Source organism: Nocardioides sp., from assembly GCF_025965415.1.
Lineage (GTDB): Bacteria > Actinomycetota > Actinomycetes > Propionibacteriales > Nocardioidaceae > Nocardioides.
Genome location: NZ_JAOPWY010000168.1, coordinates 1 through 54,902, shown reverse-complemented (window position 1 = coordinate 54,902; position 54,902 = coordinate 1). Strand labels below are relative to the sequence as shown.

Below are 54,902 nucleotides of genomic sequence, written 5' to 3'. Positions count from 1 at the left end.
TGGCCAACCCGGCCTGGGTGGACGACGAGAACTTCGACCTCGGTTACCACGTGCGCCGCTCCGCGCTGCCGCGTCCCGGGACGATGGAGCAGCTCCGCGAGCTCGTCGCCCGCATCGCGTCTCGGCCGCTCGACCGCAGCCGCCCCCTGTGGGAGGTCTACTTCGTCGAGGGGCTCGCCGACGGCAGGATCGCGCTGCTCACCAAGAGCCACCAGATCCTCGTCGACGGCCGCGAGACCGTCGACATCGGCCAGGTGCTGCTCGACACCTCGCCGGACCGCTCGACCCTCGGTCACGACGACGACTGGCGCCCCCGGCGTACGGCAGGTCCGGTGGCGGCCGCGCTCAACGCGGTGACCGACACCCTGGAGAGCCCGCGCACGCTCTGGTCGACCACGCGGGCCAACGCCGAGCTGCTGGGCCGACAGGCCTCCGCGAGCGGCGCCCGGGTCGCCGAGGTCGCCAACGCCCTCGCCGGCCGGGGACCGGTCCACTCCACCCCGGTGCACCGCCGCCTGTCGCAGCAGCGCCGCTTCGTCGCCGTCCGCACCGAGCTCGCCGACTACCGCCAGATCCGCCAGGCGCACGGCGGCACCGTCAACGACGTCATCCTCGCCACGATCGCGGGTGGCCTGCGCGGCTGGCTGATGACGCGGGCGGAGTCGATGGGCGGGCTCAAGACGATCAAGGCGATCGTGCCGATGTCGGTCATCGACGACGAGCTCGAGGCCACCTCGCTGGGCAGCCAGATCACCGGCCACCTGGTCAACCTGCCGATCGTCGAGCCCAGCCCCGTCGTGCGGCTCCACCAGGTGAGCTACGACCTCAAGGCGCACCGCGACAACGGCCGCAACGTCTCGGCCCGGCGCCTGTCCGGCATCGCCGGCTTCGCGCCGACCACGTTCCACGCGCTCGGCTCCCGGCTCGCCGCGGCTGAGATGCGGCGCGGCTTCCACGTCTCGATCACCAACGTCCCGGGGCCGCAGTTCCCGCTGTACGCCGACGGCGCCCGGATGCTCGAGTCCTACCCCGTCCACCCGCTGCTGCCCGACCACCCGCTGGCCATCGGCGTCACGTCCTACGACGGCGGCGTCTTCTACGGCATCACCACCGACCGCGACGCCGTGCCCGACGCCGACATCCTGGGCCAGTGCGTCCTGGAGTCGCTGGAGGAGCTCAAGGACTCGGCCTCGGCCTCGCGGCCCCGGGCGCCGCGCGGGCGCAAGAAGTGATGCGTCGCTACGTCCCCACCACCCTGCCCGGCCTCGCGGAGCAGTGGGCGGGAGAGGGTCCGGAGGTCATCGACGCCGTGGTCGCGGAGGACGACGGCGAGGAGGCCGAGTACGCCGCGCTGATGACGGCTGCCGACGCCTCGGCCGAGCTGCTGTCCGGCCTCCCCGACGGCCGGCGGCGCCGGGTCGTGGTGGTCGTGGAGACCGCCGACGACCGCACCCCCGTGGCCTGGCGCCACGTCGTCGCGGTGCACGTCGACAGCCACGACGACGCGGACCCCGACGACGACCTGGCCTGGTGGGCGTCGCAGGAGGTCGGCGACCTGCTCGCCTCCCTTTGAGCCCCGCGTGAGTCTCTGACACGATCAGCCGCATGGACGCGATCACCTTCCCGCCGGCCCCCACCAACGAGCCGAACCTGACGTACGCCCCCGGGAGCCCGGAGCGCGAGCAGCTCGTCACCGAGCTGGCCCGGATGGAGAAGAAGCAGCACACCTTCCGGGCGGTCATCGGCGGCAGGCGGCGCAACGGCGGTGGTGCGGAGATCAAGGTCGTCCAGCCGCACGACCACGCCCACGTGCTCGGCACGCTCAAGAACTCCACGACCAAGGACGCCGAGGCGGCGGTCAAGGCCGCGACCGACGCCGCGCCGGCGTGGCGCGCGATGCCGTTCGACGAGAAGTGCGCGATCCTGCTCAAGGCCGCCGACCTGCTCGCCGGCCCGTGGCGCCAGCGCCTCAACGCCGCGACCATGCTCGGCCAGTCCAAGACGGCCTACCAGGCCGAGATCGACGCCGCCTGCGAGCTCATCGACTTCTGGCGCTTCAACGTCCACTACGCCAAGCAGATCCTCGCCGACCAGCCGATCGCCAACAGCCCCGGCATCTGGAACCGGACGGACCACCGCCCGCTCGAGGGCTTCGTCTACGCGATCACGCCCTTCAACTTCACGGCGATCGCCGGCAACCTGCCCACCGCGCCGGCGCTGATGGGCAACACCGTCGTGTGGAAGCCGTCGCCGACCCAGCAGCTGGCCGCGTCGCTGACCATGGAGCTGCTCGAGGAGGCCGGCATGCCGCCCGGCGTCATCAACATGCTGCCCGGCGACGGCCTCGACGTCTCCAAGGTCGCGCTGACCCACCGCGACCTCGCCGGCATCCACTTCACCGGCTCCACGCCGACCTTCCAGCACCTGTGGCGCACGATCGGCGAGAACATCCAGGGCTACCGCACCTATCCGCGCATCGTCGGCGAGACCGGCGGCAAGGACTTCATCGTCGCCCACCCCAGCGCCGACCCCGACGTGCTGCGTGTCGCGATGATCCGCGGCGCCTTCGAGTTCCAGGGCCAGAAGTGCTCGGCGGCCTCGCGGGCCTACGTCCCGAGGTCGGTCTGGGCGAAGATCAAGGACCAGCTCATCGCCGACACCGAGGCGCTGTCGATGGGCGACGTGACGGACCTGTCGAACTTCATGGGCGCCGTCATCGACGACCGCGCGTTCGCCAAGCACAAGGCCGCGATCGCCCGCGCGCGGCGCAACAAGCACCTCACCGTCCTCGCCGGCGGCCAGGTCGACGACTCGGTCGGCTACTTCGTCCGGCCCACGATCATCGAGTCGACCGACCCGGCCGACCAGATGTTCTCCGAGGAGTACTTCGGACCGATCCTGGCCGTCCACGTCTACGACGACGCCCGCTTCGAGCAGGTCGTGGAGCAGATGGAGTCGTTCGCCCCCTACGCCCTGACCGGCGCGATCATCTCCCAGGACCGGGCGGCGATCGCGTGGGCGCGCAAGACGCTGCGCTTCGCGGCCGGCAACTTCTACATCAACGACAAGCCGACCGGCGCCGTCGTGGGCCAGCAGCCCTTCGGTGGCGGCCGGGCCTCGGGCACCAACGACAAGGCCGGTGCTGCGGTCAACCTGCTGCGCTGGACCTCCCCGCGCTCGATCAAGGAGACGTTCGTGCCGCCGAAGGACCACCTCTACCCGCACATGGGCTGAGGGTCCCGATGACCCTCTGGCACCTGGGTTCGCTGCACCCCTACGAGCAGCTCCTGGTGCTGGTGCTCGCCTTCGGGCCGTTCGTGGTGCTCGGGATCGTGGTGTGGCTCAGGATGCGCTCCGAGCGCTGACGCGTCGTCGGTCAGCTGAAGACGGGAAGCCGCACGCCCGACAGGTCGTGGCTCTCGTGCTCGGTCGGCGTGGCCCGGCCGGTGCCGACCAGGGCCACCCGCTCGTCCGTCCACCAGGGGAGCTCCACCCCCAGGAGCCGTTCGACCACGCGCCGTACCTCAGCCGTCCCACGTGCGGTGGGCCCGGCCGCGCGGTCGCCGAGGTGGGCGACCAGGTCGACGTGGTGCAGCGTGGCCTCCACCGCCAGCGTGCTGGCGAGGTCGGCGGCGCGGATGGCGTGACCCTGGGTGGCCAGGACCTCCTCGTCCGGGAGGGCGCCCACGGCCTGCACCACCGCGGCCGCGGCCTCGAGGTGGCGCTCGCGCAGCGAGGAGAACTCGTGGAGCCCCGCCTCGACCCGCGTGAGGCGGCGGTGCGCTCGTCCGCGGCCGCGTCGCTGCCCCAGGACCGCCAGTAGGCGACTGCGTCGCAGTCGGGCGGCCGACGCGCGGGGGTGTGGGCCGCGACCAGTCCGCGGACCGCGTCGGCGTGCAGGTGCCACACGAGGTCACGCACCGTCCACCCCGTGCAGCCGGTGGGCGTCCACGCATCCTCGTCACCGAGCCCGGCCACGACCTCGGCCAGCGCCATGCAGCACTCGTCCAGCAACGTCATCCGCGCGCGAGCCACTCCACGCCGACCTCGTGCTCCTTGTCGAGCGCGTGCTCGACCATGTCGGCGATCATGGCCTCGATCTTGCCGCCGACGAGCGGGATCCGGACGCTGACGGCGAGGTCGACCGTCTCGGTCGTCGTGCCGCCGGCCTCGGTGAGCTGCAGCGTTCCGACCGCCTCGCCGGGCTTGCCCGGGATGGCCAGCTCGATCTTCGCCGAGGTCGGGGAGGTCCAGGTCTCCGTCTGCACGATGACGATCTCGTCGCCCACGAACTTGCGCGCGGCCGACGGGATGTCGGCGCCCGAGCGGACCTGCTCGATCGTCGCGACGTCGCCGTCGATGTCGACCGTGCCCCGCAGGACCTTCTGGCGCGCGAGCACCGCCTCGCGGAACGCGGGGTCGTCGAGCATCGCGGTCACGGCCTCGGCCGGGGCGTCGTACGTCAGCTGCTTGGAGAGCTTGGTGCTCATCGGGGACTCCCGCATTCTGTGTGGTCGGAGGCGCTGCGTGTGGTGCCGATCTGCTCGCCCATCATGGCCCAGCGCCCGTCGTGACTAGCGGGTAGGGGCCTGTGTTGTGAGGGTCACACGACGGGTTCTATGGTCGGAGCGTGGCGACGCCTGAGGAGACCAAGGACCATCAGCTCGACGCGGCGACCCAAGCGCACCCGGAGTGGGGGGACCTGCTCCACGCCTACTACCGCCACGTCGCTCCGGAGGAGGTCGCCGAGCGCTCCCCGGAGGATCTGTTCGGGGCGCTGGCCTCGCACCGCGAGCTCGCCGCGTCGCGTCCGCAGGGCACGGCGGCGGTCCGGGTCGTGACGCCCACCAGCGCCGAGTCCGGCTGGTCGGCCGCGGGCCGCTCGGTGGTCGAGGTCGTCACCGACGACATGCCGTTCCTCGTCGACTCGGTGACCATGGAGCTCAACCGCCTCGGTCACAACGTGCACCCCGTCGTCCACCCGCAGTTCTCCGTCGAGCGCGACATCACCGGCGCGCTCCAGAAGGTGTCCTCGCGCGTCGAGGAGCCCCAGTCCCGCACCTCCGAGACCGGCGACGAGTCGTGGATGCACGTCGAGATCGACCGCACCGACGACGCGGAGGCCGCCGACATCACCGAGGGTGTGCAGCGGGTCCTGCGTGACGTCCGGGAGTCGGTCGAGGACTGGGCCAAGATGCACGCCCAGGTGCTCTCGGTGGTCGGCGAGCTCACCGACGACCCGCCGCCGCTGCCGCCCGACGAGGTGGCCCAGGGGCGCGACTTCCTCACGTGGCTGGCCGACGACCACTTCACCTTCCTCGGCTACCGCGAGTACCAGCTCGAGGCGGAGGAGGGCGCGCCCGACGAGTGCGGGCTGCGTGCCGTCCCGGGCTCCGGTCTCGGCATCCTGCGTCACGACCAGGACCTGTCGAGCGCCTTCGCCAAGCTGCCGCCGCTGGTGAAGGCCAAGGCGCGGGAGAAGACGCTGCTCGTGCTGGCCAAGGCCAACTCGCGCGCCACCGTGCACCGTCCGGCGTACCTCGACTACGTCGGCGTGAAGACGTTCGGCGCCGACGGTGAGGTCGTCGGCGAGCGCCGCTTCCTCGGCCTCTTCTCCAGTGCCGCCTACACCGAGTCCGTCACCCGGATCCCGGTGCTGCGCGAGAAGGTCACCGAGGTGATGCGCCGGACCGGGTTCGACCCGCACAGCCACGCCGGCAAGGCGCTGATGGACACCCTCGAGAACTACCCGCGCGACGAGCTCTTCCACACCTCGCCAGCCGAGCTGGCCCCCGTGGCCCAGGACGTCATGTTCGCCCGCGAGCGCCGCCAGCTGCGCGCCTTCGTGCGTCGCGACACCTACGGCCGCTACGTCTCGGTGCTGGTCTACCTGCCGCGCGACCGCTACAGCACCGCCGTGCGCGAGCGGTTCTCCGACATCCTGCGCGACTACCTCGGCGGCGAGCACGTCGAGTTCACCGCCCGCGTCAACGAGTCGACGACCGCGCGCGTGCACTTCGTCGTCCACCCGCCCAAGGGCGGCCACATCCCCGACGTCGACGTCCCCGAGCTCGAGCGCCGCCTCACCGAGGCGTCCCGCTCCTGGCGCGACGACTTCATGGCCGCGGTCGTCAGCGAGTACGGCGAGGAGCGCGGCTCCCAGCTCGCGAGGGCCTGGGCGAACGCCTTCCCCGAGGCCTACAAGGAGGACTACAGCCCCCAGCGCGCGGCGCTGGACCTCGGCCGGATCGAGGACATCCAGGGCGACGAGGGCATCGACCTGGCCCTCTTCGACCAGGACGGGCGGGGCGGCACCTACCGCCGCGGCGAGTCGCGGCTCAAGGTGTTCCGCGTCGGTGAGCCCCTGTCGCTGAGCACGATGCTCCCGATGCTCACCTCGATGGGCGTCGAGGTCGTCGACGAGCGCCCCTACGAGCTCGAGGGCCTGTCGCGACCGTCGTACATCTACGAGTTCGGCCTGCGCCACGGCCGCGTCCTCCCGCCCCACGAGCGGACCCTGTTCGCCGAGGCGCTGCGCGCCGTGTGGGACGGCTACAACGAGATCGACGGCTTCAACCAGCTCGTCCTCGCTGCCGGGCTGACCTGGCGCCAGGCCACCGTGCTGCGCGCCTACGCGAAGTACCTCAAGCAGGGCAACTCGCCCTTCGCGCTCGACTACATCGAGGAGGCGCTGCGGAGCAACGTCGACATCACCCGCCTGCTCGTAGAGCTCTTCGAGAGCCGCTTCGACCCGGGCCGCGGCGACCGCGTGCTGGCCGCCGACGCCGAGGCGCGGGTCTCCAAGGTGGAGGCGATCGAGGATCGGCTCGCCAAGGCGCTCGACGACGTGGTCAGCCTCGACCACGACCGCATCCTGCGCTCCTACCGCACGCTCGTGCGCGCCACCTTGCGCACCAACTTCTTCCAGCGCACGGCCGACGGCCAGGCCCGCCCCTACATGAGCTTCAAGCTCGAGCCGTCGGCGATCCCCGACCTGCCCGAGCCGCGGCCCCGCTACGAGATCTTCATCTACAGCCCGCGCGTCGAGGGCTCGCACCTGCGCTTCGGCGCGGTCGCGCGCGGCGGCCTGCGCTGGTCCGACCGGCGCGACGACTTCCGCACCGAGGTCCTCGGGCTGGTCAAGGCGCAGATGGTCAAGAACACCGTCATCGTCCCGGTGGGGGCGAAGGGTGCGTTCTTCTGCAAGCAGCTGCCCGACCCGGCCGACCGCGACGCGTGGCTGGCCGAGGGCGTCGCCTGCTACAAGACCTTCATCTCGGGCCTGCTCGACATCACCGACAACCTCGTCGACGGCGAGACGGAGCCGCCGCCCGAGGTCGTACGCCACGACGGCGACGACACCTACCTCGTCGTGGCCGCCGACAAGGGCACCGCGACCTTCTCCGACATCGCCAACGGTGTCGCGAAGGACTACGGCTTCTGGCTCGGTGACGCGTTCGCGTCCGGCGGCTCGGTGGGCTACGACCACAAGGCGATGGGCATCACCGCCAAGGGCGCCTGGGTCTCCGTGCAGCGGCACTTCCGCGAGATGGGTGTCGACTGCCAGGCCGAGGACTTCACCGCGGTCGGCATCGGCGACATGTCCGGCGACGTCTTCGGCAACGGGATGCTCTGCTCCGAGCACACCCGGCTCGTGGCGGCCTTCGACCACCGCGACATCTTCATCGACCCCGATCCCGACGCCGCGTCGTCGTACGCCGAGCGCAAGCGCCTCTTCGAGCTGCCGCGCTCGAGCTGGAAGGACTACGACAGCTCGCTGATCTCCGAGGGTGGCGGCGTGTGGCCACGCTCGGCCAAGTCGATCCCGGTCTCCGCCCAGGTCCGCACCGCGCTGGGCCTCGGCGCCGACGTGACCGCGCTGACCCCTGCCGAGCTGATGAGGGCGATCCTGCTCGCGCCGGTCGACCTGCTCTGGAACGGTGGCATCGGCACCTACGTCAAGTCGTCGCAGGAGACCAACGCCGACGCCGGCGACAAGGCCAACGACGCGATCCGCGTCAACGGCGAGGACCTCCGCGCCACGTGCATCGGCGAGGGCGGCAACCTCGGGTTCACCCAGCTCGGCCGGGTGGAGTACGCCCGCCACGGCGCCGGTGGCGGAGGCGGTCGGATGAACACCGACTTCATCGACAACTCCGCCGGGGTGGACACCTCCGACCACGAGGTCAACATCAAGATCCTGCTCGACAAGGTCGTCCGCTCGGGCGCGATGGACGAGCCCGCCCGCAACCACCTGCTCGCCGAGATGACCGACGAGGTCGGCCGCCTGGTGCTGCGCGACAACTACGAGCAGAACCTCGCGCTGGCCAACGCCGAGGCGCACGCGCCCTCCCTGCTCCACGTGCACGAGGACTGGATGCGCGCCCTGGAGAAGCGCGGCGTGCTCAACCGCGAGCTCGAAGGGCTGCCGAGCACGCGCCAGGTGCGTCGTCGCCTCGACCGCAAGCAGGCGCTGTCCGGGCCGGAGCTCTCGGTGCTGCTGGCGTGGACCAAGATCGTGCTCGCCGACGAGCTGATCGGCTCCGACCTGCCCGACGACCCCTACCTGCGCGAGGACCTGCTGGCCTACTTCCCGAGCCGGATGAAGCCGGACCTCGAGGCGGCCATGGAGGACCACCCGCTGCGTCGCGAGATCATCGTGACCCAGGTGGTCAACGACCTGGTCAACGGCGCCGGCATGACGTTCTGGCCGCGCCTCGCGGGGGAGACGGGCGCGAGCCCGGCCGACCTGACGCGCGCCAACTTCGTGGCGCGGGAGATCTTCGGCTCGTTGCCGCTGCGCGAGGCGATCGCCGCCCTGGACAACAAGGTGCCCGCCGAGCGCCAGACCCGGATGCGGATCGAGATGCGCACGCTCGTGGAGCGCGCGTCGCGCTGGCTGGTGAGCAACCGCCGCCCGCCGCTCGACTCCCGGGCGACCGTCGCGTTCTTCCGCGAGCGGGTGCAGGCCGTCATGGCCGAGCTGCCGAGCATCATGAGCGGTCGTGAGCTCGACGACTACACCGCCCGTGAGAAGCGGCTGAGCGCCCAGGGTGTGCCCGACGACCTCGCCTCGCACGTCGCCGTGCTCGCGCCGGCGTACGCCCTCCTCGGCATCGTCGAGACCGCCGATCGCCTCGACCTCGACCCGGTCGAGGTGGCGCGCGTGCACTTCGCGCTCGGCGAGCGGCTCGGCCTGCCGGCCCTGGTCGAGCGGATCTTCGCGTTGCCGCGCGACGATCGCTGGCAGACCATGGCCAGGGCCGCGCTGCGCGACGACCTCTACGGCGTCCACCAGCAGCTCACCGCCCGGGTGCTCGAGACCACCAGTCCCGCCGACAGCGCGCCGGCGCGGGTGGCGGAGTGGGAGAACGCCGACGAGGAGCTCGTCGGCCGCTCGGCCGCGACGCTGGAGGAGATCTGCCGCGAGGAGACCGCCGAGCTGGCCCGTCTCTCCGTGGGCCTGCGGGTGGTGCGCGGCCTGCTGTCCTCACCCGCGACCGGGATCAGAGCATCAGCACCGCGGCGGTGATGCCGGCCGCGACGACGGCCCAGCGGAAGACGGCGTCGGGCAGCTTGCGGCCGATGCGCGCGCCGACGTAGCCGCCGACGAGCGACCCCGCGGCGAGCAGCACGACGACGTCCCAGCGCGGGTGGGCCACGAAAACGAAGACCAGGCCGGCGACGATGTTGCCGACCATCAGCGACAGGGTCTTCAGGCCGTTGATGATGCGCAGCTCGAGGTCGGTGCCGAGCCCGAGGACGGCGACCATCATCACCCCCGCACCGGCGCCGAAGTAGCCGCCGTACACCCCGGTGAGCGTCGCGAACCCGGCGGTGACCGGTGACATGTGCCGCCGCTCCACGTGGCGCTCGCCGTGGCGCGCGCGCAGCCAGCCGGCGATCCGCGGCTGGGCGCCGACGAGCAGGCAGGTGAAGAGGATGAGCCACGGCACGACGGCCTCGAACACGCCGGGCGGCAGGCCCAGAAGGAGCGCCGCTCCGGCCACGGCCCCGAGGGCGCAGACGAGGACGATCACCCGCGCGATCGGCCCGGCCTCGCGCACCTCGGCGCGGTAGCCGACGACCCCGCCGAGCCCGCCGGGGATCAGGCCGAGGGTGTTGGAGACGTTGGCGACCACGGGCGGCAGGCCGAGGGCGACGAGCACCGGGAAGCTCAGCAGGGACGCGACGCCGACGGTGGAGGAGAGCACGCCGGCGCCCAGCCCGGTCGCGACGACCAGGAGCGCCTCGGTCAGGGTCACTGCGCCTCGCGCAGCAGGGCGACGTCGCTGACCATCTCGACGTGGGCGTGCATGGCGGCGGCCGCGGCGTCGGGGTCGCCGGCGCGGATCGCGTCGGCGATGGCGCGGTGGCCGGCGAGGGAGTCCTGCGGTCGGCCGGGCTGGCCGAGCGACTCGAGCCGCGTCTCCTTGACCAGGTCGCCGATCTCGTCCATCAGCCGGGCCAGCAGCAGCGAGTGGGAGGCCGCGGTGACGGCGCCGTGGAACCGCTCGTCACCCTCCACGCCGCGACCGCCGGCCTCGATGTCGGCCTCCATGAACGCCAGGGCGTCGTCGATCCGGGCGAGGTCGTCGTCGGTGCGTCGGGCCGCGGCCAGGGCGGCGATCTTGGTCTCCAGGGCGTCGCGGGTCTCGATGATCTCGGGGAGCCGGTCGGCGTGGCTGCGGATCGCCTCGACGATGCGGGTCGACTGTTGGTGGCGCGCGGTGACCACGGTCCCGTCGCCGTGCCGTACGTCGACGACGCCCACGACCTCGAGGGCCACGAGCGCCTGGCTGAGGGTCGCCCGGCTCACTCCGAGGCGCTGCGCGAGCTCGCGCTCGGGGGGCAGCCGGTCGCCGGCGACGAGGCCGTTCTCACCGATCCACGAGGAGATCTGGGCGGCCACCTGCTCGTAGAGCCGGGTGCGGAGCAGCCGGGGAGGAAACGACTCGGACATGGGGACAGACTATTGACTCGCGGCTCATTGTCCTATTGGCTAGGCCACTGAGCCAAGCGCGTGATGAGGGTCACCACCGGTCCCCGCCGTGCGGCATCGAAGTCGGAGGTTCTCGCATGGGTCCGGAATGGGTGGCGATCCTCGCCCTGGTCGCGTTGTTCGTGATCGGCACGCTGTTGCCGATCAACATGGGAGCGCTGGCCTACGTCGCCGCGTGGTTCGTCGGGATGTACGCCCTCGACCTCGACGAGAAGGAGATCCTCGCCGGTGTCAGCGGCGACCTGATCCTCACCCTCATCGGTGTCACCTACCTCTTCGCCATCGCGCGCAACAACGGGACGGTCGACCTCATCGTCCGCACCGCCGTGCGCGGCGTCGGCGGGCGCGTGGCGCTGATCCCCTGGGTGATGTTCGGCGTGACCGCCGTCCTCACCGGCATCGGCGCGGTGAGCCCCGCGGCCTGCGCCATCATCGGCCCGATCGCGCTCGGCTTCGCCGGCCGCTACGGCATCAGCCCGCTGATGATGGGCATGTTCGTCGTCCACGGCGCGCAGGCCGGCGGGTTCTCGCCGATCAGCATCTACGGCGTCATCACCAACTCGGTGATGGAGGACGCGGGCCTGCCCTCGAGCGAGATCACCGTCTTCCTGGCCAGCCTGGTCGTCAACACCGTGATGGCCGCGATCCTCTTCGTGGTGCTGGGCGGGCGCAAGCTGATGGCGATGCGGATCGACCCCGACGACCCCGACACGCTGGACGACGACCTGCACCGTGGCGGCGCCACCGTTCCCGCCCGCGGCTACGGCACGTCGGCCCCCACCGGCACCCAGGCCCAGGGCGTACGCCGTGACCAGGTCCTGACGCTCGTCGCCTTCGTCGGCGTGGCGCTGGTCGCGCTGGTCTTCGACAAGAACATCGGCTTCGTCGCGATCACCGCCGCCGTCATCCTGGCGATGCTCGCGCCCAACGAGCACAAGGACGCGGTCAAGCAGATCGCCTGGCCGACCGTGCTGCTGGTCGCCGGTGTGAGCACCTACGCCACCATCCTCACGACTGCCGGCTCCCCGGAGTTCGTCGGCAACTGGGCCGCCGGCCTCGGTGCGGCCGCCATCGGCGCACTGATCCTCTGCTACGTCGGCGGTGTCGTCTCGGCCTTCGCCTCCTCCACCGCGCTGCTCCCGGTGATCATCCCGATCGGCGTGCCGCTGATCGCGGACGGCGGCATCAACGCCGCCCTCTTCGTGGCCGCGCTCGCGGTGTCGTCGACGATCGTCGACGTGAGCCCGTTCAGCACCAACGGCGCGCTCATGCTGGCCAACAGGCCCGACTCCATCAGCGAGCCGGTCTACTACAAGCAGATCCTGGGCTACGGCGTCATCGTCACCCTGGTCGGACCCCTCCTCGTCTGGGCCGCGCTGGTCCTCCCGGGCTGGTGACCGACATGACCGGACCGCTCGCAGACCTGCTGGTCGTCGACCTCACGCGCGCCCTCGCGGGACCGCACGCCACCCAGATGCTGGGCGACCTCGGTGCCCGCGTGATCAAGGTGGAGTCGCCCGGCAGCGGCGACGACACCCGCGGGTGGGGGCCGCCGTTCGTCGGCGAGCCCGACGCCCGCCAGTCGACGTACTTCCTGTGCACCAACCGCAACAAGGAGTCCATCGCGCTCGACCTCAAGGACCCGGCCGACAAGGACGTCCTGCTCGGCCTGATCGATCGCGCCGACGTGCTGGTGGAGAACTTCCGCACCGGCGTGCTGGAGCGGCTCGGCCTCGGGATCGAGGAGCTGATGCGCCGCAACCCGCGCCTCGTCGTCCTCTCGATCACCGGCTTCGGCCACGACGGACCCGAGGGCGGTCGTGCCGGCTACGACCAGATCGCCCAGGGCGAGGCCGGCCTGATGTCGCTGACCGGCTCGGGGCCCGACGACCCGCAGCGCGTCGGCGTACCGATCGCGGACCTGCTCTCCGGGATGTACGGCGCCTACGGCGTGCTCGCCGCGCTCCACGAGCGGCACGCCACGGGCAAGGGCACCGTCGTGCGCACGTCGCTGCTCGCGTCCGTGGTCGGGGTGCACGCCTTCCAGGGCACCCGCTGGACGGTCGCCGGGGAGGTCGGCCGCGCCCAGGGCAACCACCACCCCTCCATCGCGCCCTACGGCCTCTTCCACTGCCGCGACGGAGCGGTGCAGATCGCGCTCGGCAGTGAGGGCCTCTGGAAACGCTTCTGCGAGGGCTTCGGCCTCGACCCCGACGCCGAGGGGCTCGCCACCAACCAGGAGCGGGTCGCCCAGCGCGAGCGCGTCATCGAGGTCGTCGAGGAGGCCTTCGCCGACTGGGACGCCGAGCCGCTGCTGGCCCGCCTCGCCGAGGTCGGCGTGCCGGCCGGCAAGGTGCGCACGCTCGACGAGGTCTACGAGTGGGACCAGGTCGCCAGCCAGGGCCTGCTGGTGGACGTCGAGCACGCCACCCTCGGCCACCTGACCCTGCCCGGCCCGCCGCTGCGGTTCTTCGACGCCGAGGGGGCCGAGGTCACCCGGCGCGACCACGCGGCCCCACCGCTGCTCGACCAGCACGCCGACGAGATCCGGGCCTGGGTCGGGGGAGGCGGAGCGTGAGCACACCCCGCGGCGTTCTCCTCCTCCGCTGCGCTCCCCCGAACCACGCCGCGGGGACCCCGTGACCCGACGCTGGAGCGCGCCCGAGCTGCTCGACCTGGTGCTCGACGAGGGCACCTTCACCTCCTGGGACGCACCGATCGACCTCTCCGGCGTGGACGAGTCCTACCGCGCCGTGCTCGAGGCGGCGGCCGCCAGGGCGGGCACCGACGAGTCGGTGCTCACCGGACGCGGCGAGGTCCGCGGCCGGCCGGTGGCCGTGGTGGTCAACGAGTTCGGCTTCCTCGCGGGCTCCATCGGCCGGGCCGCGGCCGACCGGATCATCGCCGCCGTCCGGAGGGCCACCGCCGAGGGCCTGCCGCTGCTGGCCAGCACCGCGTCGGGCGGCACCCGGATGCAGGAAGGCACGCCGGCCTTCGTGCGGATGGCCGAGATCTCCCGCGCGCTGATGGACCACCGTGCCGCCGGACTGCCCTACCTCGTCCACCTGCGGCACCCCACCACGGGTGGCGTCTACGCCTCGTGGGGGTCGCTCGGCCACGTCACGGTTGCGGAGCCCGGCGCGCTGGTGGGCTTCCTCGGCCCCAAGGTCTACGAGGCCCTCAACGGACGGCCGTTCCGTCCCGGCGTGCAGGTGGCCGAGAACCTCGCCGCCGTCGGGGTCATCGACGGCGTCGTCGCGGTCGAGGACCTGCCGGCGATGGTCGACCTCGCCCTCGCCGTGCTGGTCGACGCCCCCGGCCCGGGCCGGTTGCCGGCACGCGCACGACGACCACTGGCCGGGGTCAGCGCCTGGGACAGCATCGAGCGCACCCGTCGTACGGACCGGATCGGGCTGCGCGACCTGCTCGCCCACGGCGCCTCGGGCACCGTCCGGCTGAGGGGCACCGACGAGGGCGAGCGTGACTCGACGGTGATGGTCGCGCTGACCCGCCTCGACGACCAGCCGTGCGTCGTCGTCGGCCAGGACCGGGCGCGGCAGGCGCCGGGCCACGCGATGGGGCCCGGTGCCCTGCGCGAGGCCCGCCGCGGCATGCGCCTCGCCGAGGAGCTCGACCTGCCGCTGGTGACCGTCATCGACACCCCGGGTGCCGAGCTGTCGCCGGACGCCGAGGAGCGCGCCATCGCCGGAGAGATCGCCCGCTGCATCGCGACCCTGACGACGATGACGGTGCCGACCGTCTCGGTGATCCTCGGCCAGGGATGCGGGGGAGGGGCGCTCGCCTTCCTCCCCGCGCGCACCGTGGTCGCCACCGAGCACGCCTGGCTCTCGCCGCTCCCGCCCGAGGGCGCGAGCGTCATCGTGCACGGCGACGTCGACCACGCGCCCGAGATGGCCGAGCGGCAGCGGGTGCGGGCCACCGACCTGCTGGCCGACGGCATCGTCCACCACGTGGTGCCGGAGATCGACGGCGAGCCCGCCAGCGACCTCGCCGTCGCCGTCGCGGCCGAGGTGTCCGCGCTGCTGCGTGAGCAGGTGGGTGGCGCGCTGAAGGTCGGCGCATGAGCGTGCGAGGATCGACCGTGGCCGTCCCCGATGCGCTGGCCCTCGCCCTGGCCGACGGCCGCTCGCTGGAGCACCGGACCGGGGGCGACCCCGACGGCTTCCCGTTCGTCTACCACTCCGGCACCCCGAGCGCCGCGATCGTCGACCCGCTCGTCTGGGACGCCGCGTAACGCGCCGGCCTCCGGCTGGTGACGTACTCCCGTCCCGGCTACGGGGCCTCGACGCCGCGCCCCGTCCCGGACGGCTGGCCGGTGCCGAACCGTCGGGTCAGCCGCGGCCCCCGGCGAGCGGTGGTCCAGCCACATTTCGTACGCCGAAAAGGTGGCTGTGCCACCGCTGACCGTCGCGTCCCGCCGCAGCCCCCGGCGAGCGGTGGTCCAGCCACATCTCGTACGCCGAGAACGTGGATCCGCCGCCGCTCGAGCGGCCCAGCTCGAGCGGCCGGCCCCTAACTGGCCTTCTTGGCCTGCTTCTTCGCAGCCGTCTTCTTGGCGGTGGTCTTCTTCGCAGCGGCCTTCTTGGCCGGCGCCTTCTTCGCGGCGGTCTTCTTGGCGGGCGCCTTCTTCGCGGCCGAGGACTTCGTCGCCGGCTTCTCGTCGGCGTCCTCGGTCTCCTCGCCGCGGGCCGTCTTCGCGGCGGCCACCGACTTCTGCAGGGCCGCGAGCAGGTCGACGACCTCGCCGGAGGTCTTGGTGGAGGTCTCGGTGCGCTTGATCTCGCCGCCCTCGATCTTCGACTTCACGAGCGCCTCGACGGCACCGGCGTAGTCGTCCTCGAACTCGCTCGCGTCGAAGTCGCCGGCCAGCGTCTCGACGAGCATGTGGGCCATCTTGACCTCGGCGGGCTTGACGTCGCCGGGCTCCACGGAGAAGTCAGGGGTGCGGATCTCGTCGGGCCACATCATCGTCTGCAGCACGATCACGTCGTCCTTGACCCGCAGCACGGCGATGCTGGTGCGCTGGCGCAGCGCGACGGTGACGACCGCCATCCGGTCGGCGTCCAGCAGCGCTTGGCGGAGCAGGGCGTAGGGCTTGGCGCCGGCGCCCTCGGGCTCGAGGTAGTAGGACTTCTCGAAGAGCAGCGGGTCGATCTGCTCGCGCGGGACGAACTTCTCGACCGCGATCTCGCGCGACGACGTCGCCGGCAGCTCGGCCATGTCGTCGTCGGTGAGGATGACCATCTCGCCGTCCTCGGTCTCATAGCCCTTGGCGATGTCGGCGTAGGCCACCTCCTCGCCGTCGAGGGAGCAGACGCGCTGGTACTTGATCCGGCCGCCGTCCTTCGCGTGCACCTGGCGGAAGGACACGTCGTGGCTCTCGGTGGCGGCGTACAGCTTGACCGGGACGCTGACCAGGCCGAAGGAGACGGCACCCTTCCAGATCGCTCGCATGGGGTAAGCATGTCCCATGCGTCCCATGCTCGCCACCAAGACCGACCGTGTGCCGACGGGCGCGCAGTGGCTGCACGAGGTCAAGTGGGACGGCGTGCGCGTCCTCGTCGACGTCCGCGACGCGGTGGTGCGGATGACCAGCCGCAACGACAACAACGTCACGGCCGCGTGGCCCGACCTCAGCGATCCGCCGCTCGGCGACCGCGACCTGCTGGTCGACGGCGAGGTGATCGCCCTCAACGAGCGCGGCGTCCCCGACTTCCGGGTGCTGCAGCACCGCATGCACCTGCGCAACGCCCAGGAGGTGGCGCGGTTGGTGAAGAGCGTTCCTGCCACCTTGATGGTCTTCGACCTCCTCCGCCTCGACGGCGAGGACCTCGCCGATCGGCCGCTGGAGGAGCGGCGGGCGCTGCTCGAGGAGCTGCCGCTCGGCGACTCGACGTGGCAGGTCCCGGCGGCGTACGACGACGGCGACATGCTGTTCGACGCCACCCTGCAGCAGGGGCTGGAGGGTGTCGTGAGCAAGCGCCGGACCTCTCGCTACCGCTTCGACCAGCGCAGCGACGACTGGCGCAAGCTCGCCCACCGGCACCGCGGTTCCTTCGTCGTCGGCGGCTGGCGCCCCCAGGTCGGTACGACGAACCGGCTGGCCGCGCTGCTGGTCGGCGAGCAGACCGCCGACGGCCTGCGCTACCGCGGGCGGGTCGGCAGCGGCATCGCCGGGGCGACCAGCACCCGCTTGGCGGCGCTGCTCGCGCCGCTGGCGAGCGACGCGTCCCCGTTCGTCGACGAGGTCCCGCGGGTGGACGCGGAGGGCACCTTCTGGGTGGAGCCGCGGGTGGTGGTCGACGTCAAAACAAACGGCGTCGGCTACGAGCGGCTGCGCCAGCCGTCGTTCCAGGGCGTGCGCGACGACGTGTCCCCGGAGGACCTGTGAAGGGGCTGGTCGCCGGCGCGGTGCTCGTGGCCGGTCTGCTCGCGCCGCTCCCGACGGCGGCTACCTCGCCGGCGCCCGCAGCGGCGGAGGTCGTCCGCCTCGGCGGCGTACGCGTCGAGCTCCGCGCCGGCACCACGCAGGTCGTCACCGTCAGCCACACCCGCGGCGTCCGGGCGCGCGTCTCGCTGTGGCGGCTGACCGGCGAGGGCTGGCGCAGGCAGCTGACGACCACCGACGGCCGCACCGGCTACGGCGGGCTGGTGGCGGGGGAGCGTCGCGTGCAGGGGACGGGCACGACCCCGCTGGGGACCTACGGCCTCCCGTCGACCTTCGGCACCCACGGGGCGGACCCGAGCGCGGCGCTGCCCCACCACCGGATCCGCCGCGGCGACCACTGGGTGCAGGACAACGCCTCGCGCTTCTACAACCGGCTGCGCAACCAGCGCCAGGGCGGCTTCCGGTGGTGGCTGCCGTCGTCGGACCCCAACTCCTCCGAGCGGCTGACCGACTACGCCCACCAGTACGAGTGGTCGATCGTCACCGACTTCAACGTCGAGCAGGTCCGCCACCGCGGCTCCGGCATCTTCCTGCACGTCAACGGGCGCGGGGCGACGGCCGGGTGCGTCAGCGCTCCGCGCAGGTTCGTCCGGTCGCTCGTCCGGATCCTGGACCCTGCGCGCGTGCCGGTGATCGGGATCGGCCGATGACCCCGACCAACGAGATCCAGGTCGACGTGGAGGGGCGCACCCTCTCGATCAGCAACCTGGACAAGGTGCTCTACCCGCGCACGGGCACGACCAAGGGCGAGGTGCTCAACTACTACGCCCAGGTGTCGCCGGTGCTGCTGCCGCACCTGAAGGACCGGGCCGTCACCCGGATCCGGTGGCCGCACGGGGTGGAGGGGTCGAGCTTCTTCGAGAAGAACGCACCGCCCGGCACGCCTTCGTGGGTGCGGACGGTCGAGGTGCCGACCACGGGCTCGCGCACCGGCAAGGGCGACTCGATCCTGCGCTTCCCGATCTGCGACGACCTCGCGACCCTCACGTGGCTGGCCAACCTCGCTGCCCTCGAGTTGCACGTGCACCAGTGGACGGTCGACCCGGACGGCACGCCGCGCCACCCCGACCGCCTCGTGATCGACCTCGACCCGGGCGACCCGGCCGGCCTCCACGAGTGCGCGCAGGTGGCCCTGATGGTGCGCGACGCGCTCGCCGAGCGCGACCTGGGCTGTACGCCGGTCACGAGCGGCAGCAAGGGGCTCCACCTCTACGCCCCCCTGCCCGGCGAGCTCGACAGCGACGGCACGACCGCACTGGCCAAGGAGGTCGCCGAGACGCTGCAGCAGGAGCACCCGGACCTGGTGACGGCCACGATGACGAAGGCCAAGCGGCCGGGGAAGGTGTTCCTCGACTGGTCGCAGAACTCGGGCTCCAAGACCACGATCTCCCCCTACTCGCTGCGCGGCCGGGAGCGTCCGACCGCCGCCACCCCGCTCACCTGGGACGAGGTCGAGGCCGGCGCCGAGGACGAGCTGGCACTCGAGCAGCTCACCCTCGACCAGGTCCTCGAACGGGTCGCGGAGCTCGGCGACGTCTTCGACGCGTGACCCGGAATCTTTTACCTTGTGTCACCACCATGAGGGTCGGGTGTGGATCTGCGGACCGGATGCTTGGTGACATGTCCCGCATCATGCTGATCCCGGTCGCAGTCCTCCTGGCTTCCGGAGCCGTCGTGCTCGGGCCCGGCGAGCAGGCTCCCGCGGTCCCGGCCCAGACGGTCGTCACGCAGACCGCTGACATGGGCAATCACGTCACCAACCGCTGACCCTCCCTCTATGCTCCTTCGCATGGTGCATGACGTGTTGGTGGTCGAGGACGAGGAAGACATCGCCGTCCCCCTGATGCGCACCCTGGAGCGAGAGGGTTACGAGGTCACTCGCGTCTCGGGTGGCGCAGAGGCGGTGTCGTTCGTCATCGAGCAGGCGCCGGCCGTCGTCATCCTCGATCTCGGCCTCCCCGACATGGACGGGATCGACGTCTGTCGCCAGATGCGGGCCGGTGGATACCTCGGCGGGATCATCATGGTGACCGCCCGGGCCGGCGAGCTCGACCGCGTGGTCGGCCTCGACGTCGGCGCCGACGACTACCTCGCCAAGCCCTTCGGTCTCGCCGAGCTCCTCGCGCGGGTGCGCGCCCTGCTGCGTCGCAGCACGCAGGTCGTCCAGGAGGGCACCACCGTCACCACCGCCTCGGGGCTCAAGATCGACGCGGCCTCGCGCCGCGTGCACCTCGGCGAGCGCGAGATCGCGCTGACCGCCAAGGAGTTCGACGTCCTCGCGGTGCTCGCGTCCCACCACGACAAGGTCGTGCCGCGCGAGACCCTGATGAACCAGGTCTGGGACCAGAACTGGTATGGCTCGACCAAGACCCTCGACGTCACCATCGGCCGCCTGCGCAGCAAGCTCGAGGCCGCCGACGCCGGCGAGAAGGTCGTCGCGATCCGCGGCGTCGGCTTCCGGCTCGAGACCGGCGCCTAGGCCGCTCGCGCCACTGGGTCGCGGCTAGACCAGGGCGGCCGTTCCTTTACCCACGCCCGCGCGAGGGCCAGCATGCCCCTATGGGCATCCTGGCCCGGTGGCGCTGGTGTCGGGACCTCGGGACTGCCGTACGCGTCGACCCGGGGCCGGAGCCGCGCGCCGCGCTGGAGCTGCGCGTCCACGGCGTGCACGGCACGTCGCCCTCGTCGATGCTCGGGGCCAAGGACCCGCGCCAGGTCGCGGGTGACGGCATCACCGGGGTGTTCCGCGCCGACGGGGCGCTGCCGCGTCGCGAGCTGCGACCCGGACATGCGGTCGAGGCCTACAGCTGGGGGGCCCTCACCTCCGCGGTCCGCGGCGCGCTGGGCTGGGTGCAGCGGGTGCTGTGGCTGGGGCTGCTGCCCTTCGCCCTGATCAACCTGGCCTACTGGGCGCGCCTCCACGTCGGGCTCCACGACCGGCGCGGCGTCTGGGGTGCCGTGGTGGTGCGCTGGGCGGCGCTCCTGCTGACGATGCTGATCGTGCTGACGGCCTGCTTCGTCTCCCTCGACCTGGTGGCGTGGCAGTGCTACCGCGGCGGGACGAAGAGCTGCGACGTGCTGCCGGGCCTGCTGGACTTCATGATGTTCCTGGCCCCGAGCCAGCGGCTGGCGGTGGCGGCGGTCGTGCCGCTGGCCGGCATCGGCGTGATGTGGTTCCTCTCGCGCCAGTCGCTCGCGCGCTACGAGTCGTGCCTCGACAGCGACGGCACGGGCGGCGGTGAGCACCTGCTGCAGGACACGCGGTTCTGGTCGTCCACCCGCCGCACGCTCCGGCTCCAGCGGATCCACCTCTCCGCCGGCATCGCCACCGTGATGGCGTACGTCGGGGTGCAGGTCGACCGCCTCGCGGACCGCCCCAGCGCCTGGACGCTCGCGGCGATCGCGGTCCTGGTCGTCGCGTTCGGGGCGGCGGCGCGGCTGCACCCGCAGGACCTGGAGCACCGGGCGCCCGAGGTGGACGGCTCAGGCCCTGCCGACCGCTGGGCGCGACGGCTGCTGCGGCTCACCGTGCTGCTGGTCGTCACCCGGCTCCTCTGGTTGTACGTCGCGTCGGCGGAGGGCTCCCGCGAGTGGGACTCCGGCGCCGGCTGGTTCGGCCACAACCTGTGGTTCATCGGGGTCTTCGTCGCCCTGTCGGCGGTCAACATCGCCGTCTTCGTCGCCGGGCGCCTGACGGCCCTGCCCGCGACGCTGACGATCGTCCTCTTCATCGCCGGCGTCGCGATCGCGGCCGGGCTGAGCCTCGGCACCGACCGGACCACCGAGCAGGTGCAGCGGGTGCTGGCCGCGTCGGGCGCCTTCGCCATGGCCTTCTTCGTCGCCATGCTGGTCTGGCAGCTGCGACAGGGGCGCCCGGAGAAGAAGCGGCGCGCGCAGGCCTGGAACGGCGGCGGGGCGGCCGTGCTGATCGGGGCCGCCGGCTGGATCGGGCTGCTCTTCACCACCGCGGCCGTGACCGCAGCCTCGGACTACCTCAACGGCCCCGACCAGTCGGTCTCGGACCTGACGTCGGACCAGAAGGCGGTCGAGGACTCGACGCCGCCGCAGGAGGTGACCGGTGCCGAGGCCGACCTGGTTGTCGCGCTCGCGAAGGGCGCGGTGCTGCGCGACGGCATCGTGGTGATGGGGGAGACCCCGCAGCTGCTGCGCGGCTCGGTGGTGGTGGACACCGCCGAGGTCACCGAGGGCCTGCTGCGCCGCACGCTGCCCGACACCGTCGTGCTGGACGGCACGCTGCAGATGGAGGACGAGACGCTGCTGCTCGCGGACACCTGCTGGGTCGACGAGGGCGACGCCGTCCCCGCGTCGTGCCACCCCGAGACGCCGGGCTTCGTCTCCGGGGCGGAGGTGACGGTGAGCGGCAAGATCCTCTCCCTCGCCGCGGACGGGCGGGTCCGGCTCGAGGTCGCCGAGCCCCCGACGACCCCGCTGGTGCTGCCGCAGGTGCTGGTCTGGGCGCCGATCGTGCAGGTCCTGTGGGCCGTCCTGTCGGGCCTCATCGCGACGGCCTGCTGGGTCCGCCTGCACCGGCGGCTCAAGGCCCCCATCAAGAGGCTGGTGGAGAAGGAGGACGTGCCGACGGAGTCACGGGTCGACGTCCGCCACAAGCGGCTGCGGGCGGCGTACGCCCACCGCGCGGAGCGGATGATCGAGCTGCTGGGCGGCGTGACGGTGGTGTCGGTCCTGCTGCTGCTGTGCCTGTCGGCGACGGGCCTGCCGCCCAACACCCTCGTCAGCACGCTCTTCCCGCAGTGGCGCAGCGACCTGCCGCACCTGGTCGCGAGCCTGTCGCTCTACGTCGTGCTCGGCCTCAGCGCCGGCCTGGTCCTGCTGAGCAGCTATGTCCGCCGGTCGGAGGCGACCCGCAAGGCGGTCGGCATCCTGTGGGACCTGACGACCTTCTGGCCGCGCGCGGCCCACCCGCTGAGCCCGCCCTGCTACGCCGAGCGCGTGGTGCCGGAGATGACCACGCGGATCCGGTGGGGGCTCGAGCGACGCGGCCTGGTCGTGGTCTCCGGGCACAGCCAGGGCTCGCTGATCGCGGCGGCGACGCTGATCCGCCTGGACCCCGACGAGCTGCGGCACGTCAGGTTCGTGACGTACGGCAGCCAGCTGCGGGCGCTCTACGGCAGGATCTTCCCGCGGGTGCTGGGGCCCGGCGTGCTGGGCTACGCAGCCACCGACGGCACTCCGACCTTCACCGACGTGCAGCCCGACGTGCCGAGTGACGGCGCGGTCGTCGAACACGTGTCGCCGCCGGGTGCGACGACGCCGACCCTGTGGGACCTGCTCGGGCACGACGGCTGGGTCAACCTGTTCCGGCGCGCCGATCCGCTGGGCTGGCGGGTCTTCTCCGACGCAGACTCCGACCACGACGTGTGCACCCCCGAGGTGCCGCCGCGTGCTGCCGGCGATCCCGGTCCGACGGTCTTCACGCACAGCGGCTACCAGCACACCCTCGACTACCGCCGCGTCGTCACCGGGTGGCTGGCGGAGCCGCTGGTGGACGAGAGCGCGTGGACCATCGGCGAGGTGCGGCCGCTCCCGGAGCCGTGAGGCGAGGTTGTCCACAACCTTTACCTGACCCCTGTTTCCCGTGCTCAGGGCTGGGTAGCGTCCACGGTGCACCTTCTCGGGGAAGCAGGAACCACCATGTCCGTGGACCGTCTGGCGGCCGATCGTGCCTCGGCCGCGCACGACGAGCTCGTCGAGCGGCTCGACGCCGACGTCCGCGAGCGGGTGCGCCGCGAGGGCGTCGACCCGCAGCGCGAGGCTCCCGTCGTACGCCGCATCGCCGAGGACGTCGTCCGCGACCACGACGAGCTCAGCCTGACCGGCGCCGTCGCACCGATCGCCGACGACGGGGTGATGGTCGGGGAGCTGGTGGCCCGGGTGTCGGGCTTCGGGCCGCTGCAGCAGTTCCTCGACGACCCCGAGGTCGAGGAGGTGTGGATCAACGACCCCTCGTAGGTTGACAAGGAGTAGCGTACTGGCCGACTCCTGAGGACGCTAGGCCTCGTCCGAAACGACCTTGTCTTGCTGAACTGTCGGTGGCTGGTGACATACCTTGTAGTCATGGCAGACGGCAGCGGAATCGAGTGGACCGAAGCCACGTGGAACCCCACCACTGGCTGCGACCGCATCAGCCTGGGATGCGACAACTGCTACGCCTTGGCCCTGGCCAAACGCCTAAAAGCGATGGGCAACCCGAAGTATCAAGAGGACGGCGACCCGCGCACGAGCGGCCCAGGCTTTGCGATCACCGAGCACCCGTCGGCCTTGGACATCCCGCGACGGTGGGCCTCGCCGCGCGTCATCTTCGTCAATAGCATGTCCGATCTGTTCCACGCTCGGGTGTCGTCGGCGTTCATCCGCGACGTCTTCCAGGTGATGGAGGAGACGCCCCGGCACACCTACCAGTTGCTCACGAAGCGGCCTCGGCGTGCGGCCCGGATGGCCGATGAACTTCCTTGGCCGAGCAACGTGTGGCTCGGCGTGAGCGTCGAGACGTCCGAGCAATTGTGGCGGTTGGACGAGCTGCGCCGCGTGCCTGCTGCAACTCGGTTCGTCTCGGCTGAGCCGTTGCTGGGATCACTCACCGGACTCAACCTCACCGGCATGCACTGGCTGATCGCGGGCGGTGAGAGTGGCCCGAACCATCGTCCGCTAGACCCCGAGTGGGTCCGCGAACTTCGGGACGAGTGTAGGGACCAGAAGGTCTCGTTCTTTTTCAAGCAGTGGGGTGGACGAACGCCCAAGAGCAACGGCAGAGAACTCGACGGTCGACTTTGGGACGAGATGCCCGTCGCTACACAGGCTTGAGCGTCAACTGAAGCAGTTCCTTCACGCCCACGGGGCTCGTGGTTGTGAGGCCCGCAGCAAGTACCTTCTTCATCGCGGCGCGCAGGTGAAGGCCCCGGGCTACTCCGGCGAGGTCCCCGAAGACCTCGTCGTACCGATCGAGGACGCGGAACGGCTCGCCCTTGGCCAACTCGGATTCAAGGTTGTTGGCGAGGGTGTCGATCCACTCCTCCTTCAACCTGGCCTCCTCCGCCTTGAAGTTTTCGACCCAGGAATCGTCGTCACCGAAGAGGGTGCCGACAGCTGCTTGCTGTGCTGAGACCCGGCGCCACTTCTCGAGACCGAGCGAGGACGCCTCGCCGAAGTACTCCAACCCGGCGAGGTGGCGCGACGCGAACACCAGGTAGTAGAGGGGCTTCAGCCCGGCACGCTGCCGGACGTCAATGACCCAGTGGCCAGCGTGACCTGCCTCTTTCGACAGCCTCTCGGCGTACCCGTTGACGACGGCCTGCTCGGCGGCGTCCTTGTCGGGCAGTTCGACTAGCCAGGACTGGCGCCACCAGTCGCCACCGCAGACCTCGTCCATGCGGGCGAGGGTCCCCTCGGTCGGCGTCTTGCTCGTCAGGTGGCCCGCGATCCGCCGGAGGGCTCCAGCAGAGAAGTTGATCAACACCTCGGTGGCCGGTTGTCCACGGCCCGCTGGACGGTCGAAGATCTGGACGACCTCCGCAAAGGGGATCACCAGCCCGCACGGGTCCAGGTAGACGAAGAGCGGGATGCCGTCGCACTGCTGCAGCAGGTCGGGGAGGTGAGTCGAGATGTCTCCATCGTTGACCGTGACGGTTACGCCGTCACCCTCATCTTCAACCACCGTTCGCAACGCGGCGATGGTGTCGGCGTCCTCCTCCACAAAGTGGCACTCGACGGTACGCGGCATACCTGCGTGGGCTTTGGCGTGCCGGAGCAGCATCGCCCCCGAGCCCTCCTCTTCACTCGAGTATCGGCCCGGGCCGGCATATCCGTCGATGAACGCCACCCGGTTGCCTTTCGACCTGCTACCCGTCTTGCCGATGAAGGGAGGGGCGTAGGAGTCGATGATGCCGTGCTTCAACACGGCAGCAGACTTCTTGGTCTTGTGGAACTCGAGCACGAGACGCCCCCCGGGCGATCGGTGACAGAGTTCACAGGCTATGTGAGCGCGGCCCCGGACGTTGGCAGATCGCCGGTGCCACGCGCATGCGTCGTGACGCCCTCCTACCGCGCCGAGGTTCGCCATACGAGGCCTGGCTAACGGCGGTGCCGGGTCTGCTGTCGCACGACGACATGCTCGGGCAGCAGGCTCGGCTGCCGCTCCCACGCCTCGTCGGCGGCGTGCATCGGGCATGCGTCCGGGTTCGGTCCGCGCCACGCGCAGCCCTTGACGGCGCAGGCCCGGCCGTTCACGGCACTTCCGTCCATCCGGTATGTCCGCTGGCTTTCTGGTGGAGTCCCATCCCGCCGCATCCAAGTACTCGCTGGCAGTCGTTGCAGCGTCTACGGATCGCTGCGACGGTGCGCCCGACATGGCGCATCCTGGCCAGCGCAGCCTCGCTCATGCGGTAGCCCCTCTCGGGCGCGCTCGGCACCGGCGTGGGCGTCGGTGAGGGCGCGGCATTGCGAGGCCGTCCAGCGGGCTCCTCGGCCTTCCTCGGGGGGTGCAGGTGCCCGGTGAACCGGTAGTGCTGTCCGAGCCGCGTGTGCTCGTCCAAACCCACCTGCGTGAAGAACATGTCACCGCACGTTGGACAGGTCTTGGTGGGAATCTGCATGCTGCCAAAGGCCGGTCCCCTCACAGCAGGCCCAGCCGTTCCAGATCGCGGCGGATATGGGGTGGCGGCGTCGTCTTCATCGTCTCGTCTGAGGGGGCGGTGGGAGCGCTGTCCTCGACTACTTCGGCCTCGACGATGTCATCGGGCTCGTCCTCGTCTAGTGCCTCGAGGTTCCACGCGAGAACTTCGGGGGATGGCTGGTGGGCGATCGGCTGGGCCGGAGCCAGACCGTTCGGGTCGTTGAGGATGTTCCGGAACAGCGCCTCAACCGGGTCTACGGCCCCTATGCCGACCAGCAGCTTCCCGGTTGCGTTGAGTCCGGCCCGGTCGAGCATGTCCTGCGCGATCTTGACCTTGTCTCGCGCGTCCACGCCGGGGTCATCCAGCCAAGCGAGGAGTCGCTGCACCATGTCGTCGGCAGCGTTGCCCATCCTGGCGGCGGCGCGGTCTCGGACTACAGGGATGAGGCCCCCGTGCTGGCCGCAGACATTTGCTCCGGGGACGGCTTCGCGGCGGCACTGCTTGCCGTCCTGCTTGTAGTGGCCCTCGCACCGAAGGACAGTGGGCGGGGCCAACATGTCCCACCAGTCCTCGGAGTGGGTGACCTTGTTCCGGTGGCCCACGTCAGCTCAACTCCAGACGAGCGAGGACCGCTTGCCGGGCCGCTCGAAGACGCAGGCCTTGCAGGACCAGCACAGCGCGACGACAACCACCGATGCGCCTGCCGGAATCCAGAGCCGGTCGTTGATCGAGCGCTTGTCGTTGCCGCAGCGGTCGCAGGACTGCGAGTCGTGCCGGGGGAGCGGGTCCTCCAGCATCGCGTCCAGCAGCGGCATAGCCGGGACGCCCTCCGTGGCGAACCGGAGCAGTGGAACGCCCACCGCGCAGTCCTCGGGGACCGGCCCGCCAAGAGCGTGTAGCACGACCATCGACGTCTTCTCGTCCAGCATCGCGACTTGGTTCGCCTCGGCCCACGGGACCAGAGCAGCGGCATCTTCTATGGCGGACATGAACATGGTTCCTCCTGAGTTGCGACCTCTAGTGACCTTGGTGACCGGCCCAGCGGGGGAGGAGGTCACTGAACCCCCGCCGGGCCGGTGGCTCAGGTGGTGTAGAGCGTCGGAGCGGTGTACGACCCGGAGGCACTGATCTGCATGACCATGCCGGCCAGACGGTGACGGACGCCGGTGCCGAAGCCCCGCACCCAGTACGAGTCCTGGAGCGGGTAGTCGTCCTTGTTGCCTCCGACGATCCGGAGTCCCCGCAGGGTGGGGCTGCGGTGCTGGCGGAACATGATCGGGTTGGACGAAGCGAGCGAGCCGCCGGACGCCAACGCGGTGACGTACCCGGCAGGGATGCGCGTCGACTCGATCACGATCGCCTCGTCATATGAGCCCTTGACCGGGAACCCGGCGAACGTGGCCGATGCCTGCTGGCCGATGAGGTCACCGTCCGTGGCGAAGAACGACTGGCCCTGGCTCGGGATGAAGTCAGCCTTAGCCCCGGTCGCGACCCGGAAGCCGTTGATGACGTCGCCTTCCACCGCGTTCACGAAGATGACGATCTGGGAGCCGTTCTCCTTCGCGTAGCCGTGCGACTTGAAGTCGGTGACGATCTCGTCCAGGTCAGCCGAGTTGACCGTCGCTGCGCCGCTCGTCCGGTAGTGGGTGTGCGTCCCGGGGAAGGTATTGCCTTCGTAGGCCGGAGGCACCCAGCCGTCTCCATTGGCGAAGGCGAGGACGTCGAACACCTGACCCGACTTCTTGTCAGTCACGCTCCGGTTGGTGTTGCGGAAGACCGTACCCATGACCTTGCCGAAGACGTTGTCGCGGTCAGCGGCGACGATCGCGGCCGCGTTGGCGGCGATCTCGGACTCGGTGGCGTCGGCGAGGTACTGCCACGTCGAGCGCCAGGCCACGTCGAACCACTTGAACGGCACGCCCATGTTGAGCGTCGAGTGCTGGGCGCGGTTGGACGTCGGCACGCCGTACTCGGATGCGTCCTCGAACGTCGGACCAGCCCCGAGGGTCTGGAGGACGGAGGTGACCGCGGACGTCACCGGGAAGGTGAACAGGTCCACGAAGCGCTGCTGGCTCTCGTTAGAGATCGAGGCGACCTGCTCCAGTTCCGCGAACAATTCGCGGAGGTCGCGCCCGTCCGCGGTTCGCAGGACGTCGGCGCGACCGCTGTAGCCACGGGCCATCATCTGCATGTCGCCGTAGATGCCGTGGTTGAGGCCGATGAGGCCGGAGATGTCGCCGGCCGCCAGTAGCGATCGCTTCTGGGTCGTGTGATTCATGGGGTGCTCCCGTGCGTGGTCGGATGGATTGCCGCCCGACTGGGCTGCCGCTCACGCGACCTGCACTTGGCCACTGGCCCCGGTGCACGGGTTCTCGTTGAATCTTGAACCAACGATACCTCGTCAACAGGGGAAGGGGCTACAAGCCGCGCCGTCCACGGGCATGCTGGTTCCCGTGGAATCACTTAACGGGGAGACCAAGGCAGCAGAGCGCCTGAAACGAGCGGCGCTTAGGGACTTCGGCGTTGTCGCTGCGGAGGATCGTGACGACCCGCGTTGGGATGACTTTCCGTCCTACCGGATCACCATAAATCCAAACGATGCTCCGGTTCCCGACCTCTACAAGTACGCGCTGAAACTCATCGGCTGTGCGGCGCATGGACCGGGCGAGAAGGTCGCTTGGTGGGTGAACTTCACCTACCGCGGAGAGCGCTGCTCGCTTGCCATGCAGAAGTTCGGCCTGCGCCTCTATCTCCGCACCGAGCGCCCTGAGAACGAGGCGTTGACGACTCAGAAGCAGATTGCGAAACAGCTTCGGTCATCCATGCGCACGGTCGAGAAACTCATCGTTGACGCTGCCCCGGATCTGCTCGGCAAGGGGAACGCCACCGTACGGAACCAACACACCTCGCTTCGCCGGGCATACGAATACTTCCGGGAGCGTGCGGAGCAGCCCAGCCACATCGAGGATGAGAACGAGTCGGGCGAGCATCCGGGAGGCGTCACGTGGAGGACATTCAAGAGCGGGAAGGTTCGCATGCAGCTGAACTCCTTTCACGACATGATCGCCGCAATTTCAGCGTATGTGAGTCTGCTGGAGCATGACCTGGTGCTGGCACTTGCGTTCTCGGACTTCGATCCCAGCAAGGAGGACCTGACCGAGATCATCGGTTCGCGCTGGGGGGAAAAGTGGGGTCGCATCCTGGGCAAGGAGGACGAGGCAGGCCGGTACTGGCAGCGTCTCTTCGACGTCGTAGAGCGCTGGAGGAACCCTTACTCGCACGGCGGATTCGAGAAAGGCCACGGGGCGACCATCTTCCTGCACACGCCCGGCGTCAACGCCGCCGTGCCGATCGGTCTGACGCGCGTGCGCGAGAGCCCACTGTTCTCGTTCATGCCGGCTGGAGAGTCGGACATAGCTGAAGTCTTTGGCTTGTTCGATGAAATCGACGAATACATAAAGAGGGAGATACCCGAGGCCGTCGAGTGGATCGACTCTGGTCTTCATGTTCGGTACGACGAGGACTTTCGCGTGGAACTTGCAGAGGCGCGCCGGACTGGACGGTTCGAGCACATGGTGGAGGCACACGGGTACGCCTACGACAACTTCGTCAATATGGACTTCTAGACCCAGGGGCTGTCGGTGCCTTTTGACAGACTGCGGACATGGCCACAGGAATCGCTCTCGTCGCTCTGGTGCTCAGCGTTGTGTCGCTCGGGTGGCAGGCTTGGACGTGGAAGAACAGCGGCCCGGTAGTTGAGGTGAACGTGACCAACGCGATCACGGACGCGGAGACGGGTGAAGCGGAGCACTATGTCGGCGTGGAGGCCGTGAACACGGGCCGCGCGCCCACCACGGTCACCAGCTGGGGTTTCGAATTGCCGGGCGGTGGGAGTGTGTACTCCACCGTCGCGCTTCGAATCTCGGAGTCCCTGCCGTGCCGGTTGGAATCCCACAGCAAGGCGACCTTCTACCTCGTGGCCGACGAACTGCGGCGTGTCCACCACGAACAGGGGATCGAGTTGCGGATATGCGTCCTTGGGTCGAATTGGGAACGGGCAAGCGCGTGCGGTGCAAGAAGACCGTGCCGCTAGCCGACTAACGCCGCATTCCGACGCACCTGCTCGCGCCGAACGGCCGCGACGATGTGAGAGTGGTGCCACGACTTCGACCGCGCCGTGGGGCGACGGACTCCCTCGTCCTCAAGCAGCCGCGCGATCGCCGATGCCGACAGCCCCGTGCGATTGAGGTCGTAGATGCGCTCCTCGACGTCGGTGGGAATGGCGGAGGGGCGGCCCATGTGCTTGCCGGTCGTTGCTCGAATCGTCGCCATGCCCTCGCGAGTGCGGCTTGCGATGATGCGCCGCTCCCACTGCGCCACTGCGGCCCGGATATCCGCCACGAGTCGCCCGCTGTCGGTGCTGGTGTCGACGCCAAGATCCAGACAGACGACCGACCACGACTGTCGCTCCGCCCGGTCCAGGACGTCGGCGAAGTCGCGGGTGCTGCGAGCCAGCCGATCGAGTGCGGCAACGGCCACGGCGTCTGCCCTGCCCCGGTCGCAGTCGTCCATCGCCTGGGCTAGCACCGGGCGACCGTCGAGGCTCTTGGCACTCGCAGCGTCCTCCTCGCGGATCGTCAGGTCCCAGCCGAAGATCTCGGCGGCGTCACGCAAGCGGCGGGCCTGGGTCTCGGGGGACATGGCCTGTTTGTCGGTCGAGCGACGGACATATCCCAGCACTCGCAGCGGCTCGGTGGTCATCGGCTTCTCCTAGGGCGTCGCGGGTATGGGTCCCCTTGCCCGCGAAACGTACCTCGAACACTTGTTCGAACCTAGCCCAAGCCGGTCACTCTCTTTTCGACGATCCGGAGTGCTCGGATGCTCATGCGTATGAGACTCCTGGCCGACACAGCACGGGCCGATCCACCCACCTCCCCGGCCTTCTCCGGGCCTCGTAGCGCCCGGCCTCACCGTCACCGCGTCGACCCGATACGTGCCCTCGAGCCGAGCCATTCTGTTGCTCTCCTCCCGAGCCAGGTGCTACCCGACCACCACCATTACGGTCCCCCCTTCTTGAGAGGGGGGACCGCGTAATGGGTGGGGCGCGTAATGGCCGTAATGGGTGGCGTAATGGCCCCTGATCAGCGGCGATGCGTTCCGCCGTAATGGTGCGTACTGGTGGCGTACTGGCTACCCGACACAAGTACGCCCGTAATGGGTCAGATCGGGTGCTCGTTCTCCGAATCCACGTCGATCGGAGCGAAGACGTCTCCCGGGCCATCGAGAGATAGCAGCCGCGCCGCGTACCTGGCCGGAGTGCTAGTCGTCTTGTCTCCCGGGACGATGCACTCGGCGCGTTCCAACTGCACGTAGGAGTCCAACTTCCGACGCGCCTTCGCGATCGCGTTGCGGCCTTCTCGGGTGCTCGGGTCGGCGGGGCCCAGCCACTTACCGCAAAAGTCCCGCACCGTGATGCCGGCATCGCCAGCCTTCCGGATGAACTCGTACGGGTCGGTGCCGTCGTAGATCGCAGACGTCCCGGCCTGCTGGTCGTGTTCGATTGTCAGCGGACCAACCGGCTCTGCGGGCTGCTTGAGATGCCGCCACTCGACCACCGGATCGCCAGCCTCCCCGATCAGGATGACAACCGAGCCCGCGCCAGCCGTGAGCCAGGCCGAGCCGTACACGTCCTCCAACTTCGTCGGCTTAGTCGCCTTCCCCGTGCTGGACCCTCCCTGCTTCTTCATGTGGTGAAGTTCAAAGACCTCCACCCCGTGGGCAAGGCAGAGTTGACGAGCGCGGTTGTAGCCTGCGCCCACCTCGTCGTTGGAGAGGCCGATCGCGGCGTCCTTCAGGCTGTCCACCACGACGGTGTCAGCCCCGGCGTCACGAGCCATCTGGAGCATCAGATCCGGGTGCGCGGCGAAGTCCTGAACCGGAGGCCCCGGCCATACCGTGAGCCCATCGTCGAGCACGTCCCTCGGTACGTCTCGCAGCTGCCGAGCCAGCGCGCGGGCAATCTGCTTAGGTCGGTCCATCGCCAGGTACAGAACGCCGCTCTCAGTCTTCGCGACTTCCATGCTGAGGACCTCGCCACCGATCAACCGCGCACGGACGACCTGCCCGGCGAGAGTGGTCTTGCCGACGCCCGGCCCGCCGACCAGCATCACCGCTTCGCCGGAGGCCCACACGACCTGACCCCCGGTGCCCCAGAGGCACGGCAGTTCAGACGGCAGGTCGTGGATGAACGATCCGCCGTCAACCATGCGGACTTCGGAGTCGGCCGAGGCGCCGCGCAACTCCTGCTCGAACTGCTGCTTGGCCTCGTGACGGACCCGCAGATAGCGGACCTCGCGCCGGACCTCGTCCACGGTCTCGATCTCGCGGACGACAGCCCGCTTGAACAGGTCGGCCGCGAGCGGCGGAGGACTGGCTACGAAGCGAGCGACGTCGTTGATCGTCCACCGCTCCGAGCCTTCGATCGGCTCGTCGCCAGTGCGTTCGCTGAGCGCCTCTTCCGACTTGCGCCAGCTGGCATCCCCAGCTTTCGCGCGAGCGACCCGTGCCTCCACGGAGTGGTCGGGCTCTCCGGCGCGGCCGATCAGATCCTCGCTATCAGCGCTGCTCATGATCGCGCTCCTCGTTCTCGTCGCTAGCAGCCGGGGGATGCGCGTCGGCGTACTTGTCGAGGTGGGGACGGCGGCGCTCGGCCTGCTTGGAGCGCTTGCGCTCGAATCCGTGGATGTTCTGGCGCTTGCCACTCATCCCTGACCACCCGACCGCAGCAGATGCGCGACCTGCTCCTTGGTGTCCTCGGAGAGCGGAGGGAACGTGGCGACCGCTTCGGTCACAGCAGCGTCGAGGGTCGTGGCGGTCACTTCTGCCGCCCACCGTTCGCGATCAGCCCAGTCAGGTACTCGACCTGCGCCGGGTGGAGCGGGACGGGGTAGGCGTCGAACGCATCGCGGATCGCCTTATCGATGCGGGCGGTCACCATCTTGCGGCGAGCGGCCTGCTCGACCTGCGGCTCCGGGGGAGTGGAGCCCCGGTAGAGAGCGGCGTACTGGTTGCGAGCGGTGATGGGGTCGACCGGCTCAAACGTGGAATCGGACATCGGAGATGCCTTCGTGCGTGTGGCCCTCTCGACCCCTTCCGGGGGTCAAAGCCGTCCCTCCGATGTGAACGGCGCACCCTCCGACGATCCGGCTCTAGCGGACGTCGGGCCTCACGGACTCCGGGCGACCGTCTCTCAGATCACTCACCGGGTTGCAGCCGCTTCGACTCTGGCCTAACTGCGCCCGATCCTAGCCCTGATGTGGAGGGTGGTCGGCGCAGCTAGCGATCTCTCTAGTGAAGAGGAATGAAAGCGGATTTCGCGCAGAGGCTTCAAAGCCGTCCCAGCTTGTGCAATCCTTAAGGAGATCGACCACGATCATCGACGCCACCCTGACCGGAACGAAAGGACCAACTCGGCATTGGTACTCCGCAATCTGCGGGGTAGTGCACCCAGAAACTGGGAGCACACCGAGTTGCAACCCCAACCGGGAGGTAGGCATGACGGCACTCGCCGCGATTGTGAGCGTGGTGGCGGCGCTTGCTGCTGTGCTCCGCGCACGCTACAAGTTCCAGTTCGCGATGGAGGCGTTGCGTGACGTGCCGCCTGCCAGGCGGGCCGAGGTCGTCATCGCCGTAGGTGAGGCTTGGCGGGGATGGAACTCCGTTGGAGTGCCGATCCAGCGGTCTCGTCCGGAGTCGGAGGTTGGGGCAGCCGAGCCGCCGCGTGCGATTCATTCGGCCTCGTGACGGATGAGGCTGAGCGCTTCTCGGAGCGCCGAGCAGCCCGTGACCCTATGCGTCGGGTCACGGGGTGTGGATCGGGCTGGAGATCGGCTCCTCGCGTGCCTCGCACCTACTCAGGCGTGATGGTGACTGAGGCGGGGTCGTAGCCGCGCCCGTTCCCCGGGCCGACGCGGTGAATCGTGATGCGCATCCCGAGAAGCCGGATGATCCGCTTCTTCGTCTCAACGTCAGCTGACTCCCACGCCTTCGCGACGTCCGGACCGGTGAACTCGTCCAGCGACTCGTCCGCGGGCTGTGCGCCCCGGAGGCGGTCCTTCTCGGCTTCCAACTGCGGCTTCGCCTGAGCGGTGATGCGTGACACCATCTCGTCGGTCCACTCGCCCGAGACGAACCGGTCGGCCGCGATCTTCATCTTGGCCTCCAACTCCGCGATGCGGGTCCTGGCGGCGTCGGCTGCGATCGGGTCGCCTCCGAGCAACCTCACCCCGTCCCGCTCCAGCAGAGCGACGACGACGCGGGACACATGGTCGTCCACGTCAGTCATGCGCCGCTGAACCTTCATGCATCCGGCGTGCGGGCACTTGTACGAGTGCGGGTAGATGCGGGTCTTGCCGGACTTGAGCTCGTAGGTGTACTCGGCGGTGCCGACGATGTGCCCGCCGCACTCCCCGCAGTACGCGACAGACGTCAGAAGGTACTTAGGAGCGGTGCCTCGGTTGTTGGATCGTCGTGCCGGGTCGGTCAGCAGAGCGACGACCCGGTCGTGAGTCTCCCGGTCGATGATCGGCTCCCACTGGCCGGGATACAACTGCGGCTTGCCCTTCGGCTTCCCGTCCTTCCCGAGCGGCTGGTGCTTCCGCATTCCCCAGTTTCGATCACGGAGAAGCACACGCCGGAGCACCTGCGTGGCCCACGTCTTGCCGGTGCTTGTCGGGATGCCGCGAGCGTTCAGATCGAGAGTGATCTTCCAGATGCCCTCGCCGGCAAGGACGCGCTGCACGCACTCCCGAAGAACAGCAGCCTCAGCCTCGTTGACCGTGAGGCGCTGATCGGCTCCTCGGCCCTCGATGTTCCAGCCGAACGGGCGCGGACCGTTGTGGCGACCGGACTCCGCGAGTTCCTTCTGCTTCCGTCGCGCACGCTCGGCGGTCCGCTCGGCCTCGGCGGTGTCTACATTGCCGGTGAGCCGGGTGGTCATGCGCCCGTCGGCGGTGGATAGGTCGGGCCGTCCCGACGCCACCGTGACCAGCTGCGTGCCGAAGTCCTCGTGGAGTTCGATGAAGTCCTCGATCTCCCGCGGACGCCGGGTGAGCCGGGACGTCGAGTAGGCAAGCACGACGTCGAACCGGCGAGCCTCCGCATCCATCAGCATGCGGAGGTAGTCGGGACGCGGCTTCCGACTGGACGGCGCGGCACTGATGTCGTTGTCGGAGTACGTCTCCACGACCGTGAGTCCCTCGGCACGGGCGAGCGCCCGACAGTCCTTCTCCTGTCGGGCGACGCCGAGTTCGCGACCTTCCGCGTCGTTGGAGATCCGGGTGTAGATCGCTGCGCGGGTGGGCTTGGGCATCAGCCCTCCGTCCGGGCCGCAGCCGCGCCAGCCTTCAGCGCCTCGTGACGCAGTGCCTTGTCCATGTCCTTCGCGAACGTGATGGCCGGGGTCTTCTTCGAACCGGTCAGCCGCTGCGCAGCGACTCCGAGGTAGCCCGCCAGGAACGACCGGTTCTGGTTGTACTTCTCCATGTCAGACGCGTCCTTCCGGTCGAGCGTCTTCTGCCACGACTTCGTCGCGGCGAGTGCAGCGGCCTCCACGGCGATCAACAGATCCAGGAACTCCGTTGCGAGCGGACCGGCGATATCCGTCTGCCTCAGCATCGTAGAGACGTTGACCGTCCGGACCTCGACACCGGAGTATCCGGCGGCGATGGCCTCGGCAGCCGGGGCAAGCACGGTGTTGTAGTTCCCGCGCCACTCCTTGGTTGCGAGCGCTACGAACTCGGGCTGCTCGGCGGGGTCGGCGGTGAACTCAGCGGCTGCAGCGTGGTCGGCCTCACGGGTGGCGGTCTCGGCCTGCTCACCTATGACTGTGGCGGTGCCGCAGGCCGGGCAGTAGTCGGCGTCGTAGGCCGGGTGCTCTACGCACCGCTCCGGCTGCTGGGGAAGCAGCGCCTCGAGGTCTGCGATGGTCATCCGGCGAAGCGTCGGCCCGGTGAGCGTGATGCCAGAGGCGATGATGGTGGCGATCAAGTCGGTCTTCTTGCTCATATTGGATTCCTCGGTTTCGTGGAGCCCGGTGACGCTACCTCTAGCGTACCCATGACCCCAGCCGGGTCTTCATCGCGCGACGTGGCCGCCACGAGCTCACCAACCTGCGGCTCGACGCCGCCCAGGTCGACGAGCTCGTCGAGCGGATGCTCAAGTCGAGCGGGCGGCGCCTCGACATCAGCACGCCCTTCGTCGACGCGATGCTGCCCGAGGGGCACCGCCTCCACGTCGTGCTGGAGGGCATCGCCCGCGGCTTCACGGCCGTCAACATCCGCAAGTTCCTGCTCCGCGCCCACCGGCTCTCCGACCTGGTCGCGCTCGGCAGCCTGACGCCGCAGGCGGCAAGGTTCCTCGAGGCATCGGTGCGGGCCGGGCTCAACATCCTCGTCGCCGGCGGCACCCAGGCCGGCAAGACGACGATGCTGAACTGCCTGTCGGCGGCGGTGCCGGGCGGGGAGCGCGTGGTCAGCGTCGAGGAGGTCTTCGAGCTACCGAACATGAGTAGAATACAGACATGCGAGCCGTTGTCTATACCCGACAAAGTTTTGATCGGACGGGGGAGGGAGCGGCTGTCGCGCGCCAACTCGAGGACTGTCTCAAGCTCGCGGAACTGCGCGGGTGGACAATCGTGGAGCAGCACTCCGACAACGACATCTCTGCGGCCGGCAAGAAGAAGCGTCCAGGGTTCGACGCGGTGCTGGCTGCGATCGCAGAGGACCGGGCCACCGTCGTCATCGCGTGGGCTCTCGACCGTCTGAGCCGCAACAGGGCCGACGAATTGCGGCTGGTGGAGCTCTGCGAGCAGAAGGCCGCAACGATCGCGCTCGTCCGCGGTACCGACCTCGACATGAGCACACCGTCAGGGATCCTGGTCGCCGACGTCATGGGTGCGACTGCCCGTCACGAGATCAAGCAGAAGTCTGACCGGCAGAGGCGTGCCCAGCAGCAGGCCGCCGAGCAGGGGAAGCCCGCGGGTGGTCGCCGGGCGTTCGGCTACGGCAGCGACGGCGTGAGTGTCAACGAGGCAGAGGCGAGGCATGTGCGCGAGGCGTTCGCCGACGTGATGCACGGGGCCTCACTCAAGGGGATTGCTCGCCGATGGAATGAGGCCCGCGCTCTGACAACGGCGGGCAACGAGTGGTCACACTCGACGGTGCGCGGCGTGCTCAAGAACCCGCGCTACGCCGGCCTACGGGCCTACCGCGGCGAGATCGTTGGACCTGCCGTCTGGCCCGCCCTGGTGGACGTAGACACCTACGACGCCGTCAAGGCGATCCTCTCTGTGCCCGAGCGCCGAACGACCCTCACGACGGCACGGAAGTACCTCCTGCCCGGTCTGGCGCTCTGCTGGAAGTGCGGAAGCGACTGCGCGACCGGGCACACGCGCCACGGGAAGCGCGTCTATGTCTGTCGAGCCAACAAGTGCATCAGTCGCAAGGCTGACCCAGTGGACGGATATCTAGAGGCCGTGGTGGTCGCACGTCTCTCCCGGCCAGATGCCGCGGATCTCTTGTCGGCCGACAATCGGGACGACCTGCGCAAGCTACAGGGCAAGGCCGCGGGCATCCGTGGACGGCTTGACGATCTCGCTACGGGGCTCGAGGAAGGCGTCTTGAGCCTGGCTGCCGTCAGGAAGTCGAGCGAGCGACTGCGGGACGAGTTGCGCCGCATTGAAGTCGAGATGGCAGCCACTGTCCAGACAGACGCATTGGGGCCACTGGTGGCCGCCGAGGATGTGGCGGGCGTGTGGTCGCGGATGGACATCGGGCAGCGGCGCCAAGTGATCGACGCGCTCATGACCGTGACCCTGCTCAGGCCAGAGGTGGGTAGGCGAGATTTCGACCCCGAGACCGTTCGAGTCGACTGGAAAACCGATGGTTGAGGGATTCAACTACGCCGTGCCACGCCTATCTGGCACGCGGTGGGACTCTGGGCGCGGCCGAGTTGTGGCGGATGGTTCCTGGCCCCGCGTCGGCATCTATTGCATGGACCAGCACGACTTGTGGCTACTCGGCTCCTTCACTCTCAGTGCTGAAGTGCTCGAGCAGAGAGGGGAGCGCTATTGGGCATGGGAGTCCAAGTTTCTGACTGGAGATGGTTACCTCATCCCACTGACTTCATCAGCCGACGAGATCCAGCAGATCGTTCGCGACAAACCTCGTGACAGCCGCGCCGAACGAGATGCTGCGCAGCGGGCACGAGAAGCGCTCGAGTACGGTGACTTCGAGAGAGCCGCGGGCGAGATGGAAGCGTCGGAAGTCGCGCAAGCCGAGACCCGACTACGGATCAAGCTTGTCTGCGGCGAGTGTCGTCGACCACGGACCCTGAGATCGGATTCCGTGCAGCCGATCGTAGGGAAGTTGTGGGAAGTCGGAGTGAAGGAACTTGGGTTCACGACGTTCTTGGCGCGCGTTGACCGGCGTACGTAGGCCGCATGCTGCTAAGATATTAAGTACTGGGCGCAGCGTCTCGCTGGTCGCAGAACCTTCCATCCGAGCAGATGGCTTAATCGCCATGCTCGGAGGAATTCGTGTCTCAGACACTCCATCACCGCGGCCGGTTGGCCGGCCTCTCGCGCTCTCGCGAGGCACATGATCCTGAACTACTCGATGCTCGTCGAGATCTCGCGGCGTCCCGGCTCGAGGACTGCATCAGGCGAACGGTTGAGTCCGCTCCACCACTGAGTTCCGAACAACGCCAGCGACTCGCCGCCTTGCTGAGCGGCGGTGGTCAACTTGTGGGCTGACGAAATGCGAACGGCCCCCGGAGCGGAATCCGGAGGCCCTGATGCTCGCTGGCTGGCGACTGGTCTCATTGTACCGCGCCGCACCCTCATTGGGGGTGCGTCATGAAGCGCCTGTCGGTCGAGTTGGGACGTGCACACGCCGCTGTCCGCGGTCGTGACGCCTACACGCTGCTTGTCGCTGTCGGGGCTAGGCCGACCTGGTCGCCGATCTCCCGCGCGTGGATGGCTCAGCGTCATCAGGGGGGCGACGTCCTCGCCCTCGCTGAGGCGCGCGGATACGTCACCGACGTACGGGAGGCCGCGTGATGACACCGGAGCGAATCGACACTCTGGCTCGCCTCATGGTCCTCGATCTCATGCTCGAGTGCTCGGAGCGCTACTGGCTCAAGCGGGCTGGCGACTTCGACAAGGTCGGTACGCCGGCGTGTGCCGAGATCGCCAAGGCGTGCAGGGCCAAGGCTTCTCTATGCCGCCACGAGAACGCTGACGAGTGGGCCGATCTCCTGGCCGCCGAGCTGGGGGAGGTCGCGTGAGGCCCCGCACGATCGACGACTGGCGCCGCGCGGTGTACCGCGCGCGGACCAGCGGCAACGTCCAGGTGCTCTTGCTGCTGATGGCCGACCACATGCGCGTCAACCTGACCGTCAGCGTCCCGCGAGAAGTACTGGCCAAGGAACTCGGCATCCACGAGCAGCGAGTGGCCGAACGGATCAAGGCCGCAACCGAACACGGATGGCTCTTCCGCACGGGTGGTGGATACCGCGGCCGGACGGCTGAGTACAGGGCGCTGTTCCCCGGCGAAAGCGTACGGGAAACCGGTACCCATTCCGAGGTCGAAAGGGTACGGCCTACTAGTACGCATTCCACCCCCAAAATCGGTACCCATTCCACGAATGAATGCGTACCGGACGGGGGGTACGCCATAACTACAGCGGACCTGTCCCTACGGGGTGCAGACCGCGACGTCAGCAGAGACGAGCACGGACGTTGTCGGTGGCATGGCGCCGACACGTGCCCTGCCGGTTGTCGCGACGACGGGCAGGCGATCGCATGACCGCGACCATCGTCTCCCTTGATAGCCGACGGCCTGCACCCCCGCCGGCCTGCGGGTGCACGCGACACCTGCTCGACGCCCTCGCATCGCGCACGGCCGCGCGGCTCCAGGCACACGACCTCCTAATCCCGAGGGACGTGCTTGAGCGCGTGCTTGCTGACATCACCCACACCACGGTGGCTGTGCTCGATGGCACGCCGCCGACCGAGAGGACGAACCCGTGAAGGCCGCGTCCTCGTTCGGCGTCCGTCCCGAAGCCGTCAACGCCTTCCTGGCCCTGGCCGACGTACTCACCCGCATGAGCGACAACGGACGCCGCCCGGTCTGCGAGCAGCGCCCCGAGCAGTGGAGCAGCGACGCCACCACGCCCGCCCGACAGGACGCCGCCGCCGCATGCGGCTACTGCCCAGCACAACCCGCCTGCCTCGCCTACGCCCTCGCCCAACGCGAGCCGCAAGGGGTATTTGGCGGACGGGACTTCACCCCCACCCCAAAGCGCAAGGAGAAAGCCGCATGACCCGCGACCACCTCGCCTGGCTGGCCTGTTCCACACCCGGCTGCCACGCAGGCATCGCCGTAGATCTACGCCACGTCGACAACCTCACCGCCGCTGGCGGCTGGGAATGCCGCGAGCACGAAGGGCGGGACTCATGACCACCACGTACCTCGCCCACCTACACAGCGCAGAGGCCGACCGTCCTCGCCAACACCACCTGACCGTAATGGACCCCCACATCGGCGGCGTCTCAGTGCGGTGGTTCGGCGACCGGGAAGCCCGGTGGCGCTGCCGCGAAGACGGCGACCAGGCCGAACCCGAATGCCTCCACACGTTCTCTGCCGCACTTCTCCTCGCCGAACACCTATTCGGCCTAACCCGCATGCCCGAACTCAACCCCACCCAGCCGGAAGGCAACACCCATGTCTGACCTCATGACGACCATCTACGACTCGATCCCCGGACACAAGAGCGCAACCGAGAACCTGGCCAAGCTCGAAGCCGTACCAATGCCCGTGACTACCGGCGCACTCACGCCCGCCGACCACCTCGCCAACGACATCCTGACCCGACTCGCTGCCGGGAAGCCCCTTGACCTCCTGGGTGGAGCCTCCGCCGCCATCGCCGAGGTACACAGCGTGACGGTCGCCCGCGCCGCCCTGACGAACGCCCGCGAACAGCTCCGGCGTCAGATCGACGAACTAAAGGCCGGCAACCCCGACCACATCCTCTCTGCCCTGCATGTCGCGCTGAGTGACCTCGTGTCCGAGGTGGCCAAGCTCCGCCCGCTTGACCAGATCACCACCGACACCGCAGCTCTCAACAGCGACCGCGCCAAGGACTACAAGCACCTACGAACCATCCAGTCCCGCTACGGTGCGATCCGACGCGAACAGCTCCGCGTGATGACAGCGGAGACCGGTGGCGACTACGCCATCCCGGAGGCACTGTTCTCCCCCGACCTACACCAGCACTTCCCCCTATGGGCACCGTGGCGTACGCACGGACACCTCGTCCACAAGGAGGCCAACCGCCTCCGCGACATCCGCCCGCCGTGGCCGGTCGCCGGAGACGAGAAGCTGGATCGGGCTGACACCAGCCAGAGCCGAACCACATTCCAGCGAGACGCCAGCCTCCCCGCCTTCATGTGCTGGGCCATCGAGCACGACGTCAACCTCTGGGTTCCGACCCTTGAGGAATACGCCACCACTGCCCAGAACTACCACGCCGCCCTGTCCAGCGACCGCCGTACCGATCTTGTCGATGACGTGTGGCGCGACCCTGCCGCCATCAACATCGGTGCGCTGGACCGCGGCCTCTCCGCTGCCATCCGAAACGCGGAGCGGGTCCACTGATGGGCGAGCTCAACGGCCTGTCCGGCAGTGAACTGTACGACCGGCTGCACCCCAAGACCAGGACCGAGGAAGACAGGGCAGCACTACCGAGCGCCGACACCGCATCAGGCAGAGGCGACCTGCTGTTCCTGTCGCTTCACCACGGCGACCGTGCCGCGAGACAAGCACTGGCCGAATGGGACCGCGACCAAGGTCCCGACACCGACACCGACAACACCGAGGAGACACCATGACACCCGCAGCTCACGCCACCGAAGCCAACACCCTGCTCGCCGCCACGTGGTCCACAGGAGACTGGGCCACCCCGCTCCGAAATGCTCGCCGAGGTCCACGCCATCCTCGCCGGCAAGGCGGGCACTGGCGGCAACTACACGAGCGCCGAAGCCGAACTGGTCACCGCTGCCACCAACACCGGCACCGACTACAACATGGCGCGCGCCAAGGCGTTCGCGCTCCTCGCCTCATGATCGCCCCTCCCGCCACACCCGCGGAGTACCGGGGTGGAGGTGACGCGCAGTCCAAACCCCTGAGTTTTTGTTCTGGGGGTCCGAACGGCCCCTCCCCGGCCCCCTCAAGGACACCGCGGAGGAGCGCTGAAAAGAGTGCGACGGGTTCAAACATTTCGGGGCGGCACCACCCCTCCCCGCCCGCCCTGGACGGACACCGAGGGCGGCTGCCTCTCGGGCTCCCTACGAATCTGGGGTTTTTCGCTTCCACGGGCGGTGCGTCATGACTAACGACACCGATGAGCCTCTGACCCGTCTGGACGAGACCCTTGACGTGTTGTCGGTGGCTATCGCCCGAGTGCCTGACCTCCCTGGCCTGATCGACGGGCTGGAGGGCTATGAGCTGCTGTTGCGGTTCGTGTCGGTCCATCAGCCTGGCGCGGTCGATGCGGTCGCTGTCGCGCCCGTGTGGCACGCGTTGGCCGCTGTCGCGACCGAAGTCCTGACCCTGCGCAACATAAAGGAGAACACCTGATGGCAACCCGTAGAGAGTCCGTGAAGCTCAGTCTCGAGGACGACTTCACGCCTGGCATGGCGCGCGCCGCTGCGGCTACCGCTCTGTTGAACCGTGAGTTGAACAGCCTGTCGGGTAGCAGCGTGAAGGCTGACCGGTCGTCGCAGATGTTCGTCCGCGATCTGCAAACGATTAGTCGTGAGGCTAATGGCACCGGGGCGTCGATCAACCAGTTGACGGGTCGCATCCGCGTGCTGGGTGAGGTTGCTGCGGTCCTGGGTCCGGCACTGGTGCCCCTTGGTGGTGTCGCGGTCGCTGGCGTGGCTGGGTTGGCGAACCAGATGGGTGTGGCCGCGATTGCTGGCGGCGTTCTGATTGGCTCATTACAGGGCCTGGGAGACGCGCTTGGGGCCATGAACAAGGCGCAGTTGGACCCGACGAACAAGAACCTTGAGGCCGCTGAGGACGCACTCAAGCGCCTCGCACCGGCCGCCCGTGAGTTTGCCGAGGCTGCGTTCGACCTCAAGCCCGCCTTGGCCGCCATCCGCGACATGGGCGCCGAGTCCCTGATGCCTGGCTTCACCGAGTCGCTGGACAACCTTGAGCGCCTTGGCCCCAAGGTCGCGGGCATCTTCCAGGCTGTCGCCGGTGCCATGGGTGACATCGCCGCGGACTCGTCTGCGTCCCTCGCCTCCGAGCGATGGGAAGGTTTCTTCGAGTTCGTCCAGCGCGAGGCACCTGACGCAATCACCGAGCTCGCCACAACGGTCGGTTCGCTGACTCACGGCATGGCGGAACTCTGGCAGGCGTTCACCCCGGTCAACGACGGATTCTCGTCGTGGCTGATGGGTGTCGCGGACGGCTTCGACCAATGGGCGACCGGCCTGTCTGCGACGGAAGGTTTTGCTGAGTTCGTCGATTACATCCGCACCACCGGCCCCCAGGTGGCCGACACCCTGGGCGCTCTCGCCAACGCGGTCTTGCAGATCGTGGAAGCGTCCGCGCCCCTTGGCGGCCCGGTTCTTGCTGCACTCGAGGCCACAGCCAAGGTTGTCGCTGCCATCGCCGACTCTGACCTTGGTACCCCGATCATGGCGGGTGTTGCGGCGCTGTCGTTGCTCAACCGTTCGCTGGCTGTCACCGCCTCGCTGTCGAAGGCGTCTTTGTCGACTGGCCTGTTCGCGGGGCTGGGTACGGCTGCGGAGGGCGCGAAGAAGGGGTCAGGGAGCATCAGGGCGCTTGGCGGGGATCTGGCGCTCCTTGGGCGGAACTTTGCGACCGCTGGCACGGCTTCCGAGCGGATGGCTGCACAGAACTCGAAGGCGCTCGGCAATCTCAAGGAGACGGGCGCCGTGGCCGGGAAGGCTGCGGGGGCGCTCGGTGGCCTGGCGCTCATCTCGTCGGGGGCCGCCGATGGCCTCGGCTTGACGAACACTGCCTCGCTCGCCCTGATGGGCTCCCTTGGCGGCGCTCCCGGTATCGCCATCGGTGCCGCCGCTGGTGCGCTGCTGGACCTGTCGAATGCGGGAAGCGGTGCCCGGACGGCAATCGAAGGGCTCGCCGCAACTGCCCAGTCCGGGAACATCGAGGCGCTTGGCGAGCAAATCGCCCGCGCCAAGAATGAGCTTGCTGCCATGTCCGACCACAAGTGGGTCGACTTCGGCGATGGGCTGGCTTGGGTCACCGGGAAGATCGGCGACGGTGAGGAGAAGATCCGGGCGGCCGAACAGGCTCTGGAGGATCTGTCTCAGGCCGAGGGCATCGCCAACGCACAGGCCCGCGGTGCGGCGCTCGCGTTCCTCCAGCAGACCGGCGCCAACGTCAACCTCGGCAAGTGGTCGAGCAGGTCCACCGAGGCGATCAAGGCACAGGCTGACGCCATCATGGCGACACGCGAGGAGGCCAACAAGACCGCTCGGTCGTTCGTGGGCCTCGGTGACAGCCTGAACGACGGCAAGGTGTCACTGGGTCAGTGGATCAAGGACATGGCGAGCACCGCTGACGCGCTGAACAACTTCACCACCAACTCGCAGAGGGCGGCCAAGCGCGGCCTCGAGGACGGCCTGATCCGTCAGTTGCAGGCGATGGGACCTGAGGGCGCGCTGCGGATGCGGCAGCTCGCCAATGCCACTGAGGAGGAGATCGCCCGCGCCAATGCGGCGTTCCTCAGGGGCGAGCGGGCTATCGAGCGGTACAACAACTACAAGGTCCCGCCGAAGAAGATCGAAGCCGACGCTCGTCCGGCCTTCGCGACGTTCCGCGCGGTTGACGTCTACCTCGACAGCCTGGACGGCAAGACGGCGACGACCCACGTCAACACCGTCTACACGGTTACCGGTCCACAGGGCGCGGCGATTTTTGGGGGGGCGGGGAAGCCGACGAAGGTCAAGCCCGAGGCATACGGGGACTACAAGGACCGGCACAACCCGGAGATTGCTCCCGGTGGTGCGTGGCGTGTGTGGGCTGAGCCTGAGACGCAGGGCGAGTCGTACATCCCCCACGCGAACGACGACCGGCGTCCTCGTGCGAAGCAGATCCTGGAGCACACGGCCGACAAGTTCGGTGGTCAGGTGCTGTGGTTCGCGAAGGGCGGCAGCACCGACGGGAAGAAGCCCCGCAAGCCCGAGACCGGCCTCGTTGAGGACACTGAGACCGAGAAGGAGCGCGAGCGCCGCGAGGAGCGTGAGCGCAAGGCTGAGGACCGCGCTGAGCAGTACTACTCCGAGCAGGAGCGTGCCCAGCGGGAGGCCGAGCAGCGTGCCGAGCACGAGTCGAAGATGTTCCTTGCCGTGATCGAGGGCCAGGAGCGGGCAGCCCAAGGGCTGCTTGAGGCAGCTGGGGCGCACAAGGCCGCTGCGGAGTCGGTGCGTGATGGTTGGGCTCAGGCGATGGACCGTGCGGGTTCGGCTGCTACCGCTGGGTTCCAGTCGGATCTGTTCGGTTCCCAGCAGCACGGCATGTGGTCGGGCAAGGGTGGCGGCACTGGTTCGTCGTGGCGTGACGCACTCTCTGGTGACATTGCCGGCTTGCAGGAGCGCGGAAGCCTGGTGCAGATGCTCTCTGGCCAGGGCATCAAGGGTTCTGCGCTTGAGGCACTGTTGGCTCAGGGTTCCAACGACCAGGTGCGTCAGCTCATCGAGTCGGGTGAGGCCGGTCAGTTCGCGGCGATGTACGCCCAGCGTGAGGCGTTGACTGCATCGACGGGTCAGATGGTCGGACAGGCCGCTTATGGTGCGGAGTTCGCCGCTTCGGAAGCGGCTGTGCTGACCCTGAGCAACACCGTGCTCGCTCTTCAGGCCGAGCTGGCTGCGATCTCGGCGCAGCGTCCGATCACCGTCTATGAGGCGTACTCCGCGCAGGCTACTGCCGCGGAGATCGCCCGACTTCAAGCGATCTATGGGGCTGGCGGATGACTGTATCGTTTGGCGGCATGAGCGAAGACCGGTCAGGAGAGCTGATTCTCAAGATGTCGGACAATGTCATCCGAGTTACCGAAATGGCCACCACTTCGGTCGACGACATCAAACGGCTGGGAGAATTGGTGATCAAGCTCGCCGAGCGCGTAGCGGATCTTGAACGGCGCCTGGACGAGGGCCCGCGCGTTGAGGCTGGCCCTGATCCCAAAAGTGTCTGACGCCAGGCACCCGGCTCGGGGGGGCACTGCCCCAACAGAACCACCCCCGGCGCGGGATGTCGCCGGGGGTGGTTTCTGTCAGATAGGTGCGAGCAGTCCCTGCGACCCACATCTCCACGATGGCCCACCCGTCAGGCTCAAGGGCGGCCACTGCGATGCGACCGTCGTAGTGGCCGCCCCCGCCACGCCACTCGAGCAGCAGGGCTGCCTGCCTACCGTTGGGGCCGTCGTACCAACAGTGCCGACCTGGGGGTGTCTCTACGGGCGGCTGCGGGGTCTCAGTGAGGGAGTCTGCCCAGGATGCCGGCCGCTTGCCGTGCAGATCGGACGTGCCGTGCCCACGCCGCTCTGCCTCACGGGCGCGAGTTGGCGACGCGCTGCGCCAGGTTCTCCCGGCCGCCAGGACTCATGCCTCCCGCCATGGCGGGAGGCTACTCCGTCCAATCGGACGCTCGAAGTAGCCATGAATCTCGGTCTGGTGATCGAGATCAGGCCCTAGAGTCTGCTGAGTGACGGAACTGGACTACGCCTACCTGGCTGAGTACGCAAAGGTCTCAGAGGGGCTGCTCACGGCGGTTGGTGCTAGCTACACCGTTGTTCAGGCCAAGGAACTGGGCCGGCCTTTCAACTTGGCCGTTGCAGGTCGCATCCGCGCGTTCGAGGGTGAGTCGCCGACCCTAGGCGTCGAGGTCTTCGCCCCGGAGGAGCGATATCAGGTCGGGCTCGCGGCCCAACTGTCGTCCGCAGGGGCCCGCCCCTACGGCGATGGGCAAGTGGGAATCCTCTTCGCGTTGACGCTACCGATCCCGCTGATCGACGTAGGGATCTACTCCGTCTCGCTCAAGCTCAACGACGCCGAGTGTCGGGTTCTGCGGTTCGAAGTCGAGCAAGCGTGAGCATCCGGATCACAGCGCACGCCGCTAGGCGCCTGGCCGAGCGCGGAATCACGCAAGCAGACGTTGAGGCGGTAGTATTGACACCAGGCGTGACCTGGGAAGACACCGAAAACGGTAGCTGTGTCTGCTCGGGAAGCCTGAGTGACGGTCGGACGTTAGTTGTATGTTTGGTGAACCCTCCGCCTGCCAACGGAGACGCCATCGTTAAGACCGCTTTCTACAGGTGAAGGAGAGAAGCTGATGAGCAGCATTGGAGTGGAGATCGACCACGACGCTGACGCCGCGTACATCCGTCTTTCCGCCGAGCCCGTCGTGCGATCGGTCGCCGTCGGTGAAGAGGTTGTCGTAGACCTCGACGCCATGAGCGTGGTCGTTGGGATCGAGATGCTCTCGCTTGACGCGGACATCCCATACTCCGTCCTGGTGAAGGACTACCACGTGCGCAGCGAGGTGACGGCCTTGCTGCGTCGCCTGCGGCCAAGCATCAGCGGGTACCTGTCGTTGCAGTCAATGGGCGAGGGGTCCATGACTGCCAGCAACGCAGCGGTCCCCGCCGGCTGATCCCTGAACGCAAGAAGCCACCCCCGGCGCGGATATCGCCGGGGGTGGCTTTGTCTGTCGGGGCTACTCGCCAGTGGTCGCTCCGCCACCGTGCGGCTGGGCCGGAGCCGTAAGCCATGCCAGCGCCTCTGTGAGATGGAGGGCGCCGGCTGCATAGTTACGAGCGTGACTGGATGTGCCAGACGTAGTGGCGCTGTCTGCCAGAGATTTGATACCTCTCAACAGGGCCTCTTCGGCGTCTTCATGCGTAGCCATTTGTGTTCCTTCCCCCGCTGAGCACACAGGGCCCAGATCGGTAGCTCGGACACTAGACGCCTATGCCGTGCAGTCGGCCACGTTCGCGAGGTGAGTCAGCACCAGCGCCATCTCGCGAGCGTCCTGGGCGGTGAGCCGTAGCCGATCGGGGTCCCAGTGCATGACCGAGGAGTAGAGGCCGTTGCTGCCCTTCTCCCGCTTGTAGTGGCGCAGCGCCACCTCGATCTGCGGCTCCTCTGCGCCGTCCTGCTCGAGGGCAACCTCGAAGGTGGCAGTCCTGACGACCTCCCCGGACTCCCAGTCGGCGCCGTACAGGCTCGCGCAGACGGCGATGTTGTCGCCCAGGGTGTGACGGGCCACCGTGATGCGCGCGGGGTCGGTCTCATGGGGGAATCCGTCCGGGTTGTCGGCAGCGACCCAGCACCACGGCGGGCAGGGTCGTGTGTCTAGGTGCTCGCCCCCTGACAGCTCCTTGCTGCGGAGCGGGATGGCGGTCTGAATCGTTGTTGTCATGATCTCTCCTAGAGGTCTGTGGTTGTAGGTTGTTTGTGCTGAGGTTCAGCCATCCCGACTGGGTGGCGATGCAGACCCGGCAGGCCGGCCTCGAGCAGACCGGCGAGATCGTGCTGCGCGACCTCGTCAAGGAAGCGCTGCGGATGCGGCCGAGCCGCATCCTCGTCGGGGAGGTGCGTGCCGCCGAGTGCCTCGACCTGCTGCTGGCCCTCAACTCGGGGCTGCCCGGCATGTGCACGCTCCACGCCAACAGCGCGCGCGAGGCCCTCGTCAAGATGTGCACTCTCCCGCTGCTCGCCGGCGACAACATCTCGGCCCGCTTCGTGGTGCCGACCGTGGCGACGTCGGTCGACCTGGTCGTCCACCTCGGGTTGGGTGCCGATGGCGTACGCCGGGTGAACGAGATCGTCTCGGTGCCCGGCAGGGTGGAAGCCGACGTCATCGAGGTCGAGCCCATCTTCGTGCGCCACGGCACGGAGCTGCGTCGGGCGGGCGGCGTGCCCGCGCGCGTCGAGCGCTACGAACGCGTCGGCATCGACGTCCACCAGGTGCTGGCTTCCGAGGCGGAGGTGCGCTGATGGGTGCGCTCGTCGGCCTCGGCGTGGGGGTCGGGCTGCTCCTGGTCTGGTCGGCCTTCGCGCTGCCGCGGCAGCCCAAGGTGTCCGCCCCGACGTCGACGGCCCTGGGGCGTCTGCTCGGTCGGGCCGGGCTGGGCGACGTCACCTCGGCGAGCGTGATCTCGCTGTGCGCCGTCCTCTTCGCGGTGGCCTTCGCGGTGGTGCAGGCCGTCTCGCGGACCGTGCCGGTCGCCATCGTCTTCGCCGCGATGGCGTCCTACGTGCCGATCGCCGTCCTCAGGCAGCGTGCCGCGCGGCGGCTGCGCGACTTCGCCGAGGTGTGGCCCGAGGCGGTCGACAACCTCGCCAGCGCCGTACGCGCCGGGATGTCGTTGCCCGACGCGGTCGCGGCGCTGGGCACGACCGGGCCGGAGGCGCTGCGCCACGACTTCGCGCAGTTCGCCCTCGACTACCAGGTGACGGGGCGCTTCGGGGAGTGCCTCGACCGCCTCAAGGAGCGGTTGGCCGACCCGGTGGGGGACCGCGTGATCGAGGGCCTGCGGCTGGCGCGCGAGGTCGGCGGTGGCGACCTGGGTCGGCTGCTGCGCAACCTCTCGGGATTCCTGCGCGACGACGCCCGCACCCGCTCCGAGCTCGAGTCACGCCAGGCGTGGACGGTCAACGGCGCCCGGTTGGCGGTGTCGGCGCCGTGGATCGTGCTGCTGCTGATGTCGTTCCAGACCACCGCGATCCGCCACTACGCCTCGCCCGGGGGCGTGCTCGTGCTCGGCATCGGCTTCGCCGTCTGCGTGCTGGCGTACTCCGCGATGATGCGGATCGGCCGGCTGCCCGTCGAGAAGCGGATCCTGTCGTGAGCACGCTGGTGTGGGGCGGCGTGCTCGGCGGGATCGCCGGCGTCGGCCTGCTGCTGGTCGCACTGCGTGCCAGCGTGCTGCGCCGACCGCAGCTGTCAGATCGGGTCCTGCCCTACCTGCGCGACCTTCCCGTGCGCGACCAGGGACCCGCCCTCCGCCCGATGTCCTCGTCACCCACCTCGGCCGCGGCCGGCATCTTCGGCCCGGTGCTGCATTCGGCGGCTCACGTGGTCGAACGGGTGCTGGGCGGCAGCGCGTCCGTACGCCGTCGGCTGCAGCGTGCCGGCCTGGCGCGGACCGTGCAGGACTTCAGGATCGAGCAGGTCGTGTGGGGGCTGGTCGGGTTCGCGGGCGCCGCCGCGCTGAGCCTGGTGCGCGCCCTGGGGGGCTTCGGCAGCATCGGGTCGGCCGTGGTGTTCTGCGTGCTCGGGTTCGTCTGCGGCGTGTTCCTCCGCGACAACCGGCTCAGCACCCAGGTCAAGCAGCGCGAGCGCCAGATCCTCACCGAGTTCCCCACGGTCGCCGAGCTGCTCGCGCTGTCCGTGGCCGCGGGCGAGAGCCCCGTGTCGGCGCTCGATCGCGTCGTCCGGCGCAGCCACGGCGCCCTGTCCGAGGACCTTGCCCACGTGCTCGCGCAGATCCGCACCGGGGAGCCGGTCGGGTCCGCCTTCGAGTCGCTCGCGCGGGCGACCGGCCTGCCGATCGTCGCGCGGTTCGCCACCGGCATCACCGTGGCCATGGAGCGCGGCACCCCGCTCGCGGACGTGCTCCACGCCCAGGCCGCCGACGTACGCGAGGCCGGTCGCCGCCTGCTCATCGAGACGGCGGCGCGCAAGGAGATCGCGATGATGGCGCCGGTCGTGTTCTTCGTGCTGCCGGTTTCAATCAGCACCATTTAGACCAGACTCTCGACTAGGCCCGAAGCGCTGCCGATTATACAGAACAGGCCTCTGACCTGCGGTTATGCATATTGTCATGCTTGACGGTCGACATTCAGAGCGTCTATCCTTGTCCCATGGCAACCACTACAGGAGTTGATGCCGCTGACTGAATGGAGACACACAATGAGCATGACCGCGACCGCACCACCCGACACCATCCCCGGGGACTCCGGGGACCTTGACTCCCCCGTCGCCGAGCCACTGGCTCGCACGTTAGACCGCATCGTTGAGTTCAATCGCCGGTTCATCACGCACCGTCTCGACTCGACCCACGACTTGGTAGCCCTGTGGGTCGCAAGCACGCACGCGATGCCCGTGTGGGACTGGCACGGACGTCTCTACATCACCGCTCCGCAACCGGGTTGCGGCAAGACCACACAGGCTGAGGTGATGGCGCTACTGTCTGCGAACTCAGACCAGACCGCGTCCACCTCGGGACCCGGGCTCTTCCGCAACATCAGTGCGAACCAGCCGACACTGTTCCTCGACGAGGCTGAGAGCCAGTTCAGCCGCCACAGTGGCCGCGATGGCGACATCGTCAATCAGGTCATCAACCGCGGGTACAAGCGAGGCGCCGTGGTCACTCGGTCTGAGGGAAACCAAGCCGTCAAGCATGAGGTGTTCGCAGCCGTCGCGATTGTGGGCATCGACAACGGCACGTTGTCCGACACGACTCGTTCGCGCTGTATCCCAGTCCAGATGGTTCCGGGCAAGAAGGGCGAGCGGTTCCGCGAGCGCCAGCACGAGGTGTTCGCCGCTGAGATGCAGTGGCAACTTGCCAACGCGGCTCTGGACCTCGTGGTCTCAGAGCTTCCAGACGGCTTCGGGAGAACCGCCGACATCTGGGAAGCGCTGTACTCCGTGGCCGTTGCTGCGGGGGAGGGATGGGTCGCGCGATGCCAGCAAGCGGCTGGTGACCACGGTTGGCCGGATGTCGTGTCGGACAGTGCACAGGTGCTGGGTGCCATCCGGGACTACTTCAAGGCGAGCAAGGCCGACCGGGTCCGCTCGTCAGACTTGGTGCGCTGGCTGAACGCTCGGGAGGACATCCCGCACGTCACGAGCCCACGAGCGTTGTCTCTGCAGTGGTTGCGCGGGTACCGGACGCCGGACGGACAACACATCCGGTCAACGAAGAGCAACGGCAACTTCGTGTACTGGCGGAAGGACTTCCTCCACGCCTTCGACACGTGGCTCCCCAGCTGAGTGTCCGCGCAAGGCGACCCCGGTACCGCATCGGTACCGGGGTCTTGTCGTCTCACCAGCCTTGGCCGGGCGGCGGGACAGGCTCGCGATGCAGGAGCACCTTCACGTGACCGTTCTTGTAGCGATGCACGTTGATGACGCGCCATCCGTCGCGCTCCTCGGCGTTGAGCGTGTCCTCAATCGTGTCGTCGAAGGCTGGGAGCTGAGGGGAGTCAGGGTCGAAGTTCACGTGCTTGTACGGCATGGGGGGTCCTTCGGTTGGGCTGGGGGAGCAGCGGTGCCTGCTCTGATTGCATGCTCATCCACAGGCAGCGAGCGTGCAAACTACAACGTCGTAGTTCTCCCCTATCATGGAGGTACTCCGACCGTTGGGCCGGGGTCCGCTACAGGACGGAATCCTGAGAAGGAGGAGCCATGGCGAAGGCCAAGCCCCCGCAGGTGCCCAAGAAGGGCGGTGGCACGCAAGAGCGTGACCGCAACAAGGACGGCTCGTGGCGCGAGAAGCGCAGCGACGCCGGGAAGAAGAGGAAATAGCACCTAGCGGGTCGGGGAAGGTCCGCTAGCTACAGGCGTGGCCGGGAGTGAGTGAAGCACTCCCGGCCACGTTCACAGTATGACGCCGGTACGAGTGACGTGAGACGGGAGGGACCGATGGACTGGGCAACGCTTGGGGTGTCTCTTGGGTCTGCCGTGCTGAGCGGCGGCATCGTGGGGGGACTGGTTTCACTGAAAGTTTCAAGCCGCGAAACACGCGACCGTCAGGCGGCTCTCACCTTGGAGCGGGAGAAGTGGCAAGCCGCACTCTCGTTGGAGCAGGAGAAATGGGAGCACGAGCGTGACAAGCCTCGCCGCGCAGCTCAGAGAGAGGCGCTATCCGGCGCGTTGACTGCCGTGAGTCGATTCCGGCAGTACATCTTCGATTGCAACAAGGACCCTGAAGAGCGGCATGCCATTGAAGGCGAATTCCATAAGGTGAGAGTCATGGTGGAGGAGCTAGACCGAGCAGGGGCTGACCTGCTTCACCACGACCTCACGGCAGAGTCAGAAGGCGTACTTGACCTTCGCGTCTTCGCTACCGAATCGTGGCAAGAGTTCGACGAGCACTACAGCGCGATGTTCTACGAGTGCCTTGGTCTCGCCGATGCTCTCGAAGCGCGGTTGGCGCGCACGTATGAGTAGCCACACGTCCTCGTTCCCTCGGTTGACACGGCTCCGCGTAGCTCTGCGATTCCTGCTCGACACATGCCCTGAGGAGCGCTGACATGGCACTGTCCAAGCAAGACGTTGACGCTCGCGTCCAAGCGGCAGTCGAGAACCTGCAGGCCGGTCGAGGCGTTGAGGATGACGCGGGCATCGAGTTCAAGGCCGACTGGCCCGACCCAACTTTGAAGGCTCGACAGTTGGCCGGGGCGGCGAACGCCCTTCGCGGCGAGCTGCTGGTTTACGTCATCGGCGTCGACGACAAGACCGGTGAAGTCACAGTGCCGAAGAAGACAGAGCCGCAAGAGTGGTACGCCAAGGTCCGCAAGCGATTCGACCAGATTCCGCCAGAACTCCTCTGGGTTCAGTCGGTCTTCATCGGCGAGGACTCTGAGTCGGTCTTGGCGCTTGTCTTCACCACCGACGAGTTCCCGTACGTCATCAACGTAGAGAACCGGCGGGAGGTGCCGCTGCGTGTTGGCACAGGGACAGAGAGCGCTCGTCGCAACCAGCTGATTCGAATGTTGGCGCCGTCGGCACGAACGCCCGGCCTGAGTCTGATTGAGGCTTCTGTTTGGGCGGAGTGGAATGCCTACCCGAGGCCCGTGAAGGACTCCAGCCCGCAGCAAGTGGAACGGGTGCAGGACCTTGTCGTCTCGTTGAACGCTCGCGTGTTCGTGGAGCACGTAGGAGAACAACCATCTACGCTCCCGGTCCGTGACATGCGAGTCCGCGTGGCTTGCTCATCATTCGAGGTGCGGCCAGACATCTCGGTCAGACATCTCGGCTCATCCCGCTACCCCGTGGTGATTCCTCACGGCGAAGCTGGTCCGCCCGAGCCAGTCGCACCACCCCACGGGGTTTACGCGAGGGACCAGCAGGTCATTGCGATTTCGCCGGGCGAGTTTGAATTTTCGGCATCACAGCGTTTCCGAGACCACGTAGAGCCGGACCCATTTATGGACGATGCCGTTAGCTTGCTGCGCTCGACCGAGGATGTTCGCCTCGACCTCGCTCTACGAGTCGTGGGCACGGAGCGCAGGACGAAGCTTTCCGCGACCCTTCAGCGTTCAGAGGAGTTCGGTTGCACTGCGGTCGAGATTCCCGGTGGCACGGCGCTGGCGGGGACGCTCGGCACTTGGAGCCTCGTGCTTGAAGATGACGACCCGTGGGGTGCCTGACTCAGACTGTCGCGAAGCCGCCCGGCAACGTATACCGGTAGTGCGTCGCCCGAAGCCGCGATTCGTTCGCCGTCCAGTCAGACCACAAACGGGCCTCTCCGTCCCACGTGGACACGACGCCGTCTACGTCGCGAGACCATTGGATGCCGTCCATGACGTAGAGGTCAGTAGGAACAGGCTTTCTCGAGTTCTTAACTTCTCCGCGGGTCAGCTCGACTGCGGCAGCTGCCCCGGACGAGCCTTTCACCTCCACGCGACGGACGTCCGAGCCACTAGTGACCACGA

The 54,902-nt window shown here is 68.6% G+C and carries 60 protein-coding genes and 2 pseudogenes (1 of these 62 running past the window's edge); 44 read left to right on the top strand and 18 right to left on the bottom strand.

What is annotated here, in order from left to right; translation table 11 throughout:
- The 4 genes in view from JWN97_RS17785 to JWN97_RS17770 are tightly spaced (at most 32 nt apart) and all read left to right on the top strand, a layout consistent with a single transcriptional unit that may run on beyond the window.
- Positions 1-1,232, top strand: the 3' portion of a protein-coding gene (locus JWN97_RS17785) for a wax ester/triacylglycerol synthase family O-acyltransferase (RefSeq protein ID WP_297625793.1). 199 nt of this gene lie to the left of the window's left edge; 1,232 of the gene's 1,431 nt are visible here — the last part of the coding sequence; its start codon lies beyond the left edge, outside the window; its stop codon occupies positions 1,230-1,232.
- A complete protein-coding gene (locus JWN97_RS17780; RefSeq protein WP_297625791.1) occupies positions 1,232-1,573 on the top strand; it encodes a hypothetical protein in 342 nt (113 codons plus the stop codon). The genes JWN97_RS17785 and JWN97_RS17780 overlap by 1 nt, the downstream gene beginning before the upstream one ends.
- 32 nt (positions 1,574-1,605) lie before the next feature.
- Positions 1,606-3,234 carry an L-glutamate gamma-semialdehyde dehydrogenase gene (gene pruA / locus JWN97_RS17775; protein WP_297625788.1) on the top strand — a complete coding sequence of 543 codons (1,629 nt, stop codon included), beginning with the start codon at positions 1,606-1,608 and terminating at the stop codon, positions 3,232-3,234.
- Between the two features lie 8 nt (positions 3,235-3,242).
- Entirely contained in the window at positions 3,243-3,365 is a 123-nt protein-coding gene (locus JWN97_RS17770) for a hypothetical protein (protein ID WP_297625785.1), read from the top strand.
- Between the two features lie 11 nt (positions 3,366-3,376).
- Here JWN97_RS17770 and JWN97_RS17765 read toward each other — a convergent pair whose 3' ends face one another.
- The 3 genes and pseudogenes from JWN97_RS17765 to JWN97_RS17760 form a co-directional block, all read right to left on the bottom strand.
- Entirely contained in the window at positions 3,377-3,688 is a 312-nt protein-coding gene (locus tag JWN97_RS17765) for a hypothetical protein (protein ID WP_297625782.1), read from the bottom strand.
- 26 nt (positions 3,689-3,714) lie between these two features.
- Positions 3,715-3,996 (bottom strand): annotated as a pseudogene (locus tag JWN97_RS21295) (maleylpyruvate isomerase N-terminal domain-containing protein); the annotation flags it as partial.
- 20 nt (positions 3,997-4,016) lie between these two features.
- The gene (locus JWN97_RS17760; RefSeq protein WP_297625779.1) at positions 4,017-4,490 is read right to left on the bottom strand and encodes a DUF2505 domain-containing protein; all 474 of its coding nucleotides are present in this window, start codon (positions 4,488-4,490) and stop codon (positions 4,017-4,019) included.
- A 140-nt stretch (positions 4,491-4,630) separates the two neighbouring features.
- On the opposite strand from JWN97_RS17760, the gene JWN97_RS17755 reads away from it, so the two are divergent.
- The gene (locus tag JWN97_RS17755; protein ID WP_297625776.1) at positions 4,631-9,532 is read left to right on the top strand and encodes an NAD-glutamate dehydrogenase; all 4,902 of its coding nucleotides are present in this window, start codon (positions 4,631-4,633) and stop codon (positions 9,530-9,532) included.
- Here JWN97_RS17755 and JWN97_RS17750 read toward each other — a convergent pair.
- Together JWN97_RS17750 and JWN97_RS17745 are read right to left on the bottom strand one after the other, a co-directional pair.
- The gene (locus tag JWN97_RS17750) at positions 9,507-10,265 is read right to left on the bottom strand and encodes a sulfite exporter TauE/SafE family protein (protein ID WP_297625773.1); all 759 of its coding nucleotides are present in this window, start codon (positions 10,263-10,265) and stop codon (positions 9,507-9,509) included. The two genes, JWN97_RS17755 and JWN97_RS17750, sit on opposite strands and share 26 nt — an antisense overlap.
- Positions 10,262-10,963 (bottom strand): FadR/GntR family transcriptional regulator, encoded by a 702-nt coding sequence (locus JWN97_RS17745; RefSeq protein WP_297625770.1) that lies wholly within the window; start codon positions 10,961-10,963, stop codon positions 10,262-10,264. Before JWN97_RS17745 ends, JWN97_RS17750 begins: the two co-directional genes overlap by 4 nt.
- 116 nt (positions 10,964-11,079) lie before the next feature.
- Here JWN97_RS17745 and JWN97_RS17740 point away from each other — a divergent pair, with 116 nt between their 5' ends.
- The 4 genes from JWN97_RS17740 to JWN97_RS17725 all read left to right on the top strand — a co-directional run bounded on the left by JWN97_RS17740 (position 11,080) and on the right by JWN97_RS17725 (position 15,257).
- Positions 11,080-12,399 carry an SLC13 family permease gene (locus JWN97_RS17740; protein WP_297625767.1) on the top strand — a complete coding sequence of 440 codons (1,320 nt, stop codon included), beginning with the start codon at positions 11,080-11,082 and terminating at the stop codon, positions 12,397-12,399.
- Positions 12,400-12,404: 5 nt separating this feature from the next.
- On the top strand, positions 12,405-13,580 hold the full coding sequence (locus tag JWN97_RS17735) for a CoA transferase (protein ID WP_297625764.1): 1,176 nt from the start codon (positions 12,405-12,407) through the stop codon (positions 13,578-13,580).
- 61 nt (positions 13,581-13,641) lie between these two features.
- Positions 13,642-15,087 (top strand): carboxyl transferase domain-containing protein, encoded by a 1,446-nt coding sequence (locus JWN97_RS17730; protein ID WP_297625761.1) that lies wholly within the window; start codon positions 13,642-13,644, stop codon positions 15,085-15,087.
- Positions 15,088-15,104: 17 nt separating this feature from the next.
- Complete coding sequence (locus JWN97_RS17725; protein WP_297625758.1) at positions 15,105-15,257, top strand: hypothetical protein; 153 nt, start codon at positions 15,105-15,107, stop codon at positions 15,255-15,257.
- 278 nt (positions 15,258-15,535) lie between these two features.
- Here the strand turns inward: JWN97_RS17725 and JWN97_RS17720 are convergent, their stop codons facing one another.
- Complete coding sequence (locus JWN97_RS17720) at positions 15,536-16,477, bottom strand: Ku protein (RefSeq protein WP_297625755.1); 942 nt, start codon at positions 16,475-16,477, stop codon at positions 15,536-15,538.
- A gap of 16 nt (positions 16,478-16,493) precedes the next feature.
- Between JWN97_RS17720 and ligD (JWN97_RS17715) the strand changes: the two genes are divergently transcribed.
- The 8 genes from ligD (JWN97_RS17715) to JWN97_RS17680 all read left to right on the top strand — a co-directional run bounded on the left by ligD (JWN97_RS17715) (position 16,494) and on the right by JWN97_RS17680 (position 24,314).
- Positions 16,494-17,414 (top strand): non-homologous end-joining DNA ligase, encoded by a 921-nt coding sequence (gene ligD / locus JWN97_RS17715; protein ID WP_297625752.1) that lies wholly within the window; start codon positions 16,494-16,496, stop codon positions 17,412-17,414.
- The gene (locus tag JWN97_RS17710; protein WP_297625749.1) at positions 17,411-18,121 is read left to right on the top strand and encodes a L,D-transpeptidase family protein; all 711 of its coding nucleotides are present in this window, start codon (positions 17,411-17,413) and stop codon (positions 18,119-18,121) included. Before ligD (JWN97_RS17715) ends, JWN97_RS17710 begins: the two co-directional genes overlap by 4 nt.
- Positions 18,118-19,020, top strand: coding sequence for a non-homologous end-joining DNA ligase (gene ligD, locus JWN97_RS17705; RefSeq protein WP_297625746.1), 903 nt, complete (start codon positions 18,118-18,120; stop codon positions 19,018-19,020). Before JWN97_RS17710 ends, ligD (JWN97_RS17705) begins: the two co-directional genes overlap by 4 nt.
- A 71-nt stretch (positions 19,021-19,091) precedes the next feature.
- Positions 19,092-19,238: a hypothetical protein gene (locus JWN97_RS17700; RefSeq protein ID WP_297625743.1), complete on the top strand. Its 147-nt coding sequence runs from the start codon at positions 19,092-19,094 to the stop codon at positions 19,236-19,238.
- A gap of 25 nt (positions 19,239-19,263) precedes the next feature.
- Entirely contained in the window at positions 19,264-19,950 is a 687-nt protein-coding gene (locus JWN97_RS17695) for a response regulator transcription factor (RefSeq protein ID WP_363321311.1), read from the top strand.
- A gap of 80 nt (positions 19,951-20,030) precedes the next feature.
- Positions 20,031-23,048, top strand: coding sequence for a hypothetical protein (locus JWN97_RS17690; protein WP_297625737.1), 3,018 nt, complete (start codon positions 20,031-20,033; stop codon positions 23,046-23,048).
- Positions 23,049-23,144: 96 nt separating this feature from the next.
- Positions 23,145-23,462 carry a hypothetical protein gene (locus JWN97_RS17685; protein WP_297625734.1) on the top strand — a complete coding sequence of 106 codons (318 nt, stop codon included), beginning with the start codon at positions 23,145-23,147 and terminating at the stop codon, positions 23,460-23,462.
- Between the two features lie 105 nt (positions 23,463-23,567).
- Positions 23,568-24,314 carry a phage Gp37/Gp68 family protein gene (locus JWN97_RS17680; RefSeq protein WP_297625731.1) on the top strand — a complete coding sequence of 249 codons (747 nt, stop codon included), beginning with the start codon at positions 23,568-23,570 and terminating at the stop codon, positions 24,312-24,314.
- On the opposite strand, the gene tcmP is transcribed toward JWN97_RS17680, so the two are convergent.
- The 4 genes from tcmP to JWN97_RS17660 form a co-directional block, all read right to left on the bottom strand.
- Positions 24,301-25,443, bottom strand: coding sequence for a three-Cys-motif partner protein TcmP (gene tcmP, locus JWN97_RS17675; protein WP_297625728.1), 1,143 nt, complete (start codon positions 25,441-25,443; stop codon positions 24,301-24,303). The genes JWN97_RS17680 and tcmP overlap by 14 nt on opposite strands.
- A gap of 678 nt (positions 25,444-26,121) precedes the next feature.
- Positions 26,122-26,724, bottom strand: coding sequence for a hypothetical protein (locus tag JWN97_RS17670; RefSeq protein ID WP_297625725.1), 603 nt, complete (start codon positions 26,722-26,724; stop codon positions 26,122-26,124).
- Between the two features lie 6 nt (positions 26,725-26,730).
- Positions 26,731-27,117, bottom strand: coding sequence for a hypothetical protein (locus JWN97_RS17665; RefSeq protein ID WP_297625721.1), 387 nt, complete (start codon positions 27,115-27,117; stop codon positions 26,731-26,733).
- 86 nt (positions 27,118-27,203) lie between these two features.
- The gene (locus JWN97_RS17660) at positions 27,204-28,400 is read right to left on the bottom strand and encodes a hypothetical protein (RefSeq protein WP_297625718.1); all 1,197 of its coding nucleotides are present in this window, start codon (positions 28,398-28,400) and stop codon (positions 27,204-27,206) included.
- Positions 28,401-28,575: 175 nt separating this feature from the next.
- On the opposite strand from JWN97_RS17660, the gene JWN97_RS17655 reads away from it, so the two are divergent.
- Positions 28,576-29,748 (top strand): hypothetical protein, encoded by a 1,173-nt coding sequence (locus JWN97_RS17655; protein WP_297625715.1) that lies wholly within the window; start codon positions 28,576-28,578, stop codon positions 29,746-29,748.
- Between the two features lie 38 nt (positions 29,749-29,786).
- Positions 29,787-30,215: a hypothetical protein gene (locus tag JWN97_RS17650; RefSeq protein ID WP_297625713.1), complete on the top strand. Its 429-nt coding sequence runs from the start codon at positions 29,787-29,789 to the stop codon at positions 30,213-30,215.
- Here JWN97_RS17650 and JWN97_RS17645 read toward each other — a convergent pair.
- From JWN97_RS17645 to JWN97_RS17630, 4 genes are all read right to left on the bottom strand, one after another.
- On the bottom strand, positions 30,212-30,883 hold the full coding sequence (locus JWN97_RS17645) for a recombinase family protein (RefSeq protein ID WP_297625709.1): 672 nt from the start codon (positions 30,881-30,883) through the stop codon (positions 30,212-30,214). The genes JWN97_RS17650 and JWN97_RS17645 overlap by 4 nt on opposite strands.
- A gap of 458 nt (positions 30,884-31,341) precedes the next feature.
- Positions 31,342-32,751, bottom strand: coding sequence for an AAA family ATPase (locus tag JWN97_RS17640; RefSeq protein ID WP_297625706.1), 1,410 nt, complete (start codon positions 32,749-32,751; stop codon positions 31,342-31,344).
- Positions 32,738-32,887 carry a hypothetical protein gene (locus JWN97_RS17635; protein ID WP_297625704.1) on the bottom strand — a complete coding sequence of 50 codons (150 nt, stop codon included), beginning with the start codon at positions 32,885-32,887 and terminating at the stop codon, positions 32,738-32,740. The genes JWN97_RS17640 and JWN97_RS17635 overlap by 14 nt, the downstream gene beginning before the upstream one ends.
- A 109-nt stretch (positions 32,888-32,996) precedes the next feature.
- Positions 32,997-33,236, bottom strand: coding sequence for a hypothetical protein (locus JWN97_RS17630; protein WP_297625702.1), 240 nt, complete (start codon positions 33,234-33,236; stop codon positions 32,997-32,999).
- A 440-nt stretch (positions 33,237-33,676) separates the two neighbouring features.
- Between JWN97_RS17630 and JWN97_RS17625 the strand changes: the two genes are divergently transcribed.
- The gene (locus JWN97_RS17625) at positions 33,677-33,925 is read left to right on the top strand and encodes a hypothetical protein (RefSeq protein WP_297625700.1); all 249 of its coding nucleotides are present in this window, start codon (positions 33,677-33,679) and stop codon (positions 33,923-33,925) included.
- A 106-nt stretch (positions 33,926-34,031) separates the two neighbouring features.
- On the opposite strand, the gene JWN97_RS17620 is transcribed toward JWN97_RS17625, so the two are convergent.
- Positions 34,032-35,492, bottom strand: coding sequence for a recombinase family protein (locus JWN97_RS17620; RefSeq protein WP_297625696.1), 1,461 nt, complete (start codon positions 35,490-35,492; stop codon positions 34,032-34,034).
- Positions 35,492-36,187, bottom strand: a complete 696-nt coding sequence (locus tag JWN97_RS17615; RefSeq protein WP_297625693.1) for a hypothetical protein — start codon at positions 36,185-36,187, stop codon at positions 35,492-35,494. The genes JWN97_RS17620 and JWN97_RS17615 overlap by 1 nt, the downstream gene beginning before the upstream one ends.
- 71 nt (positions 36,188-36,258) lie before the next feature.
- Here JWN97_RS17615 and JWN97_RS17610 point away from each other — a divergent pair.
- The 18 genes and pseudogenes from JWN97_RS17610 to JWN97_RS17530 form a co-directional block, all read left to right on the top strand.
- A pseudogene (locus JWN97_RS17610) lies at positions 36,259-36,624 on the top strand (ATPase, T2SS/T4P/T4SS family); the annotation flags it as partial.
- 77 nt (positions 36,625-36,701) lie between these two features.
- Positions 36,702-38,069 carry a recombinase family protein gene (locus JWN97_RS17605; protein WP_297625690.1) on the top strand — a complete coding sequence of 456 codons (1,368 nt, stop codon included), beginning with the start codon at positions 36,702-36,704 and terminating at the stop codon, positions 38,067-38,069.
- 103 nt (positions 38,070-38,172) lie between these two features.
- A complete protein-coding gene (locus JWN97_RS17600) occupies positions 38,173-38,616 on the top strand; it encodes a hypothetical protein (protein WP_297625687.1) in 444 nt (147 codons plus the stop codon).
- A 658-nt stretch (positions 38,617-39,274) separates the two neighbouring features.
- Positions 39,275-39,466: a hypothetical protein gene (locus JWN97_RS17595; protein ID WP_297625685.1), complete on the top strand. Its 192-nt coding sequence runs from the start codon at positions 39,275-39,277 to the stop codon at positions 39,464-39,466.
- Entirely contained in the window at positions 39,463-39,987 is a 525-nt protein-coding gene (locus JWN97_RS17590; protein WP_297625682.1) for a hypothetical protein, read from the top strand. The genes JWN97_RS17595 and JWN97_RS17590 overlap by 4 nt, the downstream gene beginning before the upstream one ends.
- Positions 39,984-40,211 carry a hypothetical protein gene (locus JWN97_RS17585; RefSeq protein WP_297625679.1) on the top strand — a complete coding sequence of 76 codons (228 nt, stop codon included), beginning with the start codon at positions 39,984-39,986 and terminating at the stop codon, positions 40,209-40,211. The genes JWN97_RS17590 and JWN97_RS17585 overlap by 4 nt, the downstream gene beginning before the upstream one ends.
- Positions 40,208-40,504: a WhiB family transcriptional regulator gene (locus tag JWN97_RS17580; RefSeq protein WP_297625676.1), complete on the top strand. Its 297-nt coding sequence runs from the start codon at positions 40,208-40,210 to the stop codon at positions 40,502-40,504. The genes JWN97_RS17585 and JWN97_RS17580 overlap by 4 nt, the downstream gene beginning before the upstream one ends.
- Positions 40,501-40,641, top strand: coding sequence for a hypothetical protein (locus tag JWN97_RS17575; protein ID WP_297625673.1), 141 nt, complete (start codon positions 40,501-40,503; stop codon positions 40,639-40,641). The genes JWN97_RS17580 and JWN97_RS17575 overlap by 4 nt, the downstream gene beginning before the upstream one ends.
- Positions 40,638-40,913, top strand: a complete 276-nt coding sequence (locus tag JWN97_RS17570) for a hypothetical protein (RefSeq protein ID WP_297625671.1) — start codon at positions 40,638-40,640, stop codon at positions 40,911-40,913. The genes JWN97_RS17575 and JWN97_RS17570 overlap by 4 nt, the downstream gene beginning before the upstream one ends.
- Positions 40,906-41,838, top strand: a complete 933-nt coding sequence (locus JWN97_RS17565) for a hypothetical protein (protein ID WP_297625668.1) — start codon at positions 40,906-40,908, stop codon at positions 41,836-41,838. The genes JWN97_RS17570 and JWN97_RS17565 overlap by 8 nt, the downstream gene beginning before the upstream one ends.
- Positions 41,838-42,071: a hypothetical protein gene (locus JWN97_RS17560; protein WP_297625665.1), complete on the top strand. Its 234-nt coding sequence runs from the start codon at positions 41,838-41,840 to the stop codon at positions 42,069-42,071. The genes JWN97_RS17565 and JWN97_RS17560 overlap by 1 nt, the downstream gene beginning before the upstream one ends.
- Before the next feature lie 81 nt (positions 42,072-42,152).
- The gene (locus JWN97_RS17555) at positions 42,153-42,305 is read left to right on the top strand and encodes a hypothetical protein (RefSeq protein ID WP_297625663.1); all 153 of its coding nucleotides are present in this window, start codon (positions 42,153-42,155) and stop codon (positions 42,303-42,305) included.
- Positions 42,306-42,567: 262 nt separating this feature from the next.
- A complete protein-coding gene (locus JWN97_RS17550; RefSeq protein WP_297625660.1) occupies positions 42,568-42,819 on the top strand; it encodes a hypothetical protein in 252 nt (83 codons plus the stop codon).
- Positions 42,820-42,839: 20 nt separating this feature from the next.
- Entirely contained in the window at positions 42,840-46,211 is a 3,372-nt protein-coding gene (locus JWN97_RS17545; RefSeq protein WP_297625657.1) for a hypothetical protein, read from the top strand.
- Positions 46,212-46,228: 17 nt separating this feature from the next.
- Complete coding sequence (locus JWN97_RS17540) at positions 46,229-46,432, top strand: hypothetical protein (protein WP_297625654.1); 204 nt, start codon at positions 46,229-46,231, stop codon at positions 46,430-46,432.
- 509 nt (positions 46,433-46,941) lie between these two features.
- Positions 46,942-47,328: a hypothetical protein gene (locus tag JWN97_RS17535; RefSeq protein ID WP_297625651.1), complete on the top strand. Its 387-nt coding sequence runs from the start codon at positions 46,942-46,944 to the stop codon at positions 47,326-47,328.
- The gene (locus JWN97_RS21290) at positions 47,292-47,555 is read left to right on the top strand and encodes a DUF4258 domain-containing protein (RefSeq protein WP_363321310.1); all 264 of its coding nucleotides are present in this window, start codon (positions 47,292-47,294) and stop codon (positions 47,553-47,555) included. The genes JWN97_RS17535 and JWN97_RS21290 overlap by 37 nt, the downstream gene beginning before the upstream one ends.
- A gap of 13 nt (positions 47,556-47,568) precedes the next feature.
- The gene (locus tag JWN97_RS17530; RefSeq protein WP_297625648.1) at positions 47,569-47,889 is read left to right on the top strand and encodes a DUF2283 domain-containing protein; all 321 of its coding nucleotides are present in this window, start codon (positions 47,569-47,571) and stop codon (positions 47,887-47,889) included.
- A 315-nt stretch (positions 47,890-48,204) separates the two neighbouring features.
- Here JWN97_RS17530 and JWN97_RS17525 read toward each other — a convergent pair whose 3' ends face one another.
- Entirely contained in the window at positions 48,205-48,657 is a 453-nt protein-coding gene (locus tag JWN97_RS17525) for a hypothetical protein (protein WP_297625645.1), read from the bottom strand.
- Positions 48,658-48,692: 35 nt separating this feature from the next.
- On the opposite strand from JWN97_RS17525, the gene JWN97_RS17520 reads away from it, so the two are divergent.
- The 4 genes from JWN97_RS17520 to JWN97_RS17505 all read left to right on the top strand — a co-directional run bounded on the left by JWN97_RS17520 (position 48,693) and on the right by JWN97_RS17505 (position 52,236).
- The gene (locus JWN97_RS17520; protein WP_297625642.1) at positions 48,693-49,235 is read left to right on the top strand and encodes an ATPase, T2SS/T4P/T4SS family; all 543 of its coding nucleotides are present in this window, start codon (positions 48,693-48,695) and stop codon (positions 49,233-49,235) included.
- Complete coding sequence (locus JWN97_RS17515; protein WP_297625639.1) at positions 49,235-50,089, top strand: type II secretion system F family protein; 855 nt, start codon at positions 49,235-49,237, stop codon at positions 50,087-50,089. The genes JWN97_RS17520 and JWN97_RS17515 overlap by 1 nt, the downstream gene beginning before the upstream one ends.
- Positions 50,086-50,988, top strand: a complete 903-nt coding sequence (locus JWN97_RS17510; RefSeq protein ID WP_297625636.1) for a type II secretion system F family protein — start codon at positions 50,086-50,088, stop codon at positions 50,986-50,988. Before JWN97_RS17515 ends, JWN97_RS17510 begins: the two co-directional genes overlap by 4 nt.
- Positions 50,989-51,159: 171 nt before the next feature.
- A complete protein-coding gene (locus JWN97_RS17505; protein ID WP_297625634.1) occupies positions 51,160-52,236 on the top strand; it encodes a DUF3631 domain-containing protein in 1,077 nt (358 codons plus the stop codon).
- A gap of 52 nt (positions 52,237-52,288) precedes the next feature.
- Here JWN97_RS17505 and JWN97_RS17500 read toward each other — a convergent pair whose 3' ends face one another.
- Positions 52,289-52,480, bottom strand: a complete 192-nt coding sequence (locus JWN97_RS17500; protein ID WP_297625631.1) for a hypothetical protein — start codon at positions 52,478-52,480, stop codon at positions 52,289-52,291.
- A gap of 407 nt (positions 52,481-52,887) precedes the next feature.
- Here JWN97_RS17500 and JWN97_RS17495 point away from each other — a divergent pair, with 407 nt between their 5' ends.
- Both JWN97_RS17495 and JWN97_RS17490 read left to right on the top strand, forming a co-directional pair.
- Entirely contained in the window at positions 52,888-53,415 is a 528-nt protein-coding gene (locus JWN97_RS17495; RefSeq protein ID WP_297625629.1) for a hypothetical protein, read from the top strand.
- 83 nt (positions 53,416-53,498) lie between these two features.
- Positions 53,499-54,617, top strand: coding sequence for a hypothetical protein (locus tag JWN97_RS17490; RefSeq protein ID WP_297625627.1), 1,119 nt, complete (start codon positions 53,499-53,501; stop codon positions 54,615-54,617).
- Positions 54,618-54,902 lie beyond the last annotated feature (285 nt).

Bases quoted from the DNA above. Each gene is read 5' to 3' on its own strand.
- JWN97_RS17780 (WP_297625791.1), top strand. From the start codon at position 1,232: ATGCGTCGCTACGTCCCCACCACCCTGCCCGGCCTCGCGGAGCAGTGG.
- pruA (WP_297625788.1), top strand. From the start codon at position 1,606: ATGGACGCGATCACCTTCCCGCCGGCCCCCACCAACGAGCCGAACCTG.
- JWN97_RS17770 (WP_297625785.1), top strand. From the start codon at position 3,243: ATGACCCTCTGGCACCTGGGTTCGCTGCACCCCTACGAGCAGCTCCTG.
- JWN97_RS17760 (WP_297625779.1), bottom strand. From the start codon at position 4,490: ATGAGCACCAAGCTCTCCAAGCAGCTGACGTACGACGCCCCGGCCGAG.
- JWN97_RS17745 (WP_297625770.1), bottom strand. From the start codon at position 10,963: ATGTCCGAGTCGTTTCCTCCCCGGCTGCTCCGCACCCGGCTCTACGAG.
- JWN97_RS17740 (WP_297625767.1), top strand. From the start codon at position 11,080: ATGGGTCCGGAATGGGTGGCGATCCTCGCCCTGGTCGCGTTGTTCGTG.
- JWN97_RS17735 (WP_297625764.1), top strand. From the start codon at position 12,405: ATGACCGGACCGCTCGCAGACCTGCTGGTCGTCGACCTCACGCGCGCC.
- JWN97_RS17720 (WP_297625755.1), bottom strand. From the start codon at position 16,477: ATGCGAGCGATCTGGAAGGGTGCCGTCTCCTTCGGCCTGGTCAGCGTC.
- ligD (WP_297625752.1), top strand. From the start codon at position 16,494: ATGCGTCCCATGCTCGCCACCAAGACCGACCGTGTGCCGACGGGCGCG.
- ligD (WP_297625746.1), top strand. From the start codon at position 18,118: ATGACCCCGACCAACGAGATCCAGGTCGACGTGGAGGGGCGCACCCTC.
- JWN97_RS17700 (WP_297625743.1), top strand. From the start codon at position 19,092: ATGTCCCGCATCATGCTGATCCCGGTCGCAGTCCTCCTGGCTTCCGGA.
- JWN97_RS17690 (WP_297625737.1), top strand. From the start codon at position 20,031: ATGGGCATCCTGGCCCGGTGGCGCTGGTGTCGGGACCTCGGGACTGCC.
- JWN97_RS17685 (WP_297625734.1), top strand. From the start codon at position 23,145: ATGTCCGTGGACCGTCTGGCGGCCGATCGTGCCTCGGCCGCGCACGAC.
- JWN97_RS17680 (WP_297625731.1), top strand. From the start codon at position 23,568: ATGGCAGACGGCAGCGGAATCGAGTGGACCGAAGCCACGTGGAACCCC.
- JWN97_RS17665 (WP_297625721.1), bottom strand. From the start codon at position 27,117: ATGTTCATGTCCGCCATAGAAGATGCCGCTGCTCTGGTCCCGTGGGCC.
- JWN97_RS17660 (WP_297625718.1), bottom strand. From the start codon at position 28,400: ATGAATCACACGACCCAGAAGCGATCGCTACTGGCGGCCGGCGACATC.
- JWN97_RS17650 (WP_297625713.1), top strand. From the start codon at position 29,787: ATGGCCACAGGAATCGCTCTCGTCGCTCTGGTGCTCAGCGTTGTGTCG.
- JWN97_RS17645 (WP_297625709.1), bottom strand. From the start codon at position 30,883: ATGACCACCGAGCCGCTGCGAGTGCTGGGATATGTCCGTCGCTCGACC.
- JWN97_RS17640 (WP_297625706.1), bottom strand. From the start codon at position 32,751: ATGAGCAGCGCTGATAGCGAGGATCTGATCGGCCGCGCCGGAGAGCCC.
- JWN97_RS17635 (WP_297625704.1), bottom strand. From the start codon at position 32,887: ATGAGTGGCAAGCGCCAGAACATCCACGGATTCGAGCGCAAGCGCTCC.
- JWN97_RS17630 (WP_297625702.1), bottom strand. From the start codon at position 33,236: ATGTCCGATTCCACGTTTGAGCCGGTCGACCCCATCACCGCTCGCAAC.
- JWN97_RS17625 (WP_297625700.1), top strand. From the start codon at position 33,677: ATGACGGCACTCGCCGCGATTGTGAGCGTGGTGGCGGCGCTTGCTGCT.
- JWN97_RS17620 (WP_297625696.1), bottom strand. From the start codon at position 35,492: ATGCCCAAGCCCACCCGCGCAGCGATCTACACCCGGATCTCCAACGAC.
- JWN97_RS17615 (WP_297625693.1), bottom strand. From the start codon at position 36,187: ATGAGCAAGAAGACCGACTTGATCGCCACCATCATCGCCTCTGGCATC.
- JWN97_RS17605 (WP_297625690.1), top strand. From the start codon at position 36,702: ATGCGAGCCGTTGTCTATACCCGACAAAGTTTTGATCGGACGGGGGAG.
- JWN97_RS17600 (WP_297625687.1), top strand. From the start codon at position 38,173: ATGGACCAGCACGACTTGTGGCTACTCGGCTCCTTCACTCTCAGTGCT.
- JWN97_RS17595 (WP_297625685.1), top strand. From the start codon at position 39,275: ATGGTCCTCGATCTCATGCTCGAGTGCTCGGAGCGCTACTGGCTCAAG.
- JWN97_RS17585 (WP_297625679.1), top strand. From the start codon at position 39,984: ATGACCGCGACCATCGTCTCCCTTGATAGCCGACGGCCTGCACCCCCG.
- JWN97_RS17575 (WP_297625673.1), top strand. From the start codon at position 40,501: ATGACCCGCGACCACCTCGCCTGGCTGGCCTGTTCCACACCCGGCTGC.
- JWN97_RS17570 (WP_297625671.1), top strand. From the start codon at position 40,638: ATGACCACCACGTACCTCGCCCACCTACACAGCGCAGAGGCCGACCGT.
- JWN97_RS17565 (WP_297625668.1), top strand. From the start codon at position 40,906: ATGTCTGACCTCATGACGACCATCTACGACTCGATCCCCGGACACAAG.
- JWN97_RS17560 (WP_297625665.1), top strand. From the start codon at position 41,838: ATGGGCGAGCTCAACGGCCTGTCCGGCAGTGAACTGTACGACCGGCTG.
- JWN97_RS17555 (WP_297625663.1), top strand. From the start codon at position 42,153: ATGCTCGCCGAGGTCCACGCCATCCTCGCCGGCAAGGCGGGCACTGGC.
- JWN97_RS17550 (WP_297625660.1), top strand. From the start codon at position 42,568: ATGACTAACGACACCGATGAGCCTCTGACCCGTCTGGACGAGACCCTT.
- JWN97_RS17540 (WP_297625654.1), top strand. From the start codon at position 46,229: ATGAGCGAAGACCGGTCAGGAGAGCTGATTCTCAAGATGTCGGACAAT.
- JWN97_RS17530 (WP_297625648.1), top strand. From the start codon at position 47,569: ATGAGCAGCATTGGAGTGGAGATCGACCACGACGCTGACGCCGCGTAC.
- JWN97_RS17525 (WP_297625645.1), bottom strand. From the start codon at position 48,657: ATGACAACAACGATTCAGACCGCCATCCCGCTCCGCAGCAAGGAGCTG.
- JWN97_RS17515 (WP_297625639.1), top strand. From the start codon at position 49,235: ATGGGTGCGCTCGTCGGCCTCGGCGTGGGGGTCGGGCTGCTCCTGGTC.
- JWN97_RS17505 (WP_297625634.1), top strand. From the start codon at position 51,160: ATGACCGCGACCGCACCACCCGACACCATCCCCGGGGACTCCGGGGAC.
- JWN97_RS17500 (WP_297625631.1), bottom strand. From the start codon at position 52,480: ATGCCGTACAAGCACGTGAACTTCGACCCTGACTCCCCTCAGCTCCCA.
- JWN97_RS17495 (WP_297625629.1), top strand. From the start codon at position 52,888: ATGGACTGGGCAACGCTTGGGGTGTCTCTTGGGTCTGCCGTGCTGAGC.
- JWN97_RS17490 (WP_297625627.1), top strand. From the start codon at position 53,499: ATGGCACTGTCCAAGCAAGACGTTGACGCTCGCGTCCAAGCGGCAGTC.